This is a genomic window from Stomatobaculum longum (assembly GCA_000242235.1).
Classification (GTDB): Bacteria; Bacillota; Clostridia; order Lachnospirales; family Lachnospiraceae; genus Moryella; species Moryella longum.
The window spans coordinates 258,035-315,705 of record JH590861.1 but is presented as its reverse complement, the minus strand read 5'-3'; the positions used below and the strand labels follow the sequence as shown (position 1 = coordinate 315,705).

Genomic DNA, 57,671 nt, shown 5'->3' with positions numbered 1-57,671 from the left:
TCTCTCAATCCTCAAAGCGCGCCAGCGTTTCTCTGAGCAAGGTTAGGCTGTCACACAGTTCCTCTCGCTTTTTTGCCAAGGCAGGGCGGGTTGCCGCATCCGGCAGCTGTGTCAAAATGAACTGCTCTTTTCGGAGGTGTTCCTGCAAATAAGTGCGAAGCAGCGGATGTCGCTTAAGCAGCAGTCCGGGACCGAAACGGCGCGAAGCCGCAACGGAAAATCCTGCGGAAAGCGCCTCTCGATAAGCAGCCTCCCCGTCTCCGTTTTCACAGACCAGAATGACATAGTATTTGCCGTCTTCAACGAGCAGCTGTTCGTCCGTAAGCTGAAAATTATGTGCCGCGAGATAGGCCCGGAAGGCTTCCCATTCTGTATGCGGTGAGAATACATAGCGCTTTACAGACTCCCGAAAAGCAGGTCCCGGCTGTCCGCCTTCCGCAAGACCGCATGTCAGAATGTTCTGCATGAGTTGCCCGCCCATCCCCGCAATCAGCACACAGTCTGCTTCACCGGGCTTCAGGGCGGCAAAGCCATCGGATTGCCGCAGGGAAACAGCCTCGGAAAGTCCCAGAGAAGCGAGATTCGCGGCAGCGCGCGCCAGCGGCCCTGTACCGATATCCAGCGCTATGGCACTTTGGATGCGACCGCGCTGTAAGAGATCTGCCGGAATCCAGGCGTGATCTGTTCCGATATCTGCGAGCACGGAGTTTGCGGGGACCAAGTCAGCGAGCGCACGGAGGCGTGCGGATAAATGTAATTGCTCTTCTCCCATGTGTCACCTCCGGATGGTAAGTTTTAAGTGTTGGAGCGCCGCTTTTTCCCGCATGGCAGCCTGCAATTCTTCGGCTGTACTGCTGTTTCGAAGCCTACGGTCGGCCGCATCTTTTCGTATACTGCGGATACAGTCGAGAATCGCCTGATCTTTCTCGGCTACGGAGAGGGCTTCCCCGGGTGCTGTGTGAAAAACGGAAGTCACGAGGCTTTCCTTTTCACTGTCTTCCACATAGTCGTTCAAAAGAGCGCCGATATCGGATTTGCCGCTCTGCAACATTGCAAAGACCTTTTCGGCGAGTTCGCGATAAAAGGCATCCGTAAAATCGGACGGAGAAATCCATGCCGAAAGCTGGGAATACAGCGAAGGCTCTTCCGCGAGAAAGGCGAGTAACAGCTTCTGACTTTTCAGTGAGGCATTCTCCCTGTCCTTCCGGACATTGCGTTGCGTTCCCGAACCCGATCTCGGCCCCACCTCACCGCCTGCTGCCATGCCGGAAGCACCGACGCGGTTGACCAGCTGCCGGAGAGCATCAGCCGGAATCATCTGCTCTCTCGCCACAGCATCGATATAATTATTTCGCTCGAGCGGTTCGGAAAAACTTGCGAGCAGAGCTGCGATTTCTTCATAAAAACGCGTCTTTTCAGCCGGATCCCGGAGGTCGTGTTGTGTGGCCAGAATCTGTACTTCCCAGAGAACCGCATTGCGCGCTTCTCGAATGCGCTCTTCGTAGGCTTCCCGACCGAGTGCTTTGATAAATTCATCCGGATCCTTATACGGCTTCATCGAGAGAACCCGAGGCCGCAACATGGCATTCCGAATCATAGGAATGGCACGGCGCGCCGCCTTAATGCCGGCATTGTCCGAATCATAGCTTAAAATTGTTACATTCGCGTTTGGCAGCGTTCTCTTGATATGCAGAATCTGCTGCTCCGTGAGAGCTGTCCCGAGAGAGGCGACCGCGCTCGCAAAGCCCGCCTGATGCAGGGCAATCACATCCATATAACCTTCACAGAGAATAATATACGCTTCGCGTTTGCGCCGCGCATAGTTGAGCCCGTAGAGATTTTTGCTCTTGTCAAACAGTTTTGTCTCCGGTGAATTCAGATATTTCGGTTCTCCGTCTCCCATGACGCGCCCGCCAAAGGCGATGACACGACTGTTGCTGTCCATAATCGGAAACATCACGCGATTCCAGAACTTATCCCGGGCGCCCCGCTCCTCGATGGTCACAAGACCCGATTCTCGCAGTTCCGCATCCGTATAACCTTTACTCTTTAAGTAGTGATAGAGTTCGCCCGGGCGTTTACTCGAAAAGCCAAGGCCGAAATGCCGTATGGTTTCATCGCTGAGGCCTCGTTCTTTCAGATACCGGTAGGCCTGCAGACCTTCTTCGGTGTGCAGCAACTGATAAAAATGAGTTGCCGCAACTTTATGAATTTCAAGCAGCCGTTCTTTTAGGCTGCGCTCCCGCAGTTCTTCTTTGCTCGCTTCGCGCTCCGGAAGTTGCATACCGGCACGCGCGGCGAGGGAGCGCAGAGCTTCCGGAAAGGAAAGATTTTCATAGTCCATCACAAAACCGATGACGTTGCCTCCCTTTCCGCAACCAAAACAGTGATAGGTCTGGCGATCCGGAGATACGGAGAAGGAGGGCGTTTTTTCCGAGTGGAAGGGACAAAGTCCCACATAGGTTTTGCCGCGGCGTTTCAGCGCGAGGTGTTCGGAAACAAGATCCACAATGTCATTTCGTGCGCGTACTTCTTCAATAACCTCTTTGGAATAATACAAGTTTAAACCTGCTTTCTCAATGCAACTGCTTATAACACGGTCCAGGCACGCGGTACAAAGAGCTCTCCGAAAATGCGGACTGCGTACTGGTCACTCATTCCCGCGATATAGTCGCAGACGGTTCTCTCGATGGGCTGATCGAGTTCGGACATAAAGTACCGATACTCTTCCGGCATCTGTTCCGGATATTTTAAAAAATATTCATAGAGGCGTGCAATCATAGCTTCTGCCTTGCCCTCCTCCGCTTTGGGCGCACTGCCCCGGTAGACATGCTGAAAGAGCCATGCCCGAAGCTGCATCATAATTTGAAAGCGCTCCGCGCTCATATTGACGGAATCGGCGTTGAGACTGGTGTGAATCACATCCCGTATCATACAGTTGAGCCTGTCTCTAACACTGTGACCGAGCGCGTCTGTGAATTCCGCGGGAATATCTTCCTCCCGAAAGATACCGGCGCGAATCGAGTCGTCGATGTCGTGGTTAATATAGGCAATTTTATCCGCAAGTCGCACAACGGCCCCCTCATAGGTGCGCGGGGTACTGTGCGTTCCGTGGTTTCGGATACCGTCGCGCACTTCCAGCGTCAGGTTGAGCCCCTTTCCGCGTTTTTCTAAGAATTCGACGGTTCGCACACTCTGTGCGCTGTGTTTGAACCCGCCCGGGCAGAGGCCGTTCAGAACGCGTTCTCCCGCATGCCCAAAGGGCGTATGACCTAGGTCGTGTCCCAGCGCAATGGCTTCCGTGAGGTTTTCGTTGAGATGCAGGCACTTCGCGATGGTGCGCGCTATCTGTGAGACCTCCAGCGTGTGTGTGAGACGCGTGCGATAGTGATCGCCCTCGGGAGCGAGAAACACCTGCGTTTTATGTTTCAGACGGCGAAACGCCTTACAGTGCAGGATGCGATCGCGATCGCGCTGAAAACAGGGGCGCAAATCATCTTCGGCCTCTAAGCGTTCTCTTCCGACCGAGTCCCGGCTGAGCGTTGCATACTTCGATAAAAAGCGGCTCTCTTCCTCTTCCAGCTCTTCCCGTATGGTCATATCACTGCCTCCTCTCCGGCGATTCCACAGTTTCATTCTATCAGAAAAAGCACCGGATTGCCCGGTGCTCATTTCGTGCAGAGAAAGGGACTTGAACCCTCATGACATTGCTGTCACACGGACCTGAACCGTGCGCGTCTGCCAATTCCGCCATCTCTGCGAACAAATAGATTTTACCAGAGCGGCGGGAGGCTGTCAATTGTTTTTTTGTTTTTCGTCACTTTGTGATGATTGTAAGATGAACAAGGACAATAAAAAAGAGCCGATGACGAACTCGTGGCATGATGAAGCTACCACACATCAACACACCGGGAGGTTTGCCATGGCCCGGAACGAGTATACCACAAATAGAAAATATCGCCACCTGACACGCGAAAAGCGCGCACAGATTGAAGTGCTACTGCAATTAAAGCTTCCCAAAAGTCGCATTGTACGCGAAGTCGGGATTGCAAGATCAACTTTATATAATGAGCTTGCCAGAGGTACTGTACAGCAGCTAGGACGGAATCCGGAGCTATACACGCGGTACTTCGGAGATCCAGGACAGCGCGTCTACGAACATCGAAGGCGAAATAGCCATTGCCCCATGAAACTGGCGAAAGCTAAGAAATTCGTGTCTTTTGCGGTAAAACAGATACTGACAAAGCATCCGGCACCTGATACGATTTGCGATCTTGTCAGAGAAAAAGGCTGTTTTACCGAGATGGTTTGCAGCAAGACTCTTTATAACTATATCGAGCGTGGATTGTTAAAAGCTCGAAATATCGATCTCGCGCTAAAGGTCAAACGTAAACAACACCGTAAGGGACATCCGCAGCATAAGCGACTGTATGGTCTGAGTATTGAAGCTCGCCCCAAGTAGTCAATCAGCGGAAAGAGTTCGGGCATTGGGAGATTGATACCGTGGTCGGTCGAAAGGAGTCACAATCCGTTTTGTTGACACCGGATGAGCGAATCACAAGATTTCGACACATTATAAAGATATCCGGTAGAAGCACACAAGCAGTCGAGCAAGGTTTAAAAACGCTCCGAGAGCTGTACGGAGAACGATTCAGCCAAGTCTTTCGCTCCATCACAAGTGACAATGGCAGTGAATTTGCTTCACTGCCACAGTTGCTTCCCGCGATACCCATATACTATGCTCATCCTTACTCCGCCTACGAACGCGGGCTGAACGAAAAGCAGAACTCATTGATTCGCCGGTTCTTGCCAAAGGGTCGCTCTTTTGATGGAGTCACGGACGAGCAAATACGAGAGATTCAGGATTGGATCAATCAACTCCCCCGAAAATCTTTTCATTACAGTTCGCCGGAGGAATTATTTCAGACTGTCCTACTTGATCTTGTAATCTAGCTTTACGATTCTCTTGCAATTCTCTCGTCCCAACTCCCATCCGCTTTCAGAAGATAACCATCCGGAGATCTCTGACTCTTCAGCATTCTTCCCTGGGTGCCATCCGAAACGGTGTGGAAATAATACCATTTGCTGTCAATTTGTTGCCATCCAATCCGCATAGCACCCTTTGTGCCATCAGAGACAGGATTCAAATAATACCATTCTCCTGTTTTGTCCTGAATCCAGCCAGAACGCATAGCGCCAGAACTGTCCATAAAATACCAGTTTCCGTCGACATTTGCCCAGCCGGTTACCATCTTGTTACTGTCGTCAAAGAGATACCAGTTCTCCGAGAGATATGCCCATGCAGATTTCGCCGGTGTGCCATTAACATCCAGCTGCCATCCAGATCCTGTTTGCTTCCAGTTGCCATGGCGATAGATTCTTCCATTGGTCTGTATATAAGAATACGGATGCGAGGAACTGCTGCCATTTCCGAAAACAGAACTTCTGTGCCCACGGCGAGAAGCGCCCGCGCTGCCGCTGCCGGAATGCCTGGAACTTCCGCTGTTGCCAGAGTCCGGCGTAGATGGCGTTGCCCGCCCGTTGGGCGTTGGAACGGAAGGCGTTGGAACAGAGGGCACTGGAACAGAAGGCGTTGCCAGCCCACTGCTGCCAGAACTCGTCTGCACTTGCAAAGTAAAGCTTTCTGTATAGACCCATCCGCCGGAATCCGTCGCTCTTACCTGCAAGTGGATGCTTGACTCTGTGGCAGCATCCACACTCACATTATCTTTTAGTTTCAGCTTACCATCGGCGCTGACTTCAAAGCGCGCATCGCTCACAGTATAAGTATGTGTGTCTCCAACGTTGAGATCAATCGTCGTAAGCTGTCCTACAACTTCGCCCGGTCGGCCTGCTGTCAGTACATTGTTGGACAGTGTTATCTTTTTCGGAGGCTGGTTCTTAGGCCTTGCCACCTCTATCGTAAAAGCTTTCGTCAGAGAGGCACCAAGTGCATCCGTTGCAGTTACATGGAGGGTTATTGTTCCCACCGAGCCAAACGGAATATAGTTTTCGCCTTTTAGACGCAGCAGATTATCGTATACAATTTCAAAGCGCGGATCATCGACGGTGTATGTGTGCAGATCTCCGATATCTGGATCCGTAGTGCTAAGGAGCCCTACTTCCGCCAGATATTCATTGCTGTAGATAAACAGCGGATTGAGCGTGATATCCGTCGGCGCGTGATTTGCATAGTTTACCGGCAGAGTGGGGGGACTGACGGCATTTTCTGCATTTCCAGCTTTGTCTATATACTGAACCCGCACGGTAATTTCTTTTCCAGTATCTGCTACTGTCGGGATATAACTGGACTGTGTCGCGCCGCCAATGGCTGTTCCATCCGCATACCACTGATAGGAGGAAATCGCTGATGCCGGAACCAGTACGGAATTATGGACATGCAGTTCTCCATAATCACCGTCGTATACCTTGGCGAGTAGTGTCTGTCCGGCATGAGCAATGCCGCGAATATAGACAGCAGACTTGAATATATTATTCTGAATTATATTACTGCTCTCTCCAGTCGTGTCAACAATGTTTCCGCCGTAAATGGTATTGTCGCTGACTGTCACATGGCTTGTCGGATGACGTCCATCGTTGCGAAGCCGAATGCCCCAATGCGTATCATTTTCTGTGATACTTTGATCATGATAAACGACATTGCCAGTGATCTCACCGCTCTGCAGACCTACCAGATTGATGCCAGTTCTGTTCTCTCGTATGGTGTTGTCGGCAAAAGTCAGATTTGCCGCGACACTGTTTGCATAGTGATTGCCAACCACAAAACCGGTACTGTTTCCAGCAAATACACAGTTGCGTATTTCGATATCTTTTACAATCGGATGATCCCCTTCAGGCTCTATATCAATTCCGGATTTCGGAGGCGTGCCATCGGAGTGCTTAAATTCTGACTCCAGTATTTTGACATTTTGACCGCCAACAATCGACATTCCCTGACGGCGATTATGGTCGCAGATCACTCTGTAGATGGTGATATTTCTGCTGTCCTCTCCTAAAAACACACCGTCTCCCCAAAATTCACTGGCATGCAGATTCTCGATGACTACATTGGTCGCATCGGTAATACGAACACCATAGCCGGTCTGTCCCAGATTTCCAATGTGCTGGTCGCGGTCACCAATTAACGTACCGCCGAGGATATGTACATTATTGACATGCGTGATACTGAACATCTGATAGGATCTTTCTCCGTTGGGAATTGCCTGAAGTACAGCGCCGTTCGCCATGCGCACAATGACATTGCTTTTCAGTACCAGCCCTGCCTTTTCATAGCTGTATCCCGTCTGATGCAAGGTGTCGATCCTGTAGTGGCCTGCCGGGATGTCTACAATGCCTCCGCCTGCTGCTGCAGCTGCATCAATGGCTCTTTGTATTGCCGCGGTATCATCGCTCACACCGTCTCCCACTGCGCCATAGGCCGCGTCACGCACATTTGCCACAAAGCTGGTCACAGGATCAGGAACATAAACGCCTGTTGACGCTGATGCACTCTGTGAAAAGATGCACAGGAAGCAAAGCAACATTGATAAAAAACATACAGGCCATCTCTTTTTCATTTTTCCACATCTCTCCTTTCCTTCTTCTGTCAGCCTGACAAGCTACAGACAGTTTTAGTCTATACCTCCGGACAGAGAAATACAAATAGAAAAGAGCCAATGACAACCCCTATCAAGAAGTTAGTCATGGCTCAGAAAAAAGTACTAGTCGGAGAAAAATTTTACTGTTCACCGCAATGCAGCGTTTCTATTTTTTGATTGATTTCCCGCACCAGTTTTTTTTGATGTAAATAAAAGAAATACCAGATTGCAACTGAAAACAACACTTCAAACGCAATTATAATGAGCACTGTCCCAATGCCCTGCTCATGTGGAATCCATCCGATCAGCCATGAAGTAATAATCATCACCGTGCAGCCGACGCCCATATGAATCAGCGTCTTTGTGAGCAGCGATAGATTGTCTCTTTCATAGACAACAGATGGGATTCCGAATCCAAGCCCCACGGAAAGACAGCCGAGAGCCATTCTGGAATAGGCGTAGTGCTGCAGAGCAAAACTTCCGCCGCTATAAAAATCCTTTATCACCCCAATGATTACAAAGATGCTCATGGAAATACTGACGCTACACATGACAGCTGAAAGCAAATTTCTATGTTTCTTCATGCGCTTACCTCCTCTTCGCTCAGAGCCCCAGATATCGTTTGAAATCCGGGAGATATTTTCTGGAAACATAATCCCGCAGGCCATTTTTCAGCACTAAGACCATAACGCCGCCAAGTCCCGGCGCAGCATAGTCCAACAGTTGTAAATTCATGATTGCGCTCTTTGAAATCCGCATAAAATTTCTGCCGAGCATTCCCTCCAGTTCGTAGAGCCTTCTGTTGCTTTGATACTGTTTCTTTGCCGTATAGATGATTGTTTTTTCATTTTCCACGCGGACCAGATAAATCTCCTCTGGATGAAGCATGACGATCTTGTCGTTTTCTTCTGCAGGCACCAGATCGGCGCGTTCTTCTGCAAGAACAGCCGCTGCGCGGTGAACTTCCGTGGTGAGCTCTCCGGTGTAAATCACGGCGTAGGGGGATTTCAAATCCGGCTGTAATTTAATCTCGACCTTCATGCGGTTTTCTCTCCTCTCTGTATCTGCAGTATAGCGAATGATTTTCTGTTTGTCTTATGATTCACGGCAAGTGGCATGTCGGGAGAGCTCACATGCAGTGTAAGGAAGTCAAGCTGCTGTTGTTGCAACAAAAAAACAGACCCTCATCGCTTGCCTGTCGCGACAAAAGCCTGTAATTTTCTTGTTTATGCGAGTGCCTTCTTTGCAGTCTCAACGAGCTTTGCAAAACCTTCAGCGTCGTTGATTGCGAGCTCGGAGAGAACCTTGCGGTTCAGAATGACATCAGCCTTCTTCAGACCGAACATAAACTTCGAGTAAGAAATCTTGTTCATTCTGCAAGCTGCGTTGATTCTTGCAATCCAGAGCTGACGGAACTGTCTCTTTCTCTGCTTTCTGCCCTCGTACGCTGTGCTCAGCGCTCTCATGACAGTCTGCTTTGCAATTCTGTACTGCTTGGAACGTGCGCCTCTATAGCCCTTAGCGAGCTTTAAAACTCTGTTGTGCTTTGCCTTCGCGTGCATCGCGCCTTTCACTCTTGCCATCTTGCTTCCTCCTTCTTCACGTCAAGTCCGATTATAAATACGGCAGGATCTTCTTCATGACCTTCGAGTTCGTGCTGTCGGTCACGATGTCTTTTCTCAGATTTCTCTTGCGCTTCGTGGACTTCTTCGTCAAGATGTGAGACTTGTACGCCTTGTTCCGAATCAGCTTGCCGCTACCGGAAACTTTAAAACGCTTTGCTGCTGCTCTGCTTGTCTTTACCTTCGGCATGATACTTTCCTCCTTAGTTCTTCTTTGCGCTCATAAACATGACCAACGTTCTGCCCTCAACTTTCGAAGGCTTGTCAATCACGGCAATATCAGCGAGTGACTTCGCGAAATCATCCAGGATATATCTCGACTGGTTCATGTGCGACATTTCTCTGCCGCGGAAGCGCAGTGTTACCTTTACTTTGTTGCCCTTCTCCAGAAATTTTCTGGCAGCATTGGTTTTTGTGGCCAGATCATTCGTGTCGATATTGGGGGACAAACGCACTTCCTTCAATTCAACAATCTTTTGCTTCTTCTTGGCTTCCTTGTCCCGTCGTATCATCTCATAGCGATACTTCCCGTAATCGATGATTTTGCAGACAGGCGGTTTTGCCATCGGGGAGATGCAGACCAAATCCAGTTCTGCTTCTTCCGCAATTTTCAGAGCATCCTGCGAGGACATAATTCCAAGCTGCTCTCCGTCTGTCCCGATGAGACGAACCTCACGGAAACGTACCTGTCCGTTAACCAATGACTCGCTGATAGCTGAACACCTCCATTTATGCTGCAGCTGCTGCTGCAATAAAAAAGACATGGCAGCAGTTCCTGCCATGTCTAAAGTAAAGGTCATCAAAAGGAAAGATGAATTCACTTTATGAACCCGGGTCACAGATATGTGCCGAGGTGAGGCAAGCCTGCTTTCTTGATAAGTACAACGATGATAGTATAGCGATACTTCCGAACGCTGTCAACTCTTTTTTCAATCTCGACAACTTTTTAGGATGCTTTGTTGCGGGCCTTATGCGGAATCACTTTCTAAGAGAGTATATACCGAAACAACGCAGGGTGTAAAGAACAAATCGCCTCCACCCGTAAAACGGGTGGTTCGGGATGCGGGCTATAAGCCCGCGTTACTAACCAGCGTCTAAAGCCACCTTGCTTTTATCACCTGGCTGCCCCTAAAGGGGCAATTATTGGCTCAATTATCTTTGATCCGTTCCAGGCTTCGCCCCGAACGGATCCCCGTATTCCTTCACGCTCATCTTGTCTTGGAGAATATCGGACCTCTCCTGGTCTCGGATGCACTTTCTTACCGCCGCATCATTCAATCCCACGGTACTTACATAGTATCCCTCTGCCCAAAAGTGCCTGTTCCCAAACTTATACTTCAGATTCGCATGCCGATCGAACATCATCAGCGAGCTTTTCCCTTATCAGGTAGCCCATGAAAGACGACACACTAATCTTCGGCGGTATGCTCACTAACATGTGCACATGGTCTGGCATCAAATGTCCTTCTATAATCTCTACGCCTTTGTATGCGCAAAGATCATGCAGGATTTGAGCCAAATCCTTCTTGTATTGATTGTAGATTATTTTTCGTCTATACTTTGGTGTAAAGACGATATGGTACTTGCACAGCCATTTGGTATGTGCAGCACTATTAGCCTTTGGCATGAAATCACCTTTCCTTTCTCAGTAGTGGCTTGGACACCTCTATTGTACGGAAAGGTGATTTCTTTGTTAAACGATTTGTCTCCACCCGCATAGCGGGTGGGTTTTTGCTTCGCAACGGTTCACTTGCTTTGCAAGCGAACCATGCTCAGCAGGCTAAAGCCAAAAGCTTCAACAGAAAACAGCAAATCCCGGGAGCGTTTGTGCTTCCGGGATTTGCTGTCAATACGGTTTATTACTGTTCGGTCTGATACTCTGCCGGAACTTCATTGAGAAGTTCCAGAGATCTCTCTTCGTTCAGCGTGTCGCACATGTCGAGGAACACGGACAGCGGGACATTCTGAATCTGCTTGTTCGAGCCGCGGACATTAATCGAAACCGTCTGTTCCGCCGCCTCGCGGTCACCCAGAACCAGAATGTACGGCGTCTTGAACTGTTTATAGTTCTTAATTTTCTCCTTCATGTTCCGGTCGGAGTAATCCGCCTCGGCGCGAATACCGTTCTTCTGTAAGAGATCGAAGACGCGCTTTGCGTATGCATTGTGTTCCTCTCGAATCGGCACAATGCCGACCTGAGAGGGCGAGAGCCAGAACGGGAAAATACCCTTGAAGTTCTCGATGATAATGCCGATAAAGCGCTCCAGCGAGCCGTAAATTGCGCGGTGAATGACGACAGGCATCGCCGTGGTACCGTCTGCTGCCTGATAGCTGAGGCCGAAGTTATGCGGAAGCTGGAAGTCCAGCTGAATCGTTCCGCACTGCCACTCTCTGCCGAGCGCATCCTTAATCTGCAGGTCGATCTTAGGTCCGTAGAAAGCGCCGTCGCCCTCGTTGATTTCAAAGCCGCTTTCACCGTACTTGTCGGTGAGAATCTTCTTGAGAGCTGCCTCCGCGCGATTCCAGACTTCGATGTCACCCATGAAGTCATCCGGGCGCGTGGAGAGCTCGGCGCGGTAGGTCACGCCGAAAGTCGAATAAACCTCATCCGCAATCGAGATGATATCCGCAATCTCCGCCTCAATCTGATTTTCCGCAACGAAGGTGTGGTCATCGTCCTGACGGAATTCCTGGACGCGGAACAGACCGTTCATCTGGCCGGACTTCTCTTTGCGGTGAAGCACGTCATACTCCGAATAACGAATCGGGAGCTCTTTATAAGAGCGGTTCTTCCGCTTGAAGGTGAGCATCGCGTTCGGGCAGTTCATCGGCTTCGCTGCCATCGTGTCGAGATTTTCACGGTTGTAGAGCACAGAACCCGCCTGAATCTTGACGGTCTTCTTCTCACCGTTCTCTTCCGAGGCGTTTTCAAGCACACCCGGAATCTCGGCATCGGCTGCGAGCCAGCCGGAGACGCCCGGCACCATGAACATGTTGTTGATGTAGTGTGCCCAGTGGCCGGAAATTAACCAGAGCTTCTTGTTGTTGATGAGCGGCGCGGAAATCTCGGTATAACCGTGGCGCGCCTGCACTTCGCGGCTGTACTTTAAGAGCGCCTGATAGAGTTTCCAGCCCCGTGGCAACCAGTACGGCATACCCGGTGCGGTCTCATCGAACATGAAGAGTTCCTGCTCTTTGCCGAGTTTCTTATGATCGCGCTCCAGGGCCTCTCGAACCAGCGTGAGATGTGCCTTCAGCTCTTCCTTGCTCGGGAAAGCATAGACATAAATCCGCTGTAAACGGTCTCTTTTCTCGTCGCCGCGCCAATAGGCGCCCGAGACCGACTTAATCTGAAAAGCGGCACCGAGAAGCTCCTGCGAATTCGCAACATGCGGACCGCGGCAGAGATCCTGGTAGTCATCACCGGTCGAATATACGGTGAGAACCGCATCCTCCGGGAGATCATCAATCAGCTCGGTCTTGAACTTCTGATCGTGAAACAGTTTTCTCGCCTCGTCGCGGGAATACTCTTTCACGCTCCAATCCTCTTTGCGCTTCAAAATCTCGCGCATTTTATTCTCGATCATCGGGAAATCATCCTGGGTCAGATTTCTCGGCAATACAAAGTCGTAGTAAAATCCATCCGCAATCTGCGGTCCGATTGCATACTGCACATTCTCTCTGCCAAAAATTTCAATGACCGCTTTTGCGAGCACATGTGCCAGAGAGTGGCGATATACCTGAAGATATGCTTCTCTATCCATTTCCTTGTCCTTCTTAATCCTCTTACTCCTACTTTGCCTCAGCCTTCAAATCAGAGGGGCGGAGCGTCAAATCAATTCTGTCCTTCACGGGGTCGACTTTAATAACCTTGACGGTCACTTCGTCGCCGATATTCACGACATCCTCAACTTTGTTGACGCGGCGGTCAGCGAGCTTCGAGATGTGAATCATACCGTCCTTATTCGGCGTCAGGTTCACGAAGGCACCGAACTCCAGAATACGCACGACCTTTCCGGTGAAAATCTGTCCCTCTTCAATCTCGGTCACGATATTCTTGATGGTCTGCACCGCCTTGTCAATCTGCGCTCTGTCAAGACCCGCGACATTCACGCTGCCGTCTTCCTCAATGTCGATGGTGACGCCGAACTCATCAATAATTTTGTTGATGGTCTTGCCCTGCTTGCCGACCACATCGCCGATCTTCTTCGGGTCAATCTTAATCTGCACAATCTTCGGCGCGTACTGGCTCACATCCGGGCGAGCCTCCGAGATGACCGGATTCATAATCTGGTTCAGAATGTACATTCTCGCCTCTCGGGTCTTTGCAATCGCCTCTTCGATAATCGGGCGCGTCAAGCCGTGAATCTTGATGTCCATTTGGATGGCATTGATGCCCTTCTCGGTTCCGGCAACCTTAAAGTCCATGTCGCCGAAGAAGTCCTCAAGGCCCTGAATATCTGTGAGAACCAGATAATCATCGTCCGTGTCGCCGGTCACAAGACCGCAGGAAATGCCGGCCACCGGGCGCGCAATCGGAACACCTGCAGCCATCAGCGCAAGGCTCGAAGCACAGACAGAAGCCTGAGAGGTGGAACCGTTCGACTCCATGGTCTCGGAGACGCAACGGATTGCGTAGGGGAACTCCTCCTCGCTCGGAATCATCGGGAGCAGCGCTCTCTCCGCGAGAGCACCGTGGCCGATTTCTCTTCTGCCCGGGCCTCTGGAAACTCTCGTCTCACCGACCGAATAGGACGGGAAGTTGTACTGGTGCATGTAGCGCTTATTCTTGACTTCGACATCCAGGCCATCGATTTTCTGCACCTCGGAGAGCGGTGCCAGGGTGCAGACATCCAGAATCTGGGTCTGTCCTCTCGTGAACATAGCCGAACCGTGAACGCGCGGCAAAAGGTCAATCTCAGCCGCGAGCGGACGAATCTCCGTAATCTGACGGCCGTCAGGACGCTTATGATCCTTCAGAATCATCTTGCGCACGGTCTTCTTCTCGTACTGGTACATTGCATCCGGAATGAGCTTGATCCATTCCTCGTTCTCGGCAAATGCCGCCTTGCAGCGCTCGGTCAACTTATCGACCGCGGCATCCCGGCTCTGCTTGTCATCGTTAAAAACAGCGACTTCCATCTCTTCCTGCGGAATGACCTCGCGAATCGCACTGAAGAGCTCCTCCGGAATCGCCGCCGATTCGTAGCTGTGCTTCTCTTTGCCGATTTCTGCGCGAATTTTTGCAAAGAATTCGATGAGCTGCTTATTTACCTTGTCCGCCTCGAAAATCGCATCGATCATGACCTGTTCCGGCACTTCCTTCGCGCCCGCTTCAATCATGATGACTTTCTCTGCCGTGCTCGCGACCGTAAGCTGAAGATCGGAAACTTTCTTTTCCGCGTTGGTCGGATTGATGACAAACTTGCCGTCAACCAGACCGACCTGGGTCATTGCGCAGGGGCCGTCAAACGGAATATCCGAGATGGTGACCGCGAGTGCGGTGCCGAGCATGGCCGTGAGCTCGGGCGAGCAATCCGGATCCACGCTCATCACAAGATTCTCGAGCGTCACATCGTTCCGGTAATCCTTCGGAAACAGCGGACGCATCGGGCGGTCAATGACGCGGTCTGTCAGAATCGCATTTTCGGAGGGCTTGCCCTCACGCTTCATGAAGCCGCCGGGAATCTTGCCGACGGCATACTGACGCTCATTGTATTCGACGGAAAGCGGAAAGAAGTCGATGCCCTCTCGCGGCTGTTTCGAAGCGGTTGCCGTGGAGAGCACAACGGTATCGCCGTAGTGCATCAGCACAGCGCCGTTCGCCTGTGCGCACACTCTTCCGATTTCTGCCGTCAGTGTTCTGCCGGCAAGTTCCATGCTATAGCTCTTAAACTCTTTGCTCATGTTTTCTCCTCTTCTTCTCCCGTTCTTCTCCCGATTCCGACTCTCTTTGTTCTTACACAACAACAGGGTGGAATAAATTCCACCCTGAGCAAGAAAGTTTCCTGTTTATTACTTTCTGAGTCCGAGCTTCTCAATCAGAGCGCGGTAACCATCCAGATCCGTCTTCTTCAGATAGCCGAGCAGGCTTCTTCTCTGACCAACCATCATGAGAAGACCTCTTCTCGAATGGTGATCCTTCGGGTTCGCCTTCAGGTGCTCGGTGAGCTCCGTGATGCGCTCGGTCAGAATTGCAATCTGAACCTCCGGCGAACCTGTGTCGCCTTCTTTTCTGCCGTATGCCTTGATGAGCTCTGCCTTCTTCTCTTTCGAAATCATAGTGTTCTCCTTCTTTCTTGGTCTGACCCGAAACTGCGGCTTCGGCGGAGTACCCCGAAGTCATAGCCTTGGGCGCTAAACTACGCGGTTATACTAGCATAAAACAGGATAAACTGTCAATCAATCGAGCTCAAATCCGCCATAATTTGCTGTTTTAATGCAGTCAGCGATGCGAATTTCTTCTCCGGTCGAATAAATCTGAGAAAGCGCAGGCGAACGCGGACGCCGTAGAGATCACCCGAAAAATCCAGAAGAAAACTTTCGAGGCGCAGCCGATGAGAAAGATGGTCCTGTTCCACGCTGGGATTGGTTCCGACATTTGTGATGCTCCGAAAGGTTCTGCCATCCGGCAGCACCGTCTCTGTCTGGTAGACCCCCCGGCGCGGCAACAGTTTCCCGGCGGGCAGAAGCAGGTTGATGGTCGGAAAGCCGAGAATACGATTGCCGATTCCGTTGCCGTGCTGCACAACGCCCTCCGCTGTATACGGCATGCCGAGCAGGGTGTTTGCTTTCGCCATATCTCCGGCCGCAAGGGCCTCATGTATCAGACTGGAGCTGATTTCCTCCCCGGCTTCCGTTTCCTTTTGGATGATGTACACCGAAAAATGCAGGCGCTCTCCGAGCGATTTTAACTTAGCCGCATTCACGGCGCCGGCTTTTCCAAACCGCAGGTCTTCTCCGCCGACAATGGCTCGCATGCGCATTGCGCCGAGCAGAATCTCCCGCACGAAATCCTCACCGTCCATTGCGGCTATCTCCGCATCAAACGGATACTCGACAATATAGTCGATACCGGCTTGATGCAGCCTTTCGCGCCGCTCCTCATTGGTTAAAATCTGCGGTCGCCGCTGCCCGGAAACCACGGCGGCCGGCGGCGTTCCGAAGGTGAAGATTGCTGTTTTCAGCCCTTGTTCCCGCGCCACGGTCAGCATAGTCGCAATGATTTTCTGGTGTCCGCGATGTTCGCCGTCAAACTTTCCGACCGCAACCACCGTGTCCTCCGGGAGATGAAATGTTTTTTGATTGATCCAGTCCTTCAAGCGTCACCTCGCTCCAAAAACATTTTCTCCGCCCAATACTGCCTGCCCTTTTTTTGAAACAGTCCGACAAAACTTCCGTCACTTAAGTAGAGGCGGACCAGAGTGCCGTTTTCATCCACCCCGTTTTCGATGACAGTCTCCGCTACCGTATTGCCGTTTTTCAGTTTTGCGTCCGCTTCGGGCAAGGCCTTCCGAGCAGGGTATAGAGCAAGACAGTCTTCGACCGAAACGAGCTTATCTTCGATTTCACCGGCCTGCATCGCTACCTCCAGTTCCGAGAGCGTATAGGCATCCTCCAGTCGGAAAGAACCTACCCTTGTTCGGAGCAGAGCTTCCATGGCACCGCCGCAACCCAACTTTTCGCCGATGTCATGGCAGAGCGTGCGGATATAGGTTCCCTTCCCGCAATTCACAGTCATCACCGCGTGCGGAAGAGCGATTTCCTCCAGACGAATATCCGAGATTTCCACCCGTTGTGCGGGGCGCTCCACCGTAATCCCCTGACGCGCAAGATCCACCAACTTCTTACCGCCCTGCTTCTTGGCCGAGTACATCGGCGGTATCTGTTCGTAGCCGCCTACAAAGCTCTGCGCTGCGGCGCGGAGTTCTTCCTCGCTGCAACACACTTCTTGCGTGCGGAGTACTGTCCCCGTCATATCCTGGCTGTCGGTCTCTACCCCGAGCAGAAGCACGGCGCGGTATATTTTGGTCCGGTCGGTCAGGAACTCCACCAGTTTGGTCGCACTGCCGAGGCAGACGGGTAAAACGCCCTCCGCCGCCGGATCCAGGGTCCCGGTATGTCCTATCTTTTTCTGATGCAGGATACCGCGGAGTTTAGCGACAACATCATGCGAGGTAAAGCCCTTTTCTTTCCGCACATTCAGGATGCCGTTAAACATGGAGCTGTGCCTCCGCTGCGCGAATCACTTCCTCCATGATTTCTTCGGCACGTTTTCCGACAATGGTACAGCCTGCTGCGCGAATATGGCCGCCGCCGCCGTACCGCATGGCAATCGCAGCGACATCGACCGGTTCCAGCGAACGGAGTGAAAGTTTCCAGCTGCCGGGCTCCATCTCGGAGCAGAGGACCGCACATTTGACACCGGCGGTGAGCCGGAGTTGTTCCGAAATTCCGTCGAGGTCGGCATGTACCGTTCCCAGGCGGCGCTGCTCTGCCTCCGTAACAATCGAATAGATAACGGTTTTATCGGCATTCTCGACCGCATGCAACAGGGCAAGACCCATGATCTGATTTTGCACGAAGGTCTTTCGATAAAATGCACCGTCAATAATTTCGCCGAACGGAATTCCTTTTTCCATCAGTTCCCCCGCTATACGCATGGTGCGTGCCGAGGTGGAACCGTATTTGAAGACACCGGAATCCGTCACGATTCCCGTGTACAGCGCCGCCGCAATGGGCTCATCCACCTGATCGGAATCCAGCAAAGTATATAAAAGCTCGCAGGTGGAGCTCGCCTCGGGTTCGCAAATCGTGGTTGCGGCAAAATGCGGATTGGTGATGTGATGATCGATATTCAAAGTGTCTTTTGCGTCGTCAAAGAGCCGCTGGAAACCGCCGAGCCGCCCCTTATCGGAGACATCCAGCGCGACGGCAAGATCCGGTGCCGACACAGCGTCCGCATCCGTTACAATCTCAGAAAAGCCGCTGAGATAATTAAATTTCTCAAGCGGCTTTTCCAGACAAACTGTAACTTGTTTGGACGGCGCTGTCTTTTTCAGATAGAGGTACATCGCAAGAACAGAACCCACGCAGTCCCCATCCGGGCGCACATGTCCCAGCAGGACAATGCTCTTCGCCCGTTCGAGCTTTTCCGTCAAAATTGCATTCATGGTTTTAATCCTCTTCCGTCTCCGCCTGCTCAGAGAGATGCAAGTCCTCCAGCACCTTGTCGATATGTGCGCCGTAAGCCATGGATTCGTCCAGGACAAATTTGAGTTCCGGTGTAATGCGGAGATTTACACTGTGGGCGAGCTCACTGCGGATAAAACCTGCGGCACTCTTTAATCCGGCGAGCGTATCCGCCGCCTCCTGTTCGCTGCCCAGCACACTCACATAAACAGTACAATAGCGTAAATCCGCTGTGACACGTGCATCGGTCACAGTGGTCATCGCCGAGATGCGGGGATCCTTAATGCCGTTCATCACGACATTCTGGATCTCCTTTCTCACCTCAGCGTTGATTCTTGTGTTTTTGATACTGCCTTTTTTCATGCTTTTTCCCTCGGTACTTCGACCATCGCATACGCCTCGACCTGATCGCCCTCTGCGAGATCGTTGAACTTCTCGAAGACAAGACCGCATTCGTAGCCAGCCGCGACTTCCTTGACATCATCCTTGAAGCGCTTCAGCGATGCAAGCTCGCCGTCAAAGATCTGATCCTTGCCTCTTGTGATGCGGGCTTTGCAGCCGCGCTGAATCTTACCGTCGAGAACATAAGATCCGGCAATCGTACCGACTCCGGAAGCTTTGAAGATAGCGCGAACCTCTGCGTGTCCGATGACCCTCTCCTCGTAGACCGGTGCGAGCATGCCGTTCAGTGCGCGCTCCACATCATCGATTGCCTGATAGATGACCTTGTAGAGGCGAAGGTCTACCTGCTCGTGCTCGGCAGTCGACTTTGCCGTCGCATCCGGGCGCACATTGAAGCCGATGATAATCGCATTGCTTGCGCTTGCGAGCGCCACATCCGACTCGGAAATCGTACCGACGCCGCTGTGAATGACCTTGACCTGTACCTCGTCGTTGGAGAGCTTGGAGAGCGACTGCTTGACAGCCTCAACCGAGCCCTGTACATCTGCCTTCACAATAATCGGCAGTTCCTTCATCTCACCGGCCTTGATCTGACCGAAGACATCGTCCAGCGAGAGTTTCGCCTTGGTCTCCTCGATGAGCTTATTCTTGCCCTCGGAGATAAAGGTCGCCGCGAAATCTTTCGCCTCTTTATCCGTGTCCATGGCAACCATGATTTCTCCGGCATTCGGCACAGCATTCAGGCCCTGAATCTCAACCGGCGTAGAGGGTTTTGCCTCCTTGACACGCATGCCTCTGTCATTCAGCATAGCGCGCACCTTACCGGAGCAGGCACCTGCCGCGACATAGTCGCCGACATGCAGGGTACCCTTCTGCACCAGAATCGTAGCAACCGGTCCCTTGCCCTTGTCGAGCTGTGCCTCAATCACCAGGCCCCTTGCGTTGCGGTTCGGATTTGCCTTCAGTTCCTTCACGTCTGCCGTGAGAAGAATCATGTCGAGAAGGTTATCGATGCCTTCGTGGGTCTTTGCGGAAATCGGGCAGATAATCGTGCTGCCGCCCCAATCCTCTGCGACCAGCTCGTACTGCATGAGCTCCTGCTTGACGCGGTCGATGTTAGCATCCGGCTTATCAATCTTGTTGATGGCGACGATGATTTCGACATTTGCCGCCTTCGCGTGGTTAATTGCCTCGATAGTCTGCGGCATCACGCCATCGTCCGCTGCGACCACAAGAACCGCGATATCCGTCGCCTCGGCACCGCGCATACGCATTGCCGTGAAGGCTTCGTGGCCCGGCGTGTCGAGGAAGGTAATCAGTCTGTCGTGTGCCTTGACCTGATAAGCGCCGATGTGCTGTGTAATGCCGCCGGCCTCACGGCTTGTGACCGAGGTCTTGCGGATGGCATCGAGAAGCGAAGTTTTACCGTGGTCGACATGACCCATGACAACAACGACCGGCGGACGGGAAACCATGTCCTCGGGATTCTCGTTTTCCTCACGGAGCAGCTCCTCAATGACATCAACCTTCTCTTCTCTTGTGCAGAGAATATCGTATTCAAGTGCGATTTCCTCGGCCTTCTCATACGAGATTTCCGAGTTCATCGTATACATTTCACCCTTCGCAAAGAGCTTTTTGATGAGATCGGAAGCCGGCCGTTTCATCATCTTCGCGAGCTCGCCGATGGTCAGCGTATCCGGAAGAATCAGTTCCTTGATTTCCTCCTCTACCTTCTCGACCTTCGGCTTCTCCGGCATAATGAACGGATGACGCGTCGCCCTTCCGTTTCTGCCGCCGGACTTAAAGCCGTCTTCTGTCTTATGGCGCTTGTCATTCTTATCTTTGAAGTTATTCTTATTCGGTCTGCTGGAAACTGTCTTCTTCACCAGAGCGCTGTCACCGGATGCCGCAGCGCCCTGTGAACCGCCGCGGTTGCCGTAGCCGCCGTTACCCTGACCCGGGCGTGCACTGAAGCCGCCCTGCCCGGTACGGGGACCGCTGCCCTGGCCGTTGCGATTGCCGTAACCGCCGCTCTGGCCGTTTCGGTTGCCGTAACCGCCGTTACCCTGGCCGCTTCGGTTACCGTAGCCGCCGTTACCCTGGCCGTTCCGGTTGCCGTAACCACCCTGACGCTGCTGGCCGCCGTTACGCGGACCGCTGTTGCCCAGCGCATTTAAACGGCTCTGAATCGCAAGTCTGGTTTCTTCCGCACTTCTTCCCTGCGGAAGACGACTGGAAACAGCTGTTTTAATCGGCGGACGGGAATCTGCCGGCTTCTTCTGCGGTGCCGCAGTCTCGGGCTTTTTCTCAACATTCTCCTTCGGCTTCTCCGCTGTCTTCTCTGCAGCCTTTTCGGTCACTGCCTTCTCCTGCGGCTTAGCGCCCTCGTTGCCGCTATTCTTCACGCGAATCTGCTGTGCGTTTTCCGGGCGGAAAACGGCTGTAAACTTCTTTTTCTTCTTGGGCTGTTCTCCCTGCATTTCTGCTCTCTCTGCCCCATCCTGCTGTGCCTTGCTTTTATCCACTCTCGATGCCTCCGTATTTTTCGGCTTGAAATAATCTCGAATCAGGTTCGCTTCTTCCGCCGTCACATTGGACATGGGGGCTGCTTTCCTCCCCTGCTTTTCCAAGAACGACAGCAGCTCCCGGTTGCTCTTACCGATTTCTTTTGACAGATCGTTAATTCTCATGTTGCATTCCTCCGATCTGTTCCAACTTTGTCAGAACTGCTTTGGTAAATCCCTCGTCTAAGAGTGCCAGCGAAGCCCGCTGCTCCTTTCCGATGGCTTTTCCGAGTTCCCCCATGGTTGAAAAACAAACAAAGGGGATTTCATAGAATTCGCATTTATTGCGAAACTTCTTTTTGGTCTGTTCCGATGCGTCCTCCGCGACGATGACCAGCGTCGCTCGAAAAGACTGTATTTCCTTTTCTGTCATGAACTCACCGCTCGCGAGCCTGCCCGCGCGCTGTGCCATGCCGAGGGATCGCAACACCTTTGTTTTTAACAGCTCAGTCTGATTCACATGGTCCATCATTCAGCTCTGTGAACTCCTTTTCCAACGCTGCATATACACTGCTTGTGACCTGTTCGCGAAAGGCGCGGTTCAATCCGTTGGTTTTCCGGCAACGCTGCAGGCAGGCGATATCCCGACAAAGGTAAGCTCCCCTGCCGTTACTGCGACCGCTTGCATCCGGATGAATACTGCCATCCGGTTCCCGTACAATCCGGATCAACTCCTTCTTAGGCTTTTTCGCGCCGCAGCCGATGCAGCTGCGCATCGTCTCCTGCTTCACGCGTCAGGCCTCCTCCTCACCGGACTGCTCCTCGGCATTGTTTCCGGCATCTCCCGCCTGGTAGTCAATGCCGTACTCCTCGAAGAGCCCCTCTTCTCTCGCCTGTGTCTCTGACTTGATATCGATTTTATACCCGGTCAGCTTCGCTGCGAGGCGCACATTCTGGCCCTCTTTGCCGATTGCCAGCGAAAGCTGATAATCGGGAACGATGACAATCGCCTCTTTATCTTCTTCATCCGCAAGCACCAGAATAACCTTTGCCGGGCTCAGCGCATTTTCAATCAGAAGTGCCGGATCATTGTCCCACTTGATGATATCTATCTTTTCGCCGTGCAATTCATCGACAACCGCGCTGACACGCGCATAGTTCACGCCGACGCAGGCGCCGACTGGGTCCACATTTTCATCGTTCGAGTAGACCGCCATCTTGGTTCTGGATCCCGCCTCGCGGGCAATTGCCTTAATCTCGACGGTACCGTCCTTGACCTCACTGACCTCCTGTTCAAAGAGGCAGCGCACCAGATCCGGATGCGTTCTCGAAACCGCGATGCGGGGACCCTTCGGCGTGTCCTTGACTTCGACCACATAGAGTTTGATGTAGTCGGTCGGATGGAACACCTCACCCTTCACCTGCTCCGACTCCGGCAACACGGTATCGCATTTTCCGAGGCTGATGGAAATGCCGTTGCCGTTGACATTCAGACGCTGCACGATACCGGTCACCAGATTATGCTCTTTTTCAAAGTAATCGTTATAGATGACCTTCCGCTCTTCTTCGCGAATCTTTTGCAGAATCACATTCTTTGCGATGCCGGTCGCGATGCGGCCAAACTCCCGCGATTTAATTTCGACCGGGACCACATCATCGACCTCATAATGCGGATCGATCATCTTGGCATCGGCGAGGGAGATATACAGCGGTTTTTCGTCCGCCCGCACCTTGGAAGGCAACTCCTCTACTACGATCTTTTTCTGGATTACGCGATAGCGGCAGCTGTCTCTGTCGATATAAACTTCCACATTGTCGGAAGTTCCGTAATTATTCTTGCAGGCACTGAGCAGAGAGTTCTGAATCGCCTCCAGCAGTGAGTCCTTGCTGATATTCTTCTCCTTTTCAAGGAGTTCAATCGCCTCTTTCAGCTCATTGCCACTCTCTACCGGCTCTTTACTTGTTTTTCTCATGATCTTTGTCGTGTCCTCCGAATTTGCTCTTTAAAATTTGGGCGCAAGTCGTATGCCGGCAATCTCGCTGCGCTGAAAGGTTCTTTCTCCTTCTTCCGACTGCAGTGTGACAGTTTCTGCCGTATGTCCGAGCAGCACGCCCGAAAACTCTTTCTGACCGTCCAACGGCTTGAAGAGCTTCAACTCCACGTCCTTTCCCTTCTCTCGCACAAGGTCTTTCTCTTTCTTCAGACTCCTGGAAAGGCCCGGAGAGCTTACTTCCAGAATATACTCATCCGGAATAAAATCTTCTCTGTCCAGCCAGGCGGAAACCGCGCGGCTGATTTCTGCGCAGTCTTCAATGCCGATACCGCCCGGCATATCACAGAGAATACGCAAATACCATGTGCCCGCCTCCCTCACATAATCGACGTCCACCACCTCAAATTGTTTCTCACGTTGTAGTTCTGCAAGAAACTTCTCCGTACGCTCCACATAGCTCTCGCGCTTGCCCAAAGAAGACCTCCTTTTTTCAGCATGACATAAAAAGTGTGGACCGCTCGGCCCACACTTCTGTCATTTACCTGTGTACATTGTAAACTGTAACATGTTTGCGCCTGAAACGCAAGAAAAAGCAAACGTTTATTTTGTAAGTTCCTCCATCAGCGCATTGCTGCGCGCGATAAACGCATTCATACGATCCGGGCTTAAGCTTCCCTGCTGAATGCAGGCAAGATCATAGAGCTGTTCACAGAGCTGCTTCGTGAGTCCCTTGGTCTTGGTTGTACGCTCCGCATTCTCGTCCGCCTCTGCGCTCTCACTAGGCGTCTCATTTCCGGCAGTTTCGGCTTTATTGCCGTCGCGCACCACAACTTGCTCCTGAAGGTACTGTACCAACGGATGCTTGCGGTTTAGCACCAGTGTCCGCCCCGCAGTTCCGAACGTGCCTTCGCTGTCAGACATACCGTACTGCCGCATCATATCCTGCATACGCCTAGATTCCTCGGAGAGGGTGAGCATCGCCGCAACTTCGGCATTCTTAAAGCTCTCCAGTTTCACTTGCAGGGCTGTCTCACCGATAGCTTTCTGTACCGCGGAAACGAGCGCTTTTTCTCTGGTTTCTCTCACCTCATCCGAAGCCTCTTCCTTTTCACACAGTGCCTCGTTTAAATCCGCATCGATTCGAAGGAATTTTAAGTCTTTATTTTTTGCTTCAAGGCTCTGGATAAACGGCATGTCGATGGCATGCGGCAAAATAATCGCGTCGATATTCTGGCTCTTGAAAAGATCGATATAGCTTCTCTGCTGCTTTTCATCCGTCACATAAAAAATGCGGTTCGGGAAACGGGCCTCATTTTCCTTGAGGCAATCCTCCAGAGTCAGATACTTCTTCTCGAGATTCTTGAAGAGCACTGCATCCTTCACCTTCTCCTCGAATTTTTCGTCCTTCAGACAGCCGTACTGTACAAACGGTGCAATGTCGTCCCAATACTTTTCATAGCTCTCTCGCTCGGTCTTACACATACCGGTCAGCTTTTCCGCTACCTTTTTGGTGATGTAAGCACTGATCTTCTTCACAAATCCGTCGTTCTGAAGAGCGGAGCGCGATACATTGAGCGGCAAATCCGGGCAGTCGATTACACCCTTTAAAAGCAACAGAAACTCCGGAATAACCTCTTTGATATTGTCCGCGATAAAGACCTGATTGTTGTAGAGCTTGATTTTTCCCTCTGCAGCCTCATATTTGAGATCAGTGTGCGGGAAGTACAAAATACCCTGGAGCCGGAACGGATAGTCCATATTCAGATGAATCCAGAAGAGAGGCTCTCGGTAATCCATGAACACCTTGCGGTAAAACGCCTCGTACTCCTCCTTGCTCACCTCGTTCGGGTGTTTTCTCCAGAGAGGATTGGTATCATTGATCGGTTGCGGTCTCTTCTGAATTTTCAGTTGTTCCCGCGCCGGAGAGACTTCGACAATCTCTTTGTTGCCGTCTTCTCCCGTTTTTTCCTCTGTCTTGGCTTCTTCGACAATGGTCTCGAGGACCACATCATCCTCCCGCCGGTCTGCCGGGTCAATCAACTCGGTCTCGGGGGCGGCATCGACATCGGTCAGATAAATCGGAACGGGCATAAAACCGCAATACTTCTCGAGTACTTCCCGAAGACGCGCTTTGGAAGCAAACTCCTGACTTTCCTCCGCAAGATAAAGGGTAACTGCAGTCCCGTGTTCCTTTCGAGTGCCGTCCGACATCCGATACTCGGTACCGCCGTCGGACTCCCAGTGCACCGCTGTTTCGTTCTCGCGATAAGACTTGGTTTCAATCACCACACGGTCGGCGACCATGAAGGCGGAATAAAATCCGAGACCGAAATGTCCGATGATTTGATCTTCCGTCGCCTTGTCTTTGTAGGTCTCGATAAAATCCTGCGCGCCCGAAAAAGCAATCTGATTGATATACTTCTCCACTTCTTCGGCACTCATACCGACGCCGTTATCAAGGAAACGGATACTCTTCTCCTTCGGGCTCACTTCCACCTGAATCCGATAGGTCTCATTCTCCGGCGTCCGGTACTCTCCCATCAGTGCGAGCTTCTTTAATTTGGTTACGGCATCACAGCCGTTTGAGACCAGCTCTCTCACAAAAATGTCATGATCGGAATAGAGCCACTTTTTAATAATCGGAAAAAGGTTGTCACTGTGAATCGATAAACTTCCCTGTCTGTTTTCCATTTGTATCACCCGCCTTTACTTTTGCGTCTATTATACTACACATAGAACACATGTCAACGAAAAAAGAGGAGAAACCTGCGCTTCTCCTCTTTTCCTTGCTTATGCCGCGTCGTGTGTCTGAGCTGCAAATTTTGCGAGAACCTTTTCAAATTCCGTATTCTCGCCTTCACTGTCATATTGTACGCGTAATATCTGATTCAAATCCATTCCCATAAGGCCCAGGAAGGACTTGCCGTCAACACAAACATGGTTGTAACAGACATCAATCTCGAAAGGACAGTTTTCAGCAGCTCTGACAAACATCTTGATATCCGCAACCGAGTTTAACTTGATGCGTTTCTCTTGCATTTCTAACCTCCTATCAAGCAATCTTAGGAACGTTTCCTAAGATTGGGTGCATAATAGCACACAGTATTTCTCAATGCAAGCGAAAAATTATGAACACCTTGTGAACTCTGAGGCTATTGTGTACTCTCTTCCGAAGCCGCGGCCGTTTCCGCTGCTGTCTCAACGCCCGGCCCCCGGTTCTCTTCCGTTTCGAATGCTGTGACTTCTTTTGCCTTTCGGACAATACTGCCGGAACCGCCGCGCGGCGTCGCTCTTACCCCGGAACTCTGTTCTGCCGCTGCGGTGCTCTCTGCCGCTGTTTCGCCCTCGGGTGTCTGCGTTTCCTCCGCACTTGCCGGAACATCCGTCTCTGTTCTCACCGCTTCGGCATTCACCTCGGCATTTGCCGCGCTCGCCACCGCCATCAGCGCCTTCGGCTCTTCGTACTTTGTATTTGAAACCAAGAACGATACGCCGTGCACATAGTGCGCATAGTAGGCCTCGGCATACGGAATGCGCACATGACTCATAGAAAGATCCGAAAGATTATAGCGTTCCCAGCGTATACCCCATTCAATGGCAGCGGCAGCCGGGGAACTCCAGTTGGTTTTCGCATAGCGAGACACGAATTCGTGCTCTCCGGGCTCCTGCAGCAGAAATTCAAGCTGCGTGATTAAATCGTCATAAGGCTTCCCGCGGTCGCGACAATATGCTTCCAAGCGTTCTCGGCGGTCAAAGCTCCATTGTCCGAGACCATATCCATAGTGCGTTCCGGCTTCTTCCAGCGCAGGGTTGATGCCGCTTTCCTGTTGGAAATTACCGAGGAGACCTGCAATGGAACTCTCGGTCCAGCCGCGCGCCTTCAGATAGCTTCGGATCACATCCGCTGTCCCAAGATTCAGATAGAGCTGATGTGCGCCGTCGTTTTCATAGGTGAAGCCCTCGAAACGAGAACCGGGTGCCGCTACCAGATAGCCGCTTGCATCCACATAGTAAGAATCCGGCGTCATGCGATCCTTTAAGATACGACCGGCTGCATCGACATAGCACCAATTCTCACCTTCCTGAACCCAGGTATCCCGGTATAGCGCGCCGTCCGGCGCAGCATAGTATTCCCGATCTCCCTGATAAAAGCGCCCTGTACTCATTGCACCATCCTGTTCCAGGTGATACCGTGAACTTCCGAGCCGGAGAAACTCACCGTATTCCATGATGCCTGCAGCATTCAGATAATAATAGCGGTTATCGGCTCCGAGAATCCACTTTCCTCTCTCTCTCTCACCCGCTGCATTGAGATAAACCCATCCGGCCTGGACCTGTTTCCAACCGGTGGTAACTGCGCTGAGCAGAATCGCCGACGCGCTCGGTGTCTCGCTGTCCGGAGTGATTATTTGAGCGGCCGATGTTGCGCGGCGCGCCTCCTCTTCCGCCCGTTTCCGGATGTCACGTTCCGGCGTTTCGCAGAATTTGCGCACGCCAAAGGGCAAAATCAGAAAGACGCCGACCAAGCAGGATAAAGCCAGGGCGCGGCGATGCTGTTCCAAATGATTTTGAACCCATACTTTGATATCTTCTCTCATAGTCCCTTTCTCGTACCTCAATACTTCGACAAGATGCAGGATGCGGGAGTAGTATGTCATTTGTATTTTTGCTTTGCAAGACAGACGCCGTTTTTTTAAGAATTTGTTGCAAAAATATGGCGTCAAAATATCCGTCGTGTTTGGATTCTAATTCCAATGCCATTTGCGCAGACTTGGCAATATTACTCTTTTATGCTTCTGATTTCAAGTATTTTCATATATTTTTCAGCATTTATCCCTAATACGCCAATCTCGGATTGTTAAAATCACGAAACCATACTGACAGCTGCGTATTATGATGCAAAATATGCGTATGTTGCTTTGTGAACAGCAAAAAAGCGGCAGACATCACTGTCTGCCGCCCATGCGCAGAGGAAGAGAGGCTCGAACTCCCGTCTTCGGTTTTGGAGACCAACGTTCTACCACTGAACTATTCCTCTGTGTCTAAGAGCGCGCTCTTAAGCACAGGAGCAATTATAACCGGCCTGTTTCTCTGCGTCAAGCACTTTCGTATAAAATCTGCTTAAAACAGCAAGTGCATGGCTTCCTGAATGCTGGAGACACCGCAACAAGCAATGTCTCCGACACCGCGACACTTTTCTGCATTGGACTTTGGCAGAATACAGCGGGTAAATCCGAGCTTTGCCGCCTCACGGACACGATACTCCGCGAGCGGAACAGCTCTCACCTCGCCGGATAACCCGATCTCTCCAAAGATTACGGTATCTGCCTCTACCGCTTTGTCCCGGAAGGAAGAAATCATCGCAATGACGGCCGCTAAATCCACAGCCGGTTCATTCATCCGCATACCTCCCGCTATATTCACATAAGCATCGTAGCGCGACAGCGGTAAGCGACAGCGCTTCTCCAGTACCGCCATCAGGAGATTCACGCGATTATAATCGATTCCCGCCGCTGTACGGCGTGGCATACCGAATGCGCTCTCTGTCACAAGTGCCTGGACTTCCAGCAAAATGGGGCGGCTTCCCTCCAGCGAGCAAGCGACAACAGCGCCGCTCGCACCGAGCGGCCTTCCCTCCAACATATAGGCGGAGGGATTTTTTACCTCTTCCAGTCCGCGCTCTGTCATCTCGAAGACGCCGATTTCGTTTGTCGATCCGAAGCGATTCTTGACCGCGCGCAGAATCCGGTAGGAAGAACTCTTTTCGCCTTCAAAATACAAGACGGTATCCACCATATGCTCCAATACTCTGGGCCCCGCTACCTGTCCCTCTTTTGTCACGTGTCCGACAATAAAAATCGCAATGCCGCTTCCTTTCGCGAGCTGCATCAAAGCGTTGGTAGATTCCCTGACCTGGCTCACCGATCCCGGCGCCGCACTGATATCGTCACAGTACATGGTTTGAATGGAGTCAATGATTGCAATATCCGGTTTTTCGCGAAGCAGAACCTCACGGATGGAATCCAGGTTCGTCTCGCTGAGAAAACGGAGATCACCTTCCAGAGCACAGAGACGCTCCGCCCGAAGTTTGATTTGCCTGAGCGATTCCTCGCCGGAAATATAGAGTACCCGTTTGCCGAGTACCGCAAAGTTCCTGCAAACCTGCAGGAGAATGGTCGATTTACCGATGCCGGGATCACCGCCGATGAGAACCAGAGAGCCCTCTACGGTGCCGCCGCCGAGTACGCGATTTAATTCCGAAAAACCCGTGTCAATCCGACACTCCGCTGTCACATCGATTTCGCGAAGGTCCACCGGCTTTAAGTTGACGGCATGTGCGGTCTGTGATTTGGCGCGCAGCTTTTCTTTCGGTGCTGTCGGCTCCTCTACCAAAGTGTTCCACGCCTTGCAGGCGGGGCACTGCCCCGCCCACTTTGGCGATTCGTAACCGCATTCCGTGCAAAAGTAAGCTGTGCTTCGCTTCAATCGTTCACCTGCTCCTTCTTTGCGGAAGACTTGCGCCTTGTTTTTCGTTTCGTCGTAAAGACAAGGCCGGCTTCCTCGCCCTCCGGCACGGTCGGGCAGGTCACGAGCACTTCATCTCCCGCTTTCACCTTGTCATCCAGCATAGCCTCCGCGAGCTTATCTTCGAGCTCATTCTGAATGGCTCTTCTGAGCGGACGTGCGCCGTACTTCGGATCATAGCCCTTTTCGATCAGAAACTCCCGTGCGGCATCTTCAAACGACAGTTTGATTTCCATCTGACTCTCGCTGCGCTTTTCAATGTTTCCGAGCAAAATATCCACGATCTGCTTCATATTGTCGCGATCCAACTGATGGAATACGACAATCTCATCGATGCGGTTCAAAAATTCCGGCTTAAAGAGGCGGCGAACTTCATCCATTACGCCGTCTTTCATATTCTTATAGTCGGTTTCTTTGTTTTCACGCGCTGCAAATCCCAAGGTCTTCGGCGAAACAATGCGAGATGCACCTGCGTTGCTCGTCATAATCAGAACCGTGTTCTTGAAATCAATCTTTCTGCCCTGCGAATCTGTGATATGCCCGTCATCCAGCACCTGCAGCAAAATATTGAAGACATCCGGATGTGCTTTTTCGATTTCATCGAACAGAATCACCGAGTAGGGATTTCTTCTCACCTTCTCAGAGAGCTGGCCGCCTTCCTCATAGCCGACATAGCCGGGCGGCGAACCGACAATTTTCGAGACGGAGTGTTTTTCCATGTATTCACTCATGTCAACCCGAATAAGAGCCTGTTCCGTGCCGAACATAGCCTCCGCAAGTGCCTTGGAGAGTTCGGTCTTTCCGACACCGGTCGGTCCGAGGAAAAGGAAAGAACCGATCGGGCGGTGCGGGTCTTTGAGGCCGACTCTTCCGCGCCGGATAGCGCGGGATACCGCGCTCACTGCCTCGTCCTGCCCAATGACACGCTCGTGAAGCACAGACTCCAACTTCTTCAAGCGCTCATTCTCCTCCTCGGTCAGTTTCTTAACCGGGATTCTGGTCCAGAGTGATACTACATCGGCAACTTCGTTTTCACCGACCACGAGCTTTTTATCCCGTCTCGCCTTAATCCATTCTTCCTTAATCTTGGCGATTTTTTCTTCTTTCTTCTCCTGCTTCTTTTTTAACTGACCGGCACGCTCAAATTCCTCTGCGCGGACCGCTTCCTCCTTCTGACTCTCGAGTTTGGTAATTTCTTCCGAGAGCTTTTTGATTTCCGCAGGCTCCGCATAATCCGCAAGGCGAAGACGGGACGCCGCTTCGTCAATGAGATCGATTGCTTTGTCCGGCAGGAAACGGTCGGAAATATAGCGCGCCGAGAGCTGTACCGCTTCCTTGATTGCCGTATCCGTGATGCTGACCTTATGGTGCGCTTCGTAGCGAGGCCGCAACCCTTCCAAAATCCGAACGGACTCGTCTTCCGAGGGCTCGTCCACCGTAATCGGCTGGAATCTGCGCTCCAGAGCGGCATCCTTTTCAATATGTTTCCGGTATTCCTCAATGGTCGTTGCGCCGATCAGTTGCAACTCGCCGCGCGCCAGAGACGGTTTCAGAATGTTGCTGGCATCCATGGTGCCCTCAGCCGAGCCGGCGCCGATGATGGTGTGAATCTCATCGATAAAGAGCAATACATTTCCGGCCTGCATCACTTCCTGCAGAACCTTTTTGATTCGCTCTTCGAACTCGCCGCGGTACTTGGATCCCGCAATCATACCCGAGAGATCCAGGGTCACGAGGCGTTTGTCCGCCAGAGTTTCCGGCACTTCACCGCTTACGATTAACTGGGCAAGCCCCTCGACAACCGCCGTTTTTCCAACTCCCGGCTCACCAATCAGGCAGGGGTTGTTCTTCGTTCTGCGGCTCAGAATCTGCATAACGCGCTGCATCTCAACACTTCGTCCGATCACCGGATCCAGTTTACCCTGACGCGCAAATTCCGTGAGGTCGCGCGAATACTGATCCAAGGTCGGCGTCGGCTGTGCGGAGCCGCTCACAACACCGCTGCCCTGTGTTTGCTGCGGCATGTCCTCCGGCGAATGCTTCTCACCCATGGCATGCATCAAATCTACATAGAGTTTCTGAATGTTGACGCCCATCGTATAGAGCAATTTGCTCGCTACACAATTCTTCTCTTTCAAAATAGCGAGGAGAATGTGCTCGGTGCCGACCTGCGGTGCTTGGAAGCGCTCAGCGGCCGCCTTGCTGTATTCCAGCACTCGGCGCGACATCGGCGTATATTTCGGCTCTTCCGCAAGTTTGACGCGCTCCACAGAGGCGAGCATCTTGTCCATCAGTTTGAGAACTCGCTTTTCTGTCGCCTCGTTTGCAATCAATACCTGTCCCGCAACGCCGCTGCCCTGGCGAACCAGGCCGAGAAGCAAATGCTCGGTTCCGATGTAGCTGTTGTGCAGTTCCTCAGCTGCGCGGTGCGCATACTCCAACGCTTCCTGCGCCTGTTCGGAAAAATAATCTGCCATAAAAACTCCTTCCTGTTGCCTGTTTGCGCAATCTCAGCGCTCGAGCAACTCGGGTAATACTCTTCTCAAATAATTTGCACGGAGCACATCAATCTGTTCGCGGTCAACCGGCCCCTTCTCCGCCGCAATCAGATTGGAAGGCTGCACTCCCAGATACAGCGCGTAAATGCTGATATCCTGTTCGGTTTTTGCCAAGCCGTCTGTGATACCTGCCATCACGGCCGAGAGATTGTGCAGAGCTTCCCGGATTGTGATGCGTCTCGCATACTTCAGAAAACCGTAGGCGCGGAACATACTGTCGACGCGTGCAAGTCTGTGTCGTTCTATCGAATGGGCTCTGATTTTCTCTTCTTCATTGTTTAGGCGCATTGCCGTTTTCTGAACGAGCGCCATAATTTCTTCTTCCGATACGCCGAGCGTCCGCGTATTGCTGAGATCAAAAAGATCGCCGTGATTTTCTTTTCCGTCTCCGTAGACACCGCGAATGTTGACACCAATCTGCCCCATTGACTCAAGAATCTTGGAAAACTGCTTACTCTGGGACAGCATAGGCAAATGCAACACAATATTGGCGCGCATTCCGGTTCCGACATTGGTCGGAAAAGAGGTGAGATACCCGTAATGCGGGTCAAAAGCATATTCAAACTGACGATTCATATAGTCGTCCAGCCGGTTGATGTTCTCATAGAGTTCCTTCATGTGAAGATTCGGGCTCATGAGTTGCAGACGAATGTGGTCGTCACCGTTCAGAACCAGAGATAAGCTCTCGCTCTCCGATAAAAACAGTGCAACCGGTGCTTTTCGTTCCAAAATACTTGCGCTCAAAACGCGGCGCTCCCGCATCGCCATGCGGCGTATCTCTGAGATTTCTGTCAGAAGGCAGTCATTCACATTCTCCTGCTGCTGCATTGCAAGTTCCTGCAAGGCGTCGCGCATACGCTGTACCATCTCATTCGCTTCCTCATTGCGAAGACGACGCGGAAAATGATACTCAGCCCAGTTGCGCGCGAGTCGGATGCGGTTTGAAACAAAGTACTTTCCGGATTCCATCCGGACCTGCTCATACCATTTAAGCATCCGTGTCCTCCTTTTCCAACAGCCGAATCTGATCACGGATTTCCGCGGCTTTTGTATAATCTTCTGCCCGGATAGCCGCATTCAGCTTGACGCGCAATCCGCGGATTTGAATGCGGCGCTCTACTTCCGGCGAAGTAACCGGAGAGACGGAAGCATCTTTTTCACTGCCTTCGTTGACCGCCATATCTTGCGCCTCCGCGGTCGGGCGTATGCGCAAACCATATTTGGGATGCTTGCCCTTGTGCATGTCAGATCCCTGTAACTGCTTAATATTATCCCGCATGAGCACATCAAAAACCTCGTAACAGGTCGGACAGCCGAAACGAGAATCTCTCACAAAATCGGAATATCGGGTCTTACAATCCGGACAGACCACTCTGTCATAGTCCGTTTTTCGCTCTTCGCTCTGCCCCGTGAAAATAGCAGACAGCATAACGCCCAGCGACAAAGTATCATCGGAATCGCCAAAATCTCCGCCGATATTCATCTTCCGCGCACAGGACTCACAGAGATGAAGCTCTGTTCTTTCTCCGTTCATCCCAAATTCCCGGTACAGAATGGTCGCCTCTCTCTTCTTGCAACGCTCACATAACATGACTCACTCCTCCGCTTCACACTTACTGAAAGCGTCGTACAAACCGTCTACCAGCTGGTGAGCCTCACTGCGACTCACACCGTTACAAATACCGCGCGCCAGACATACGGAAAGTTCCCGTTTCATCTCCTCAATTACACGCAGTTTGTCCACATCGATGGAGATGACGGCACCTCTCCGCCGATCCAGTTTGATGAAGCCCTCTTGGCGCAAAATCGTATACGCTTTGTTGACGGTATGCATGTTGATGCCGACCAAATCTGCCATCTGACGCACGGAGGGAAGAGAATCTCCTTCGTGGAGCTGCTCCATCGCGATGCCAAGAATAATCTGGTTGATCAGCTGGATATAAAAAGCTTCATCGCTGTTAAAATCAATACATAATTTCATATCCACACCTCTCTGCTCAAACTGTTACACTGATTATATAACAGCCTTCCGGGGCCGTCAATCAGAACCATGCCGAGAAAAAAGAGCGGTGCAAGCTGCGCTTCGCAACCTGCCCGCCCTTCGTTCTGAAAATCAGAGATCGATATCCTCAAACACTTCATCTCCGGATGTATTCTTTTTCCCGTTGACCGCCTGTGCCTGTGCAGTGATGGCATCTGCCGTGTTTCTCGCTTCTTCCAGCGTTTCTCTCACATGTTCGCTCATATCAAGCTGAGGCAACACCCGCGTAGCGCCGAGATCGTCCGCCGCAGAATCGGCAGCTGTATCTTCCGGCGGAACCACTGCGACCTGATCATCTGCCAGCACAATTTCTTCCGGCTGCTGCGGAGAAGGCTCCTCGGCTTCCGTTGCCTGTTCCGCTGCGCCTGCGAGTACTTCTTCCGTATGGCTCTCCACTTCTTCGGAAGTTGTCTTCTGCAGGGCTTCCTGTTCCTGACGCTGCAGCAATTCTTCCGCCGCGCGCGCAGCCTTTCGCTCGGCTCTCCGGCGCTCTCGCTCGGCAAGTTCCGGCGACTTTCGACGCGCACCGCGAAGAAACGCGTAGATAGCTGCTCCGATTGCAAGTACCAGTGCACAGGTGAGTCCCACAATCTTACGGTGCGAAACCTTGTACTGCGCTCTCAGCTGCTCCGCGGTGCTCTGTCCCGCGCCGTCGCCCGAAAAATAGCGCTGTAATGTTTTTTCCTGCAGGTCGAAGCGGTAAAACCCCTTCTCCCCCTTACTGTTCATACCGTAAAACACGCAGTAATTCTGTCCCTGATCCTTCTGACCGATGTAGCCGTCAACGGTTTTCCCGTTCAGCGTGACTTGCTTGACCAGAAGTCCCTCCGGAACCGCAACGCCCTCCGGCAGCGGAACAACCGACACTGCCTTGGCTGTCGCGCCGACTTGTACATAAGGTGACCAAGTTCTGCTCGTGTCATCATAAAAATAAAGATTTCCGCTTCCGCCGTCTGCGAGCAGATAAATCAGATGCAGATGCTCGTCCGATCCCTTACCTGCCTGTACCGTCCGATCTCCGTAGATAAAGCTCTCGCTTTCATAGCCTGCCGGAAGCAGAGCCTGATCAAAGCTGTCCGCAATGGTATAACTTGTCGTTCCGATGGTCACATGTGTACTGTCTTCAATCGGCGCAGTTTCCGGTGTCGTACCCTGCTGTTTGGTCACGATAATCGTATAGGTACCAAGCGCACTGTTATCGCTGCCAAGCACATTGACCTCAATCTTGTTTTCGCCGAGCTTTAAGTTCTCGTTTCCGGTCACATTGACCTTCGCTCCCTCTGTCGCCGGCACCGCATTGACCGCAATGCGTGTGACTTCTTCCCCGACCACTGCGGTGTAAGCCGTATTGCCTGCGCTGAATGCCGGCGTCAAAGTGCCCGGATTCAAACTCAGATTGCTGAGAGGTCCGGTCGCTTCCGTCGGTGCCGCCGCGGTCTCGGCCGCGCTGCTTCCCGCCGTAGCATCGGCCGCGGCAATGGTGATTGCCGCGCTTCCCTGATGCGCGATGGTTGCCTCCTGGTTACTGTCCGCCAACTTGGCGCTTTTCACCTGTACCGCTGCCGAGCCGTCCTTTAACGCTTTAAACCGAAGGCTGTAGTAAACATCGGACTTTCCCTCACCGCCGCTGTTCTTGACCGTCAGCTCACCGCCGCTGCCGCTTGCACTGTCTCCGCTTATAAACTCCATCTTTTCACTGTCATAGCTGAGAACAATGTCCGTATTGGAAATCGCACTGTCACCCTGCACGTGCATAGAAACAGTAAATTCTTCGCCAACCTTGGCGCTCGGGTCAGAAAACTGAATGTTTGCGCTCAGGGCAAAGGCGCTCAGCTGTAACATTGCGCTGAACATCGCGGCCGTTGTGCCACAAAGGATTCCCCGTGTCACGCTTCTTCGCTTCATTCTGTGCTTGCCTCTCTTTCCGTCCCGCTCACCGGGAAATATAATCTGTACTATCTTAGCACAAACCACTGATTATATACAAGCTACCCCCTGCCTGTCCGCTCGATATTTTGTAGGATTACCATACATGTGTTACAGCAGTGAAATAGGGTTAAGCGCCAAAAGCGTTGCTGCCGGTTTCTTGTGAATTGTTGTGAACGACTCATCCAAAAAAACCCGGAAGCCTCTGCTTTCACAGAGGCTTCCGGGTATCAGAGTTTAATTAATTCGGCAGTGCCGCCGCATTCTCCGGCATGTCCGTATAGACCGGAATCCGGAAGGTATGCTTTTTCTGTTTGAGTGCTTCCGTATAAGCTTCTCCGAGCTTTCTTCCCTCCTCCGCTGCCGCCTGAACATTGGTCATATACTGGTGCTCGTAACGTCCTTTTGCCGTGACATTAAACTTCTTCAGGTAGAACGTATCCTGACCGCTCTTCAGATAATTGTCGCCGTAATATTTCGCGCCGCCGATGATTGCTTTCTCCGGTGTATCCCAGGGTTTCCCGTAGGTCGCATCTACCTGGCTTGCCCACCAGAGACCGCGCTCGGTCGGCGTCTTATCGCCGTCCTGGAAGGCCTGCGCATTAAAGTAATTATAGAAGCCCGGGAATTTCGGGTTCTTTCCGCTGATCAGACCGCTGCCGCCGGTTCTTCCCTGTTCCTGAATCAGCATTGCCGTCAGGACATACGGGTTCACACCCGAACTGCTTGCAGCCGTCATAATCGTTGTGATGTAATCCACGCCGCTCGGATTCGATCCGCTGCCATCGCCGGACAGAGTTCCGCTGTTGCGGTTATCCGTCTTACCTGTGTTGGCGGTAGCACCGGTTGCGCTACGGCGGATAACCGCCTGTACATCGCCCCCGAACTGCTGATTTTCGCTCTCTTCTTCCAAGAGCTGATAAGGTGCAACATCTTCCACTGCCGCAGGTGCTTCTCCTGTACTCTCGCCGGAAGCAGTGACTTCTGCGGCTTCGTATGCATCCGCCGTTTCCGATGCGCCCTGCTCTTCGGCAGACAGGTCGGCTTCTGTTGTCTCTCCGGTCACCGCAGACTCCGCTTCCGCTGCGGTTTCTGCTTCCGCTACGCTGTCTGTCTCTGCCACGTCGGCTTGAAGCTCTGTGCTATCTGTATCTTCCGCCGCTGCGGTTACAGACTGCTCCGCCGCAGATTCTTCGTCGGCCGAAGCAGTGTCTTCCGGATTAACCAGCTTGTCATGCGGCGCCCCCGCAAGAATACCGATGGCCTTTTCTTTTTTGGCGCTCCCTGTATCACCGCGTGTCACGACAGCCGGTTGGGTGGCATTCTCCTTTGCTTTGCGCTGTTGTTCTTCCGCCGAAAGCGGTGCGGCCCCGACCACGGCTTTCTTGCTGTCTCTCGGAGTGCCGGGCGCTGTCCAAGTCACAGCGCTCGGGCTCTTCCCTTTTGCACTCGCAACTTGTGTGCTGCCACCGCCGGAAGCTGTCGTCCCTGTGTTATTTCCGGAACCGGGAGCAGTCGTACTTGCCGCCTTGCTTACACTGCTGTCGGTCGACTGCGCAGGCGACAGACCGGTGCTGCTTAAAAAGGTGTTGGATGCGAGCATGCGGACCCCCTCTGCATTCTGGCTGTCCGGATCATATCCCTGGGTCTGAAACTGAAAAATATAGCGACTGTCCAGAAAGTTTCTGGGATCCATATAATAGCTGATGATATTTGAGTTTGCAGCAACCCAGGCACTCGTATCAAATCCCTTCCAGCTATTGGTCGCCGCATTATAAGCCGCACCGTCCCTCGACTTCCAGCTGTCTTTGCTCGTTGTATGTACCAGGTTTCTACCTATCTTGCTCTCTTCCCGCACAACTTCTTGCCAACTGAGCCCCGTCTTCTGTGCTTTAAATACCCAGTTCGGGTATTTTGCGTGAAGTTCTCTCAGTTTATCTTTGTAGGACTCCGGAAACCCTTCCGCCGCGAGCTGTTGCTCGAATTGTGCATCGCTCTTCTGTGCCGCAAAACACTGTGACGCCTGTGTGGGTAAAAACGGCGTCAAGAGGCTCAAAATCAAAATCCCGGCTTGCGCGATTCGCCTTGCTCTCTTTCCTTTCACTGCGCTTCATTCCTCTCTCTCATTCCTCGAGAAATACAGAAAACTGCCGCCCCGAAGAAAACACTCCAGTGCGGCAGTCGTTTTCATAGCTCCGATCAGACCGGATAAACGCCGTTAGCCGTGTCTGCCTTGTTCATGTCCACACCGCTCTGCTGTGCCTGCCGATACTTGAAGAAATCAAGCGCGACCTGCGGGAACAGTGCATACGAGAGAACATCCTCCTCCTGCTGCTTCCACGGTCCGACTTCTTCCTCAAACTTCGGAAGCTGCGGCGGAATCAAATCTGCCGGACGACAGGTAATCGGCTTCTCATCACCGATAATCTGCTTCTGAATCTCCGGATTCACCGGACGCACAGACTGTCCGAACTCACCCATCACAAGCTTTCTGGACTCCTTCGGGACCATCTTATAGCGCTGGTGCATGAGAACATTCATGACCGCCTGCGTACCGACAATCTGAGAGGACGGCGTAACCAGCGGCGGCTCGCCGAAATCCTTGCGAACACGCGCCACTTCTTCAAGCACATCCGGGAGTAAATCCTCTTTATGTGCTTCGGTGAGCTGCTTTAAGAGGTTGCTGAGCATACCACCCGGCACCTGATAGCGCAGCGTATTGATGTTGACACCGAGCAGCTTCGGGCTAAGCAGGCCGTTTGCGATGTACTTCTCACGAATCTTGGTGAAATACTTTGCAATCTCAGAGAGCTTCTCGATATTGAGTCCGGTGTCATAGGGCGTACCCTTTAAAGTCTGTACCATAACTTCCGTCGCAGGCTGGCTGGTTCCGAGCGCAAGCGGCGAAATTGCCGTGTCAATGATATCGGCTCCCGCCTCAATTGCCTTGAGCAAGGTCATGGATGCCACACCGGAGGTGTAATGTGTATGAATATCAATCGGCAGTTTGGTAGACTCCTTCAAGGCTTTGACAAGGTCATACGCTTCATACGGCGTCAGAAGACCGGACATATCCTTGATGCAAATGGAATCCGCCCCCATCTCCTCGATGCGCTTTGCCAGTCCCACCCAGTATTCGAGTGTATAGGCATCTCCAAGGGTATAAGACAGCGCAATCTGTGCTTCCGCGCCCTCTTTCTTGCAGGCATTGACAGCCGTCTCCAGATTGCGGAGATCATTCAGGCAGTCAAAAATGCGAAGAATATCAATACCGTTTGCGACGGATTTCTGTACGAAGTACTCGACCACATCATCCGCATAATGATTATAGCCCAGGATATTCTGACCACGGAACAGCATCTGCAACTTAGTGTTCTTGAAGCCCTGCTTTAAGAGACGTAGTCTCTGCCACGGATCCTCATGGAGGAAGCGAAGACAGGAGTCAAACGTCGCTCCGCCCCAGCATTCAACCGAGCGATAACCGATTGCATCCATCTTATCGATGATGGGCAGCATCTCCTCTGTCGTCATTCTGGTTGCAAAGAGAGACTGGTGCGCGTCGCGAAGCACGGTCTCACAAATTTGAACCGGTTTTTTCTTCTCGTTATTCATCTATATTCTCCTTGCGCTTGTCTCACGCGAAAGATAGTTTCATGCTGCGCTTATTTCACACCGAAAATGGCCATGAAGGTTCCGGCTGCCACTGCCGTGCCGATGACACCCGCTACGTTCGGTCCCATGGCATGCATCAGCAGGAAGTTGGTCGGATCTGCTTCGGCGCCGACCTTCTGGGAGACACGCGCGGACATCGGCACCGCCGAAACACCGGCCGAACCGATCAGCGGGTTCACCTTGCCGCCTGTCAGCTTGCACATCAACTTACCGAGCAAAACACCGGCTGCGGTACCGAAGGCAAATGCGACCAATCCGAGGAAGACAATCTTCAGTGTGTCTGCCTTCAGGAAGGCCTCTGCACTGGTCGTTGCACCGACCGAAGTACCCAGCAAAATGACTACGATATACATCAGTGCATTGCTTGCCGTATCCGTCAGCTGTCTCACGACGCCGGACTCACGGAACAGATTGCCAAGCATCAGCATGCCGATTAACGGCGCAGTTGTCGGGAGCAACAAGCTCACAATCACCGTGACGACAATCGGGAAAAGAATCTTTTCGAGCTTCGAGACCGGACGGAGCTGTGCCATACGGACTTTGCGCTCCTTTTCTGTCGTCAGCAGACGCATAATCGGCGGCTGAATAATCGGAACCAGCGACATGTAAGAGTACGCTGCCACTGCGATTGCACCGAGATACTCGCTCTGCCCCATCTTGTTCGCAAGGAAAATGGAGGTGGGGCCGTCTGCGCCGCCGATAATCGAAATTGCAGCTGCCGCCTTGCCGTTAAAGCCGAGCAGAACTGCCAGCAGATATGCCGCGTAGATACCGAACTGCGCCGCTGCGCCGAGCAAAAAGCTCATGGGATTCGCAATCAACGGGCCAAAGTCCGTCATCGCGCCGACACCCATAAAGATGAGCGGCGGAAGAATTCCCCATTCATCGAGCTGGTAGAAATAGTGCAGAAGTCCGCCGCTACCGTCAGCAGACTTTGCCGGATCCAGCATAATATCAGGATAAATATTCACCAGAAGCATACCGAACGCAATCGGAACAAGGAGTAATGGCTCAAATCCTCTTGCGATAGCAAGATAGAGGAATAAAAGCGCCACTGCAATCATGATGAGGTTTCCGAATGTGATGGAGAAAAATGCGGACTGATGGATAAGATTGCTGAATGTATTGGTTAAATACGCCATCTTATTTTCTCTCCTCTTTGGGGTGCCGTCCGGCACTGCCCGCTTAATTCAAAGTTGCCAGCACCTCGCCTGCCTCTACGGACTGATTGACACTCACATTAATGCTCGCAATGGTACCTGCCTCCGGAGCAACAATCTCGTTCTCCATCTTCATTGCCTCAAGAATCATGATGGTCTGGCCAGCCTCAACGCTGTCGCCGACCTTTTTCTCGACACTCAGAATCTTGCCCGGCATCGGGGATTCGACTGTGATGCTGCCTGCAGCGCCGGCCGGTGCTGCTGCCGGAGCCGGTGCTGCCGCCGGAGCCGGTGCTACTGCCGGGGCCGGTGTTACCGGTGCGGGTGCCGCCGGCTGGAATGCCGGTGCCGCTGCCTGCTGGAATACCGGTGCCGCCGGAATCGTCACAACCGGTGCGCCCTGTGCCGCTGCGGTGATGCCCTCTTCAACCTGCACAACATAAACCTGTCCGTTCACGGTAATGGTATAGTTCTTCATTGTATTTTCCTCCTCAGTCTATCCTTGAGATGTGTGTAATTGCTGTGTTGTATCTCTTAATGTCTTCTTCTCTTGCTGTTGCCGCGTCTTCTGAGAGATTTGACAACCAGACCGTCAGGTCCCGGGTCCTCCCCTTCTGCCGCAAGTGCTGCCGCTGTCAGAACTGCGAGCATCTGTGAATCTAACTGCGGCTCTTCGTTTGCTGCGACAGCTGCCGCCAGCACGGCGACCGTCTCAGCCGGAACGGATTCGCTTTCAACCGCGGTTTCTTCCGGCGCGGAGATGCACTGCACTTTTGTGCCTTCCGGCACCTGTGCCGCTTTGACCTGCTCCGCACTGATTCGCTTAGAGACATTCTTGGCGCTCTTCGGCATGCGCTGAATCGCAGCCACCTTCTCTTTATATTCCCTTTCTTCCTTCTCGATGGCCTCTTTCCGGCTCACCCAATCGTGAATGTACTTGAAACGACTGATCAGGAAGGCAATGAAAATTAATACCGCAAAGACGGTACCCATTCCGATAATCAGATTGAGCCCGGCGCTCTCGAATTTCTCCCCGAGCGTCTCAACCTTGCTGAAATTCAGCTCGGTGATATCACCGCTCGAAACCTGATACCCAAGGTGCGCAACGACCTCACGATCACCGCAGTGCGCCTTGACAGTGACCAGAATATTGTCGTCATCCACTTCTTTGGCTACGGCATCATCCACCGCGGTCACATCACCGACATCTTCCCGAATGGTCTGCCAGCTTTTCAAGCCGTCTGCCATTTTGGTTTCGCCGTTTGCCTCAAACTGGTCAATGTAATTCTGCAGCATAGCCTCATCGAAGCTCATGATGGTACTGATATTCTTCTTAGCGCCCTGTTCTGCGGAATCCAGTACTTTCTGGTCAATCTTCGCAAAAGCGGAGAACGGAATCAGAACTGCCAGCGTGAGGCACAGAGCTACGGTGAGAAGAAACTGTTTTATTCTCTGCTTCATCCCGACACCCCGCTCAGACCGTGCCATGTTTCTTGGCAGGAATTTCCTCATTCTTCGTGAAAAGCATCTCAAAGGCTGCGATAACGCGCTTTCTCGTCGTTTCCGGTGCAATGATATCATCGACATAGCCGCGCTTTGCCGCGCTCATCGCCGATCCCTGCTTCTCCAGATACTGTGCCTTCTTCTCTTCGAAGAAAGCGGTCTTATTCTCAGCCTTTTCAAGCTCGGAAGCGTAGAGAATCTTGACGGCAGCGCCGGCATCGATCAGCGCCAGCTCCGCATTCGGCCAAGCATAAACAATGTCTGCGACCGCCCGAGGCGCAAATACATTTGCCAGCAGACCGTGTGCCGTGCCGTTCAGCAGTGTCACTTTCGGTACGGTTGCCTCTGCATAGGCGTTAATCAATGCCGCAACCGCCTGCGGCAGACGCTTCTCATTGCAGAGCGTCTTCTCAAAGCCCGCGCTGTTCACGACCGTGAGGAGCGGAATGCTGAACGCGTCACAGAATTTTGCAAAGCGCGCCGCTTTCTCGATGCCGCGGAAACAGACTTCTCCGGATGCCGCCGCAATCGCACCGACCGTGCAACCGTTCAGACGAATAAATGCTGTGGTCACCGAGCAGCCGTAGTGCTGTCCCGGCTCACAGACAAAACCGTCATCCGAAATCGCGCGAAGCACGCCCGCACCGGAAGCCTGCACGACCTCCGGAACCAGGCGGTTCAGGCTGTCCTCGCAGTCACCGTAGGTATCATCGTCATCGTTGCTGGACGGAAGAATACCGACCAGCGCACGAATCCCTGCCGCAATTTCTTCCTGCGTGCCGACAAAATCCGCCGTACCGCTCTCTTCACTCCGGAACTCCGCCGATGCTGTGTCGAGTTCTGCCTCGGTGTTGCCGGAGATTGCATTCGGCGCATGGAAAAAGAGCTTGGCATCCTTTTCCATGAAGGTAAAGTCAGCGAGTGCCGCGCTGACCGCAAGACTTCCGCCACAGAGACCGTATACCGCCTGAATCTGCGGGACCACGCCGCTCGCGAGTGCCTGCTCACGATAGAGGGAACCGAACGCAAACAGTGCGTCCGTCGCCTCGGCAAGTCTCACACCGGCACAGTCAATGAGTCCAATGACCGGTGCTCCCATTTTGACTGCGAATGCATACAGCCGTCGAATCTTCTTCGCGTGCATCTCACCCACGGAGCCGCCGAAAATCTCGGGGTCCTGTGCGTAGATGTATACGAGTTTGCCGTCGATGGTTCCGTAACCGGTCACGACGCCGTCCGACGATGCTTCCTCAGAAGCTGCGCCGAAGTCTGTACTCCGCGCCGTCACATAAGCGCCGAGCTCCACGAAACTGTCCTGATCCAGTATCTCGCGGATTCTCCGGGCCGCCGTCGAATCATTGATATGACTCATATTGCAACCTCCGTTATACAATTTTAGCCGATTGTCATCGTACATATTTTAGAAGTTTTGCATAAAAAAAGCAAGTACTTCGGCGCTTCTGAAGTACTTGCCTTTTTCGATATCTGCTATCGTTCTGCGGAAGATGTAGCGCTTTTTTCGGGGCTCACTCCCACGCTTTGTACTTTTCCGTAAATCCGACTTCTCCTGTCTTCGGAAGGCGACGCTTTCTCTTCTTGTCGCCGCTTGTCTGCTTCTTTCTGCGACCGCCGCTCTTGCTGTCAAGCTTTTCCGTCTTATCGGTATTCGCTGCGCGTTTGTTCGGATCTGCGTTATTCAGCTTGTCCGTCGTATCGGAATCGCCGCTCTGTGTCGGCGTGGTCGCAATGTTTACGCTCGGTGTCGGCGCGATGTGCTTGCCTCTGCCGTTGCCGCGGCTGCTGCTTCCGCCGCGACCGCCGCCACTTCCGCCGGACGTGTTGTCGCTGTCGGAGTCGTCGTACATCGCAAAGAGCGTGATGTCGTCGTAGACCGGCTGACTGAAGTCGTAGGGCTGTCCGTCCAGGTACCAGCCTATGAACTTGCCGTAGCTTCGCACCGGCTTTCGGATCGGTTCACTCGCCGTCCGGCCTTCGCGTACCTTCTGGCTCTCGAATGGTCTCCAAGCGCCGTTGCCGTCAAAGCTCACGATGTAGTTCGGTTTCTCGAACTCGTTCGTGAAGACCGCCCCGGTCACTGTCTGGCCTCTCTTTTCCATGGTCCGGGTCGCATTGAGGACAGAACCTGTCTGCGTGACCACGTAGGTGACGGTCACCGGATCCGAATCGAAGCTGAATCCGCGTCTGCCGATCGGCAGCTCGGAGATTTCGTAAACGTAGGTGCCCGGCAGCCGGAAGCTGATGTCTCCGAACTCTCCGGTTCCCGCGCCCTGAATTTCGAGCTGCATCTCCTGGTTGCCTCCCGCCGCGAGCGGCATCGGGAGAACCCCTGCCGCCTCCGGTGCTGTCGTGCTGACCGCGCGGAGCAGGAAGGTAAAGGTTCCCGCATTGTGCGGTGTTCCGCCGGTAATGATCTTCTGCACCGGCGGGTCGTGAAGGACCGCAGGTGTTGCCGGCACCCAGACCGCGTAGAGTGTGACTGTCGCGCCGTCCGAAGTCGTTACGTTCGTGACCGGCTGCCCGTCCGTGAAGTCTGTCGTACTGCTGCCGGGTGTGCGGCTCCAGCCGCCGAAGGTATAACCCGGGCGCGCATACTGATTCGGTGACAACGGATTCGTATCTCCGCCGCCAAAGTGCGAATCCGTCATGCTGCCGATTGAATACGGCGTTCCGGAATCATAGCGCACCGTATAGCGCTTTTGGCGGTAGACTGCGTGAATCGTGAGATCCCCTGTCAGCGGCTCGTCAAAGTTGTAAGTAGAGCCGTCCGGCTTTGCCCAGTGATCAAAGACATAATTCGTCTTGTTGTCCGGACGCGCGGTCTCGGTCGGCGTGCTGCCGTGAACCGCATTCGTATCCTGAGAAATGACCGCATTCTGATGGCCCGGATCCGCATCCGGCGCATCCTGCACTGTCACGGTATAGTGGCGGAGTGTCCAGCCGGCTGTCAGAATCAGGTTTCCGGTCACCGGTGTCGCAAAGTTCGCCGGACTGCCGTCCGGGTTCTGCCAGGTTGTAAAGGTATAACCGGTGCGACTGCCCGCCGGAGAGTCGCCGACCGTAGGCGGTGCAATCACCGGGTCGCCGTAGACAATGATCTGCGGTGCCGGGGTCACGCTGCCGCCGTTTGCGTTAAAGCTCACGGTGTAGCGCGGCAGAAGGTAATCGTTCGTAAAGCTGGGCTCCGTTGCGGTACCGTATGCAACCGGTGCCGAGAAAGTGCCGCCCGCCGTCTGCTTTTCAACCGTCACGCTGCCGTTCATCACGGTTCTGGCCTGCGTGATGTGATAGGTCAGCCGGTACACTGCCGTGTCGTACGTGTAACTGCCCTGTGCCGCCGCCGGACTGCCCGCAAGCGCAGTGCCCGCAAGTTCGCGGAGCTCATAGACATAGTCACCCGCAAACAGGAAACGAATCGAACCTAACTGCTCGGTGCCGTCCCCCGTATGCGTCACGGTGTAGGTCTGCGCGCCGTGTGCATTGGCCGGCATCGGCAGCGTTGTCATGCCGGGCGCGGTCGTGCTGACAGCCTTCAGCTCAAAGCGGAAGGTCTCGGGTGTCAGCGGCGTGGTCTCACCGGTCAGCAGTGTCCGGTGTGCCTCTCCGCCGAGTATCTTTGTGAGTGCCGGATTGTGGTCAAACGGTGTCACAGCTGCCCAAATAGCGTAGAGACGTACGGTGCCGCCGTTGGTCGGTGTCAGGTTGTTGACCGAGACGCCGTCATAATAAGCCGGTGTGGTCGCTGTCGGACTCGTGTCCCAGCCCATGAACTGATAGCCCGGGCGGTCAAAACCGTTCGGCGGCAGGTTCTGCGGCGTGTCATAAGTCATGCTGAGGTTCGGCATGTTGCCGTTCACCGTAGTCCCGCCTGCGTTCGGCTCAAATACTACCGTATACGTATTCGGCGTATACACCGCATGTATCGTCGTATCGCCGGTCACCGGAGATCCGAAGGTATAAGCCGTGTTGTTCTGATCTTCCCAGTGATCGAAATGGTATCCCGTCTTGTTCTCCGGCTGCACCGGTGCCGTAAGGCTTGTGTCGCCGTGCGCCACATTGTTATGCTGCGCAAGCTGATTGTTTTGGTGCCCCGTATCCGCGTCCGGAGCATCCTGCACCGTTACGATGTAGCGGTTAATCTCCCACTTCGCATGCAAAGTTGTGTTCGCATGAATCGGCGTCGAGCCAAACGGGAACTGCGTTCCCGCCGCATCCGTCCAGTAGAGGAAGTGGTAGCCCGTCTTCTCTCCCGCCGGGGAGGTCGGGGTTCCCGCTGCATTGTTCTGAACCGGTGGCACGGTTGCATAATCGCCGTAGCGCACGCTCTCGTTTGCCGGGGTATGGCTGCCGCCCTCTGCGTCATACTGCACCGTGAGACGCGGCAAGGTGTAGCGGTTCTCAAACCGCAGTTCGGTCGCCGCTGTGCTCGCACCGCCGCTCTGCTTCGTGATACTTCTCGTCACCGTGAGGGAATTTCCCGTTCCCGCGCCGAGTGCGCCCGCGCTCTGCGTCACCGTAAAGGTAATCGTGTAGACAGCGGGATCGTAGCTGTAGTACTGTGCGGAGCCCGCGGTCTCCTTAAGGGTATAGACATAGGTACCCGGGTAGCTAAAGGTAAAGAGACCCGCCGGGAAGTTTGCAACCGCGGCCGCTCCTGCGGTCGCCGCTGCGCTGCCCGCTGCCGGAACCTGCAGCTGCGCGCTCGGAAGCGCATAGCCCATAGTTCCCGCCCCCGGGGTCACCGTGATGCCCGAAGCGGCACCGCCGCCCGGCACTGCCGGAAGCACCATTGTTGTGCCTGTCGGGGTCGTGACGGACTGTAAGACAAAGCGGAAGGTATCCGGCACCAGGGGTGCGGTCTCGCCGCCTTGCAGCGCACCGAAGTCTCCGAAGAGGAGCTTACTCACGTCGAAGCTATCGCTGACCGGCGCGACCGGCTGCCAGATTGCATAGAGCGTCACCGTTCCGTTGTTCTGTGTTGTAAGATTCAGCACGTTGTCGCCGTCGTTCAAGTCGACCGTCGTGCCGCCCGCCGTGCGGCTCCAGCCCGCAAAGTAGTAGCCGGGGTTCGTATAGCCGTTAGCGGTGAGGGCTCGCGACTGATCATAGACATGCGCGGAATCCACCGTCGTTCCAGATGCGCTTGCCGCGTTCTTATCGTACTTCACCGTGTATGCATTCGGCGCATAGACCGCACGCACGGTGAGCGGTCCCGTGACCGGGTTTCCGAAGGTGAAGGTACTGTGATCCGCGTCGTTCTCCCAGTGGTCAAAGTGGTAGCCGGTTTTATTCTCCGGCGCGGTCGGCGCATTCAGCAGCGTGCCGTGCGCCATCTGTGCCCCACTGTTGTTAAAGATAACCTCGTTCGCATGCGGCGCGTCTGCCGATGCAGAGTCGAGCACCTGTACCGGGTAGGTATTGATCTCCCAGACTGCGGTCAGGGTGAAGTTTGCGCGCACCGAGCTGTTCACAAACTGGAACTGGGTTCCGTCCGCCGCCTTCCAGTGCTTAAAGTGATAGCCGTAGCGATCTCCCGCCGGGGAGGTCGCTACGCCTGCCGCATTGTTCTGTACCGGCGGCTCCGTCACGCGATCGCCGTAGCGATGCGTCTGGGCCGGGGGCGTAAAACTGCCCTGATCCGGATCGAAGCTGACTGTGTAGCGCGGCAGCTGATAGGTATTTTCAAAGCTTGCTGTCTGGACATTAACCGCCGCTCCGCTTACAGGATCCTGGTAGCTAATCGTCCGAACAAAACTAAGCGCATTGCCGAGACCGCTGCCGCTCTGTGTCACCACATAGGTAATCGTGTAAACGCGAGAGTTATAACCGTAGTACTGTGCGCTGCCCGCCTCTTCCTTGAGGGTGTAAACATAGGTGCCGGGCATCGTGAAGCTGAAGTTTCCGCTCGGGAAGGTAGCCCCCGCCGTTGCATTCTCGGTCAACACCGGGGAACCCGGGGTAATCAGCGAGAGGTCCGCACTCGAAAGCGTGTACTTGACCACCGGATTCTGACCCGGGGTCTCGTCGCGGGAACTCTCCTTCGCGGAACCTGTCGGCATGGGTTCTGCCGTGACATTTGCGGCCGTAAAGGAGGTGCCGGTCAAGGTGAACTTAAAGTTCTCCGTGAGAAGCGGTGCACTCTGGCTGTCCGGCAGCAGGCCGTAGTCTCCCTTTAAGAGCTTCTCGATGTTAAAGCTGTCATTCGCCGGGGTCACCGGTCTCCAGACCGCATAGAGCGTTAAATCACCGTCAATCTTTCCGGTCTTGATCGCAGCACCCGCCGCATATGCGGTGCCGGTGCCGTCCGGCTTTGTGTTCCAGCCGTCAAAGTAGTAGCCCGCGCGGACCAGCTGTGTGTCTACGCCTGCCGTTCCGGCAGAGCTCTTTGCCGTCGTCTCATCCGTGTGCGCATCCGTTCCCCCGTTTGTCACAGAGGGGTAGAGGCGCGCCCCGTTTGCGGAGATGCTGCCGCTGTCCGCTCCGTTGCCGTCGTACCTCACATCCGCCCAGACCGTTAACTTCACTTCTTTCCGGATGAGCTCGCCGTAGCCGTCGTCCGTTGTTAGGAGCAGGGTCGTGACACCGGTCTTCTGCGGTGTCAGGCTGCCGCTCACCGCGCCGCTTCCGTTCACCGCGACGAGATCCGTCGGCGCGCCCGTCAAAATGGAATAATTCACCGCCGGGTTAGCCGGGTTTGTGAGGGTCGGCGTCACAGTCGAGGCAGCATCCCCGACATGGAGAATCTGATCCGCGAGATCCAGGATCGGCAGGTTATAATAGCCCGCGTTCACATTGAGCAAGGTATACTGTCCCGCCGGAACGTTTGCGTTTACCGTGACCGCCGCCAGATTTGTCGTCCGGTCAAAGCGGGAGCTGATTGCCGGGTTTGTGCCCTGATCCTTCTTCACAAGCTTTCTCACGGGGCTCAGCGAAGAAGCGTCCGCCCGCACAACCCAGTTGCCCTCATGCGGCACATAGAGCACGTAGTAACCGTTCGCATTCGTCGTTCCGAAATAGGGTTGATTATTGTCATGCCGCAACACTTTCGTTACGCCGTCGGCTTCCAGGAGCTCCATGCGGACACCGCTTTGCAAGCTGTCCGTTCCGGCGTCATAGAGAGAATTAAAGTCATTCTCCTGGAACGCAATGCCGCTCAGCGTGAGATCGGAGAGCAGGTACTCTAGCTTATTGCTCGCCTGGCCGTTCGCACCGTAAAAGAGCGTCGGGCTCGTTCCCATGCGGAAATTTCCGTAGGCGACAAGCGCATCCATTTGATTGAGGATTTTTTTCTTTCTCCCGTGCAGCTGGTAGCGAAGCGTTACCGAGGCCTTTTTGCCGGCCGGCATCGTACTCACACTCAACTTCACCATCGTGATGTCCGCATCAGCAGGTTTTACTGAACTCCAGGCAGCCGCCTTGGCACTGGTATAGCCGTTCACCGCCGGGTTAGGATCCGTCGTATAAGAGACTGTATAGTTTAAGCCTGTGAGAGTCGTAGTATCAATGTCATAGTAATCCATTGAATACTGTGCCGCCGCCGTGGTCTGCGCAACACCGCCGCTCTGATAGCTGTACTGCTCTCCCGCCTTCGGCACCGGGATATAAATCTCCCAGTCATTGGTAGGACTTGTGTCGTCACTGGTCAGAAATACCTTCGCGCTGAAGATGTTCGGGTTGTTGTCCAGATCTCTGCTTGTCACGCGGTTCGAGCTCTCCTGGAAGGGCTTCGATGCCTGTGCGAGGGCAAGCAGACCGAGTGCCGTCACCTGATTGATTTTGTGCGGCACCAAGTTCGCGGCGTAGAGCATCTCTGCCTCATTGGCACTCGCTCCCGCCTTTGCGGAGGTCGCGTTGCCGTAGAGCGTGCCGCGGGGCGCATCCTGCACGAGCTGGTTGTTGTCGTTCGTAGTCTCGACCTCGACACCCTTGGAATTTCCACCGTTGCCGTCGCGGTTTGCGTCAAACTTGGTGTCAAGCCAAGCGCCCGGAATTGGCCTGAGGGTGACGGGATCCGCGGAATAGTCCGCCTGTAATTTGAAGCTCACATTGTAAATCCAGCCGGAATAGCCGTTGCCCACATTCTGCCCGGGAACCGCAATTTCACTGTCCAGCGCCTGGTCGGTCGAGAGCACCAGAATGCCGTAATCCGCATGTCCGGACTGTCCTGCACCGGTACCCGCAGGGATAAAGTTCACGCCAAGATTACTGACCGGAAACCATCCCATTCCGACTCCGGAGAGATTCGGGCGCAAGCCCTTCACCACAGCCGTGTTATCAACATAGGTGAAGCTCTTATCGACCTTTATATAATAGGTCGGGCGGACACCGAGACTTTTATTTGCGACCAGTTGTCTGGTAGCAGCCGATACGCCGAAGGGCAGATTTCCGCTGACCGTGAGTTCACGTCCCTGATAGGTGTTGGTACTTCCATATCCCAGCTGATTCGAGAAGTAGGGGATGTCCACGCGCTGCACCGCAATGCGGTTGCTGGCACCCTCTGTCGCAAAATGCGAGAGATCTGTCGTCAGGTTCTCGCCGTAGATGTTCTCGTAGTGCAGCTTTGCCTTGACCGTCAGCTTGTCATAGCTTGCGTCGGTATCCTTCTCGCTGAGCGAGCCGACCGAAATCGTGGTACCCGGATACTTCTTCGGAATGTCCTGCTCCACCAGAGAGAGACCGACACTCGGCAGCCGATGGTTTCCGCTCGTCCCTGTGAAATACTCCATCTTCGCCTGATTGTTTCCCCAGTTCAGCTCATTGGGAAAGCTCACTCTGATTGCTGTGATATAGGGACCGTTTTTCACATCAACCCCGGGTATCACATAGTGAATGCGGCCCTTTGCGGTCGACATGTAGCGGTAATATGCCGTATCTTCAATGTGCTTCACCGTACCGTCCGAAAGTGTCGCATCGAGAATGAAAGGCTGGTATACACTTGGCGACTGAAGGTCAAAGCTCACAGCATTGACGAGCGAGAGCAGCTGCGGACTCGTACCCGCAAAGTCGATGCTCGCGTTTTGGTACGAGATTTCAGGAATATCATTTCGATTCCAAGCCACCCCCGTGTTGTCGACTTGAATGCGGGTGAGTTCATATTCACGATGGCCGGGAAGTTCTCCCGCTACATGGAAGGCCTGTGCAACGCTATTTACCCGATAACGCGAAGGGTCAAGATGAGTGACTCTTCCCGGAATCAAGAAGGGGGTTCCGAAATGTGTTTTTTCCGCCTGAGACCAGGGATTCACATAGTAGTCCTGATCCAGGACCGAAATCCCCTTAGCTGCATCTCCGACCACCAGGGTCGCCGACTTGGCGCTGCTCTTTCTTGCGGAACCGTGGTACTGACTCAGCCCGTGAACGGTGCTATCCTGTGCCGGGTTGTGATCCACCTGCTCGCTCTTATAGTCGCTGTAGAGGCAATAGATCATGCTCGTAAAGTCAAGCTGCTTCGGCAGATCGGCCGAACCGTTTGTTCCGACCACAGCGTCATAGTTCAAATGCCCCGGATAGACGCGTTGCAAAAAGAAACGGTACTCCTGAAAGCCGCCGTTCATGCTGGTCTTAAAGGCATTGACCTGATCCGCCGCCATGACAATCTTTGTCGCATAGGGCGTTCCGAGGGCCTGACAAACAGCGTTTAAGTCATAGACCTTACCACCGAAGTTTCCGTTGTCGTTGGCATTCGAAAAGACACTCAATGCGGTATCCGAGTACATCGAGATACCGTCTTTTAGGAACGCCGGCAGTTCGGGATCGATGCCTGCCTGCTGCAGGTCATGGTAGTTCCCCGCGCTGTCCCAGACACCGAGGAGACGCAAATCTGCCTTCTCGAGATACTCCGTGATGGTGATGGCATCGCCCGCAATCTCCACGACCACCGGATCGTAATTCGGCTGTCCGAAGGCAATCGCATCACCGTTTGCATCCACATTGTAGTCCATGGTCTGCGGATTCTTGATGATGCGATAGGCACCAAGACGGTTGATCTCGGCATGGCGGTTTACCTCCATCAAGCCGCCGCCCACGGCTCTTGACTGAATGTCATCCGTCAGATGGCGGGTTCTGATTTTAAATTCCCGCTCGAAGGGCTGTCCGCCGTTCTCTGCGAGAATCTGTCGGGAGCCTACTTTTCGCTGCACCTTGGCCTCATAGTTGTCCGGAATGTCCGTGCCGTCCGAGAGGCGATGATGATAGGCGCGCAGCTTGAACGTGAACCAGTTCTTTTTGTTTCCGGCATTGTATACATTCCAGAAGGTAAAGCTACCACGGTGGTTGTACTCATACTCCTTTTTGAAGACCTCCACCCTAGCGATGTACTTCTTATTGCCAGCGACATTCGCATCGGTAAAGGTATAATCCTCCATTCCGCTTCCGTCGATGACGGTCTCGGTGACGCTCTGTCCGCCGTATTGGATGGTCTCCGGGGTATAGCCCGGGTAGAGATTACCCGGTACTAAGGTGCGAATTTCAAGCTGCCCGGTCTGCGCGTCCTTTACATAGAGGCGGTAGCCAAGGCCGTATTCCGGCGCAAGACCGAGCTGATTCAACCAAATCGGTGAGAGCGCTTCCTCGAAATCATAGGTAATGGATAGATCATCCTGAATCTTGAAGGCATCGCTGCTGTCGTCAAAACGGAATCCGGCCTTCACTTCCTGGGAATCCATGTACTCCGGCGATATCGCACTGTACTGCGGTACGGCATTCAGCGGATACTGGTAATAATCTCCGCCGTAGGTCAGATCCAAGGTGTCATTCGAGGTTTTAATTTTAACCGGATCTGTTCCCTGAATGAAATGGAACTGCAGCGGAGAACCGCTGTCCTGCCTGGTTCCGCCATACACACTGTTGTCCGCGTACTCAATGTAGGAGCCTGCGGCAGCCGTATAGCTGGTGTTGGTCCAGTCTCCCTGATAGAGCTGGTTATAGTACACCAGCGGATAATACTTCAGGTGGAAGGTGCCGGGCTTTCGGAAGAGGTCTATGTAGCTGAGTCCCGAGCCACTGACTGCCTCCGCATACTTATTGCTGCTAAAGGTCTGATAGAGCTGGCGCAGATTTACGACCACATCCCGGGTAGCCGGGGTGGGCGCATCCTGATAGTTGCCGAGTCTGGTCCAAGGCAGCTTGACGCCATCATCGGTCTCGTACATCCAGACCACGACTCCGCCCTGCTCAAACTGCGTGCCCTCGCCGGGTAGCGTCATATGAATTTTCGCATTCTCGCCGAGATAGCCCTCAGTCTTATGGACCTTAAATTCAAGCCCCTTTCGCAACCAGACCGGGTTGTTGCCGTTGTAGCCGTTTCCGATCAGGTTTCCTGTGCCCAGTGCTGCCAAAGCGGCGTCTGCCGCAGATGTCTCATAGTTGCTGATGGAAATCATGCGACGTCCGACCTTGGCTCCCGTGGGATTCGCAGCCGAAACCTGCCAAACACCGCCGATTTCGCCAGGCATAAAGGTATAGCTGTCCGAGGGATTACTGAACGTCATCGTCGGATTTGCCGCCGGTGTATTCAGGGTTAGGTCTGCGGTCTTATCGTGATCACCGCTGTCCACCGTATAGAGGGTAGGCGGCAGTGCCGGATTCGTAGAACCGTAGTTGTTAATTAAGCGCATGCGGAACGGAAACTCCCCCTGCGAAAGCGGGAGCTCCTTAATCAGCCGATTTGCATCCTGGACAAGCGTAATCTGTCCGCTGACGCTTGCCGTGGTCGCATCCGGTTTTGCGGTCAGCAGCCAGCTTCCGTCTGCAAGACGCCGCGAAGAAAAGCTCACTCCGGTCAAGCTCGGCGTCCCGCTCAGATCAAAGCCGGCCGGAATCCAGAGCTCCATGACAAGGTTATTGCGAACTATGTCCGAAATTTCACTCGGACGGAATGCGAACTGCACGCTGAAGGTTCTCGAATTAAATTTGCCGATTACAAAATCCGCTGGGGTATGGAATACCGCATTTGCGGGATCGAGCTTCAAGTAATTATTTCCCGCTGTGATGGTGCCGTCTTCTACCGCCCCTGTCCACGGGGCATAACCGCCCGCTGCCTGTCGGAACGCACTGTAGGGGGTTGCGAGCAACCTATTTCCAAACAGCGCATTACTCATAGACGCATTTGAACCGGAGGCACGCAAGCCTCCCGTGGAAAATAGCTGCATCCGCGCACCAAGCGGTCTGTCATCCAGTAGCTCTGCGTCTTCGGTAAAATCCTCATCTTCGTCCTCATCCTGACTCCGAACCAAGGGAATATAGCTGTCTCTCCCAACGGCTGCCAGCGTTTGTAACGGCATTCCCTCGAGGGTCAAGACCAGCGCTGTCAAAATGGCCAGGGCCCGTCTTCCGAACTTCCGACATCCCTTCAACATGGAAACCTCCCACCTGTATCACACGCAAAGCTCTCTGAAAACGACTTGCATTCATGTATATATTTTTAAAATTATTTTAACTTTTCTTTTCGTTTTCTTCAACCGAAAGTAATGATTTGAAGCAAGTATACAAAAAAGCACAATCGCCCTCACCCGTAAAACGGGTGGTTCGGGATGCGGGCTATAAGCCCGCGTTACTAGCCAGCGTCTAAAGGCGCTGGCTTTCTCTTTGTGCCTCCCAGGAAGCAAAAGCTTCCTGGGAGCTCCGTTCAAGCCACCTTGCTTTTATCACCCGGCTGCCCCTAAAGGGGCAATTATTGGCTCAATTACCTTTGATCCGTTCCAGGCTTCGCCCCGAACGGATCCTCGTACTCCTTCACGCTCATCTTGTCTTGGAGGATATCGGCTCTCTCTTGGTCTTGGATATACTTTCTTACCGTCGCATCATTCAATCCCACGGTACTTACATAGTATCCCTCTGCCCAAAAGTGCCTGTTCCCAAACTTATACTTCAGATTCGCATGCCGATCGAACATCATCAGCGAGCTTTTCCCTTATCAGGTAGCCCATGAAAGACGACACACTAATCTTCGGCGGTATGCTCACTAACATGTGCACATGGTCTGGCATCAAATGTCCTTCTATAATCTCTACGCCTTTGTATGCGCAAAGATCATGCAGGATTTGAGCCAAATCCTTCTTGTATTGATTGTAGATTATTTTTCGTCTATACTTTGGTGTAAAGACGATATGGTACTTGCACAGCCATTTGGTATGTGCAGCACTATTAGCCTTTGGCATGAAATCACCTTTCCTTTCTCAGTAGTGGCTTGGACACCTCTATTGTACGGAAAGGTGATTTCTTTGTTAAACGATTTGTCTCCACCCGCATAGCGGGTGGGTTTTTGCTTCGCAACGGTTCACTTGCTTTGCAAGCGAACCACGCTCAGCATGCTAAAGCCAAAAGCTTCACAAAAAGAGGCACTGTCGAAACAGTGCCTCTTTTTGTGACCGAGATATTTTGTTACTTTGTCTGTTCCCGTCTGCGCTTCTCTTCCGCAAGCAGTGCATAAGCTGCAAGCGTCAGCGTTGCCAGTTGCGGGAGCGGGTTTGAAATCGGCACCTCTCCGGTCTTAGGCAGCTTGCCCCGCTTGCTTCTCTTCGAGGTACCTGTGACCACAGTTGTCTTGTGACGCTCTGTCGGAGAATATGTTCACGTGAAAATAAGCGGCAAAGAAATCCACCGCCCGCTGCAACAAATGATCGCCCGCCTTATGGCCGTACCGGTCATTTGTCTGTTTTAGTCCGTTCAAGTCGAGATAAACCACCCCGACGGAACGCGGCACATTCCGTTTCATCAGTGCCCTTCGTTGTGCTTCCATTGCGTTCCGGTTCTTGATGTTTAGGAACGCATCGGCCTGCGCCGCGCGTAGCAACCTCTCTTCTCTTCTCCGGTAACCGAGCTCTGTCGAGAGCAGGAGGGCCAGAGAACGACAACTCTTTCGGACACGGAGATTCTGAAACAGAGAACCGCAACCTACGACCAGAGTCCCAAACGTTACGCCGCGGCTCTCCAGCGGAAGGCGGAACACAAACCTGACCGCCCGCGTTCCGGCAGTCCGACAGCTCAACTGTCGCCTCCGTTCTCCCTGTTCCAGGTGAATCGCCAGTGCCGGAAGTTTTAATCCGCGCGCTGCCGTGCGCAAAAAGCGCTCCAAGCCCCGCCTGGTGCTGTCTTCCTTCAAGATTTCCAGGCACTGGATCATCAAATCCATACTATCTCTCATGTCCTTACTCCTGAAATGTCTCTGCTCGTATCCTTAAGATATCCGCAAGAAAGCATACTCTAAATATGACGGGAAGTCTATGACCGCGCTCGAACTGTAAACAAATTGTAAATTTCTTCTTTATTATGTATTCATTTCCAGAAATGTATACAGTTCAAAAAAAAGAGCGACGGAAACACTGCTTCCATCGCCCTTTCTGTAAAATCCGTTTTAGTTATTGATCAGCTTGGAATCCTCGTTGTTCCAGCTGTAGAGCTTTCTGATCTCCTTGCCGACAGACTCCGAAAGATGCTCGGAAGCCTTTCTGCGCATTGCCTTGAAGTGCGCCTGACGTCCGGCCGGGCTCATATCAAGCAGGAACTGATTTGCAAAGGTTCCGTCCTGAATATCCGAAAGGATCTTCTTCATCGCCTTTCTCGTCTCATCCGTGATGAGCTTCGGACCGGAAACATAATCACCGAACTCAGCCGTGTTGGAAATCGAGTAGCGCATGCCCTCGAAACCGGACTGATAGATGAGGTCAACAATGAGCTTCATCTCATGGATGCACTCGAAATATGCGTTTCTCGGATCATAGCCCGCCTCAACCAGCGTATCGAAACCTGCCTGCATCAGTGCGCAAACACCGCCGCAGAGGACAGCCTGCTCACCGAAGAGATCGGTCTCGGTCTCGATGCGATAGGTCGTCTCCAGCAGACCCGCTCTCGCGCCGCCGATTGCCGCGCCGTATGCGAGTGCCTTCTCCAGTGCCTTGCCCGTTGCATCCTGCTCCACCGCAATCAGCATCGGAACGCCCTTGCCATCCAGGAACTC

Annotated in this window: 40 protein-coding genes, 2 tRNA genes and 3 pseudogenes (2 of these 45 running past the window's edge); 1 reads left to right on the top strand and 44 read right to left on the bottom strand. The window is 53.1% G+C overall.

Annotated elements, in window-relative coordinates; translation table 11 throughout:
- The 5 genes from HMPREF9623_RS01360 to HMPREF9623_RS01340 all read right to left on the bottom strand — a co-directional run.
- A protein-coding gene (locus tag HMPREF9623_RS01360; RefSeq protein ID WP_009532094.1) for a nucleoside kinase crosses the window boundary here: on the bottom strand, window position 1 shows a 1-nt sliver of it. The gene continues 1,661 nt to the left of window position 1, outside the view; just 1 of its 1,662 coding nucleotides falls inside the window; the start codon is cut by the window's left edge — 1 of its three bases falls inside, at window position 1; its stop codon lies beyond the left edge, outside the window.
- A gap of 3 nt (window positions 2-4) precedes the next feature.
- Window positions 5-772: a tRNA (adenine(22)-N(1))-methyltransferase gene (locus HMPREF9623_RS01355; RefSeq protein ID WP_009532093.1), complete on the bottom strand. Its 768-nt coding sequence runs from the start codon at window positions 770-772 to the stop codon at window positions 5-7.
- A gap of 3 nt (window positions 773-775) precedes the next feature.
- On the bottom strand, window positions 776-2,560 hold the full coding sequence (gene dnaG, locus HMPREF9623_RS01350; protein ID WP_009532092.1) for a DNA primase: 1,785 nt from the start codon (window positions 2,558-2,560) through the stop codon (window positions 776-778).
- Window positions 2,561-2,589: 29 nt separating this feature from the next.
- Entirely contained in the window at window positions 2,590-3,600 is a 1,011-nt protein-coding gene (locus HMPREF9623_RS01345) for a deoxyguanosinetriphosphate triphosphohydrolase (protein WP_009532091.1), read from the bottom strand.
- A gap of 76 nt (window positions 3,601-3,676) precedes the next feature.
- Window positions 3,677-3,760 (bottom strand) — tRNA-Leu (locus tag HMPREF9623_RS01340).
- Between the two features lie 162 nt (window positions 3,761-3,922).
- On the opposite strand from HMPREF9623_RS01340, the pseudogene HMPREF9623_RS12295 reads away from it, so the two are divergent.
- Window positions 3,923-4,953 (top strand): annotated as a pseudogene (locus HMPREF9623_RS12295) (IS30 family transposase).
- Between the two features lie 2 nt (window positions 4,954-4,955).
- On the opposite strand, the gene HMPREF9623_RS01330 reads toward HMPREF9623_RS12295, so the two are convergent.
- From HMPREF9623_RS01330 to ilvC, 39 genes and pseudogenes are all read right to left on the bottom strand, one after another.
- Window positions 4,956-7,577: a right-handed parallel beta-helix repeat-containing protein gene (locus HMPREF9623_RS01330; protein WP_009532089.1), complete on the bottom strand. Its 2,622-nt coding sequence runs from the start codon at window positions 7,575-7,577 to the stop codon at window positions 4,956-4,958.
- 161 nt (window positions 7,578-7,738) lie between these two features.
- On the bottom strand, window positions 7,739-8,182 hold the full coding sequence (locus HMPREF9623_RS01325; RefSeq protein WP_009532088.1) for a DUF3021 domain-containing protein: 444 nt from the start codon (window positions 8,180-8,182) through the stop codon (window positions 7,739-7,741).
- A 19-nt stretch (window positions 8,183-8,201) separates the two neighbouring features.
- Window positions 8,202-8,639: a LytTR family DNA-binding domain-containing protein gene (locus HMPREF9623_RS01320; protein ID WP_009532087.1), complete on the bottom strand. Its 438-nt coding sequence runs from the start codon at window positions 8,637-8,639 to the stop codon at window positions 8,202-8,204.
- 185 nt (window positions 8,640-8,824) lie between these two features.
- Complete coding sequence (gene rplT, locus HMPREF9623_RS01315; protein ID WP_009532086.1) at window positions 8,825-9,181, bottom strand: 50S ribosomal protein L20; 357 nt, start codon at window positions 9,179-9,181, stop codon at window positions 8,825-8,827.
- Window positions 9,182-9,212: 31 nt separating this feature from the next.
- Window positions 9,213-9,410, bottom strand: a complete 198-nt coding sequence (gene rpmI / locus HMPREF9623_RS01310; RefSeq protein WP_009532085.1) for a 50S ribosomal protein L35 — start codon at window positions 9,408-9,410, stop codon at window positions 9,213-9,215.
- A 13-nt stretch (window positions 9,411-9,423) separates the two neighbouring features.
- Window positions 9,424-9,921, bottom strand: coding sequence for a translation initiation factor IF-3 (gene infC / locus HMPREF9623_RS01305; RefSeq protein ID WP_040799300.1), 498 nt, complete (start codon window positions 9,919-9,921; stop codon window positions 9,424-9,426).
- A 451-nt stretch (window positions 9,922-10,372) separates the two neighbouring features.
- Window positions 10,373-10,847, bottom strand: a pseudogene (tnpA, locus tag HMPREF9623_RS01295) (IS200/IS605 family transposase).
- 232 nt (window positions 10,848-11,079) lie between these two features.
- The gene (locus tag HMPREF9623_RS01290; protein ID WP_009532082.1) at window positions 11,080-12,984 is read right to left on the bottom strand and encodes a threonine--tRNA ligase; all 1,905 of its coding nucleotides are present in this window, start codon (window positions 12,982-12,984) and stop codon (window positions 11,080-11,082) included.
- Between the two features lie 28 nt (window positions 12,985-13,012).
- Window positions 13,013-15,127, bottom strand: a complete 2,115-nt coding sequence (locus tag HMPREF9623_RS01285) for a polyribonucleotide nucleotidyltransferase (RefSeq protein WP_009532081.1) — start codon at window positions 15,125-15,127, stop codon at window positions 13,013-13,015.
- A 108-nt stretch (window positions 15,128-15,235) separates the two neighbouring features.
- Complete coding sequence (rpsO, locus tag HMPREF9623_RS01280) at window positions 15,236-15,502, bottom strand: 30S ribosomal protein S15 (RefSeq protein ID WP_009532080.1); 267 nt, start codon at window positions 15,500-15,502, stop codon at window positions 15,236-15,238.
- A gap of 116 nt (window positions 15,503-15,618) precedes the next feature.
- Window positions 15,619-16,542: a bifunctional riboflavin kinase/FAD synthetase gene (locus tag HMPREF9623_RS01275; RefSeq protein ID WP_009532079.1), complete on the bottom strand. Its 924-nt coding sequence runs from the start codon at window positions 16,540-16,542 to the stop codon at window positions 15,619-15,621.
- Window positions 16,539-17,441, bottom strand: coding sequence for a tRNA pseudouridine(55) synthase TruB (gene truB, locus HMPREF9623_RS01270; RefSeq protein WP_009532078.1), 903 nt, complete (start codon window positions 17,439-17,441; stop codon window positions 16,539-16,541). Before truB ends, HMPREF9623_RS01275 begins: the two co-directional genes overlap by 4 nt.
- Window positions 17,434-18,393, bottom strand: coding sequence for a DHH family phosphoesterase (locus tag HMPREF9623_RS01265; protein ID WP_009532077.1), 960 nt, complete (start codon window positions 18,391-18,393; stop codon window positions 17,434-17,436). Before HMPREF9623_RS01265 ends, truB begins: the two co-directional genes overlap by 8 nt.
- Before the next feature lie 4 nt (window positions 18,394-18,397).
- On the bottom strand, window positions 18,398-18,775 hold the full coding sequence (gene rbfA / locus HMPREF9623_RS01260) for a 30S ribosome-binding factor RbfA (RefSeq protein ID WP_009532076.1): 378 nt from the start codon (window positions 18,773-18,775) through the stop codon (window positions 18,398-18,400).
- On the bottom strand, window positions 18,772-21,504 hold the full coding sequence (gene infB / locus HMPREF9623_RS01255; protein ID WP_009532075.1) for a translation initiation factor IF-2: 2,733 nt from the start codon (window positions 21,502-21,504) through the stop codon (window positions 18,772-18,774). Before infB ends, rbfA begins: the two co-directional genes overlap by 4 nt.
- On the bottom strand, window positions 21,494-21,847 hold the full coding sequence (locus HMPREF9623_RS01250) for a L7Ae/L30e/S12e/Gadd45 family ribosomal protein (RefSeq protein WP_408640632.1): 354 nt from the start codon (window positions 21,845-21,847) through the stop codon (window positions 21,494-21,496). The genes infB and HMPREF9623_RS01250 overlap by 11 nt, the downstream gene beginning before the upstream one ends.
- Window positions 21,825-22,109 (bottom strand): RNase P modulator RnpM, encoded by a 285-nt coding sequence (rnpM, locus tag HMPREF9623_RS01245; RefSeq protein WP_242822148.1) that lies wholly within the window; start codon window positions 22,107-22,109, stop codon window positions 21,825-21,827. The genes HMPREF9623_RS01250 and rnpM overlap by 23 nt, the downstream gene beginning before the upstream one ends.
- A 3-nt stretch (window positions 22,110-22,112) precedes the next feature.
- Window positions 22,113-23,291, bottom strand: a complete 1,179-nt coding sequence (gene nusA / locus HMPREF9623_RS01240) for a transcription termination factor NusA (RefSeq protein WP_009532072.1) — start codon at window positions 23,289-23,291, stop codon at window positions 22,113-22,115.
- A gap of 30 nt (window positions 23,292-23,321) precedes the next feature.
- On the bottom strand, window positions 23,322-23,786 hold the full coding sequence (locus HMPREF9623_RS01235) for a ribosome maturation factor RimP (protein WP_009532071.1): 465 nt from the start codon (window positions 23,784-23,786) through the stop codon (window positions 23,322-23,324).
- 126 nt (window positions 23,787-23,912) lie between these two features.
- Window positions 23,913-26,003: a molecular chaperone HtpG gene (gene htpG, locus HMPREF9623_RS01230; RefSeq protein WP_009532070.1), complete on the bottom strand. Its 2,091-nt coding sequence runs from the start codon at window positions 26,001-26,003 to the stop codon at window positions 23,913-23,915.
- Between the two features lie 99 nt (window positions 26,004-26,102).
- A complete protein-coding gene (locus HMPREF9623_RS01225) occupies window positions 26,103-26,351 on the bottom strand; it encodes an HPr family phosphocarrier protein (RefSeq protein ID WP_009532069.1) in 249 nt (82 codons plus the stop codon).
- Between the two features lie 113 nt (window positions 26,352-26,464).
- Window positions 26,465-27,910: a phage tail tip lysozyme gene (locus HMPREF9623_RS01220; protein ID WP_009532068.1), complete on the bottom strand. Its 1,446-nt coding sequence runs from the start codon at window positions 27,908-27,910 to the stop codon at window positions 26,465-26,467.
- 369 nt (window positions 27,911-28,279) lie between these two features.
- Window positions 28,280-28,350: transfer RNA gene (locus HMPREF9623_RS01215), tRNA-Trp, on the bottom strand.
- An 83-nt stretch (window positions 28,351-28,433) separates the two neighbouring features.
- Window positions 28,434-29,798 (bottom strand): DNA repair protein RadA, encoded by a 1,365-nt coding sequence (gene radA, locus HMPREF9623_RS01210; protein WP_009532067.1) that lies wholly within the window; start codon window positions 29,796-29,798, stop codon window positions 28,434-28,436.
- Window positions 29,795-32,314, bottom strand: coding sequence for an ATP-dependent Clp protease ATP-binding subunit (locus tag HMPREF9623_RS01205; protein ID WP_009532066.1), 2,520 nt, complete (start codon window positions 32,312-32,314; stop codon window positions 29,795-29,797). Before HMPREF9623_RS01205 ends, radA begins: the two co-directional genes overlap by 4 nt.
- A 33-nt stretch (window positions 32,315-32,347) precedes the next feature.
- Entirely contained in the window at window positions 32,348-33,391 is a 1,044-nt protein-coding gene (locus HMPREF9623_RS01200) for an ATP--guanido phosphotransferase (RefSeq protein WP_009532065.1), read from the bottom strand.
- Window positions 33,384-33,986 (bottom strand): UvrB/UvrC motif-containing protein, encoded by a 603-nt coding sequence (locus HMPREF9623_RS01195; RefSeq protein ID WP_009532064.1) that lies wholly within the window; start codon window positions 33,984-33,986, stop codon window positions 33,384-33,386. The genes HMPREF9623_RS01200 and HMPREF9623_RS01195 overlap by 8 nt, the downstream gene beginning before the upstream one ends.
- Window positions 33,987-33,989: 3 nt before the next feature.
- Window positions 33,990-34,376 carry a GntR family transcriptional regulator gene (locus tag HMPREF9623_RS01190; RefSeq protein WP_009532063.1) on the bottom strand — a complete coding sequence of 129 codons (387 nt, stop codon included), beginning with the start codon at window positions 34,374-34,376 and terminating at the stop codon, window positions 33,990-33,992.
- 132 nt (window positions 34,377-34,508) lie between these two features.
- A complete protein-coding gene (locus tag HMPREF9623_RS01185; protein WP_009532062.1) occupies window positions 34,509-36,341 on the bottom strand; it encodes a cadherin-like beta sandwich domain-containing protein in 1,833 nt (610 codons plus the stop codon).
- A gap of 262 nt (window positions 36,342-36,603) precedes the next feature.
- Window positions 36,604-38,466 (bottom strand): hypothetical protein, encoded by a 1,863-nt coding sequence (locus tag HMPREF9623_RS10735; protein WP_009532061.1) that lies wholly within the window; start codon window positions 38,464-38,466, stop codon window positions 36,604-36,606.
- Between the two features lie 95 nt (window positions 38,467-38,561).
- Entirely contained in the window at window positions 38,562-39,974 is a 1,413-nt protein-coding gene (locus tag HMPREF9623_RS01175; protein ID WP_009532060.1) for an oxaloacetate decarboxylase subunit alpha, read from the bottom strand.
- A gap of 50 nt (window positions 39,975-40,024) precedes the next feature.
- Window positions 40,025-41,176 (bottom strand): sodium ion-translocating decarboxylase subunit beta, encoded by a 1,152-nt coding sequence (locus tag HMPREF9623_RS01170; RefSeq protein WP_009532059.1) that lies wholly within the window; start codon window positions 41,174-41,176, stop codon window positions 40,025-40,027.
- 43 nt (window positions 41,177-41,219) lie between these two features.
- Window positions 41,220-41,672: a biotin/lipoyl-containing protein gene (locus HMPREF9623_RS01165; RefSeq protein WP_009532058.1), complete on the bottom strand. Its 453-nt coding sequence runs from the start codon at window positions 41,670-41,672 to the stop codon at window positions 41,220-41,222.
- Between the two features lie 56 nt (window positions 41,673-41,728).
- Complete coding sequence (locus HMPREF9623_RS01160; RefSeq protein ID WP_009532057.1) at window positions 41,729-42,655, bottom strand: OadG family protein; 927 nt, start codon at window positions 42,653-42,655, stop codon at window positions 41,729-41,731.
- Window positions 42,656-42,668: 13 nt separating this feature from the next.
- Window positions 42,669-44,069, bottom strand: a complete 1,401-nt coding sequence (locus HMPREF9623_RS01155) for a carboxyl transferase domain-containing protein (protein WP_009532056.1) — start codon at window positions 44,067-44,069, stop codon at window positions 42,669-42,671.
- A gap of 154 nt (window positions 44,070-44,223) precedes the next feature.
- Window positions 44,224-55,071 carry an InlB B-repeat-containing protein gene (locus tag HMPREF9623_RS01150; RefSeq protein ID WP_009532055.1) on the bottom strand — a complete coding sequence of 3,616 codons (10,848 nt, stop codon included), beginning with the start codon at window positions 55,069-55,071 and terminating at the stop codon, window positions 44,224-44,226.
- Between the two features lie 326 nt (window positions 55,072-55,397).
- Window positions 55,398-55,872: pseudogene (gene tnpA, locus HMPREF9623_RS01145) on the bottom strand (IS200/IS605 family transposase).
- A gap of 332 nt (window positions 55,873-56,204) precedes the next feature.
- Complete coding sequence (locus HMPREF9623_RS01140; protein WP_009532053.1) at window positions 56,205-56,858, bottom strand: diguanylate cyclase domain-containing protein; 654 nt, start codon at window positions 56,856-56,858, stop codon at window positions 56,205-56,207.
- Between the two features lie 210 nt (window positions 56,859-57,068).
- On the bottom strand, window positions 57,069-57,671 hold the 3' portion of the coding sequence (gene ilvC / locus HMPREF9623_RS01135; RefSeq protein WP_009532052.1) for a ketol-acid reductoisomerase. It continues 420 nt past the right edge of the window; the window shows 603 of its 1,023 coding nt (coding positions 421-1,023); its start codon lies beyond the right edge, outside the window; its stop codon occupies window positions 57,069-57,071.

Coding starts and splice junctions, on each gene's coding strand:
- HMPREF9623_RS01225 (WP_009532069.1), bottom strand. CDS start 26,351: ATGCAAGAGAAACGCATCAAGTTAAACTCGGTTGCGGATATCAAGATG.
- rbfA (WP_009532076.1), bottom strand. CDS start 18,775: ATGAAAAAAGGCAGTATCAAAAACACAAGAATCAACGCTGAGGTGAGA.
- HMPREF9623_RS01160 (WP_009532057.1), bottom strand. CDS start 42,655: ATGAAGCAGAGAATAAAACAGTTTCTTCTCACCGTAGCTCTGTGCCTC.
- HMPREF9623_RS01140 (WP_009532053.1), bottom strand. CDS start 56,858: ATGAGAGATAGTATGGATTTGATGATCCAGTGCCTGGAAATCTTGAAG.
- truB (WP_009532078.1), bottom strand. CDS start 17,441: ATGTTTAACGGCATCCTGAATGTGCGGAAAGAAAAGGGCTTTACCTCG.
- HMPREF9623_RS01285 (WP_009532081.1), bottom strand. CDS start 15,127: ATGAGCAAAGAGTTTAAGAGCTATAGCATGGAACTTGCCGGCAGAACA.
- HMPREF9623_RS01155 (WP_009532056.1), bottom strand. CDS start 44,069: ATGAGTCATATCAATGATTCGACGGCGGCCCGGAGAATCCGCGAGATA.
- HMPREF9623_RS01175 (WP_009532060.1), bottom strand. CDS start 39,974: ATGAATAACGAGAAGAAAAAACCGGTTCAAATTTGTGAGACCGTGCTT.
- HMPREF9623_RS01190 (WP_009532063.1), bottom strand. CDS start 34,376: ATGAAATTATGTATTGATTTTAACAGCGATGAAGCTTTTTATATCCAG.
- HMPREF9623_RS01205 (WP_009532066.1), bottom strand. CDS start 32,314: ATGGCAGATTATTTTTCCGAACAGGCGCAGGAAGCGTTGGAGTATGCG.
- HMPREF9623_RS01265 (WP_009532077.1), bottom strand. CDS start 18,393: ATGAATGCAATTTTGACGGAAAAGCTCGAACGGGCGAAGAGCATTGTC.
- HMPREF9623_RS01355 (WP_009532093.1), bottom strand. CDS start 772: ATGGGAGAAGAGCAATTACATTTATCCGCACGCCTCCGTGCGCTCGCT.
- HMPREF9623_RS01290 (WP_009532082.1), bottom strand. CDS start 12,984: ATGGATAGAGAAGCATATCTTCAGGTATATCGCCACTCTCTGGCACAT.
- rplT (WP_009532086.1), bottom strand. CDS start 9,181: ATGGCAAGAGTGAAAGGCGCGATGCACGCGAAGGCAAAGCACAACAGA.
- infB (WP_009532075.1), bottom strand. CDS start 21,504: ATGAGAATTAACGATCTGTCAAAAGAAATCGGTAAGAGCAACCGGGAG.
- HMPREF9623_RS01330 (WP_009532089.1), bottom strand. CDS start 7,577: ATGAAAAAGAGATGGCCTGTATGTTTTTTATCAATGTTGCTTTGCTTC.
- nusA (WP_009532072.1), bottom strand. CDS start 23,291: ATGAGAAAAACAAGTAAAGAGCCGGTAGAGAGTGGCAATGAGCTGAAA.
- HMPREF9623_RS01195 (WP_009532064.1), bottom strand. CDS start 33,986: ATGTTATGTGAGCGTTGCAAGAAGAGAGAGGCGACCATTCTGTACCGG.
- rpmI (WP_009532085.1), bottom strand. CDS start 9,410: ATGCCGAAGGTAAAGACAAGCAGAGCAGCAGCAAAGCGTTTTAAAGTT.
- HMPREF9623_RS01325 (WP_009532088.1), bottom strand. CDS start 8,182: ATGAAGAAACATAGAAATTTGCTTTCAGCTGTCATGTGTAGCGTCAGT.
- HMPREF9623_RS01345 (WP_009532091.1), bottom strand. CDS start 3,600: ATGACCATACGGGAAGAGCTGGAAGAGGAAGAGAGCCGCTTTTTATCG.
- HMPREF9623_RS01170 (WP_009532059.1), bottom strand. CDS start 41,176: ATGGCGTATTTAACCAATACATTCAGCAATCTTATCCATCAGTCCGCA.
- HMPREF9623_RS01150 (WP_009532055.1), bottom strand. CDS start 55,071: ATGTTGAAGGGATGTCGGAAGTTCGGAAGACGGGCCCTGGCCATTTTG.
- HMPREF9623_RS01320 (WP_009532087.1), bottom strand. CDS start 8,639: ATGAAGGTCGAGATTAAATTACAGCCGGATTTGAAATCCCCCTACGCC.
- HMPREF9623_RS01250 (WP_408640632.1), bottom strand. CDS start 21,847: ATGGACCATGTGAATCAGACTGAGCTGTTAAAAACAAAGGTGTTGCGA.
- HMPREF9623_RS01185 (WP_009532062.1), bottom strand. CDS start 36,341: ATGAAGCGAAGAAGCGTGACACGGGGAATCCTTTGTGGCACAACGGCC.
- HMPREF9623_RS01165 (WP_009532058.1), bottom strand. CDS start 41,672: ATGAAGAACTATACCATTACCGTGAACGGACAGGTTTATGTTGTGCAG.
- rpsO (WP_009532080.1), bottom strand. CDS start 15,502: ATGATTTCGAAAGAGAAGAAGGCAGAGCTCATCAAGGCATACGGCAGA.
- htpG (WP_009532070.1), bottom strand. CDS start 26,003: ATGGAAAACAGACAGGGAAGTTTATCGATTCACAGTGACAACCTTTTT.
- HMPREF9623_RS01220 (WP_009532068.1), bottom strand. CDS start 27,910: ATGAGAGAAGATATCAAAGTATGGGTTCAAAATCATTTGGAACAGCAT.
- HMPREF9623_RS01200 (WP_009532065.1), bottom strand. CDS start 33,391: ATGCTTAAATGGTATGAGCAGGTCCGGATGGAATCCGGAAAGTACTTT.